Here is a 56943-nt window from a genome sequence, read left to right as displayed (position 1 = left end):
CTCATACCATTCCACATCGTGGATGTTCGATAGTGTGGGAATCACACCCGCGAACCACGCGGGCGCCTCTCGTGCTGCGTTCCGTCGCATCAAGCCGCTTCGCAAGCGCAGCACGCCTCTGGTGAATGGAGCACAATCTTGGCTGTGAACACGCAGGATCCGTACGCACCCGACAGCGACGATCTGGATCCCCAGGAGACCGCCGAGTGGCGCGAGTCTCTCGACGCGGTGGTGGAGGAGCGCGGCGCTGGCCGCGGTCGCGAAATCATGACGAGCCTCTTGGACCGCTCGCGTCAGCTTCACTTGAATGTGCCGCAGGTCCCCACGACGGACTACGTCAACACGATCGCCTCTGAGGATGAGCCGGACTTCCCCGGCAACGAAGAGCTTGAGCGCCGCTACCGCTCCTGGATCCGCTGGAACGCAGCGATGACGGTGCACCGCGCGCAGGCGCCCGGCATCGGCGTTGGCGGACACATCTCGACGTACGCCTCGGCGGCGTCGCTGTATGAGGTGGGCTTCAACCACTTCTTCCGCGGCCAGGATCACCCGGGCGGCGGTGACCAGATCTTCGTGCAGGGCCACGCCTCCCCCGGCATGTACTCGCGCGCGTTCCTCGAGGGTCGGCTCACCGCGGATCAGCTCGATGGCTTCCGCCAGGAGAAGTCGCACGCTGGTGGCGGGCTCCCCTCCTACCCGCACCCGCGACTCGCTCCCGACTTCTGGCAGTTCCCCACGGTCTCCATGGGGCTCGGCCCGATCAACGCCATCTACCAGGCGCAGGTCAACAAGTACCTGACGAACCGCGGCATCAAGGACGCCTCGGACCAGCACGTCTGGGCCTTCCTCGGCGACGGGGAGATGGACGAGGTGGAGAGCCGCGGCCAGTTGCAGGTTGCGGCGAACGAGGGTCTCGACAACCTCACCTTCGTGATCAACGCAAACCTCCAGCGCCTCGACGGCCCCGTTCGCGGCAACGGCAAGATCATCCAGGAGCTTGAGAGCTACTTCCGTGGCGCGGGCTGGAACGTCATCAAGGTGATCTGGGGACGCGAGTGGGATGACCTCCTCAACCGTGACTCCGACGGCGCGCTGCTCAACCTGATGAACACCACGCCCGACGGCGACTTCCAGACCTACAAGGCGGAGAATGGCGGCTTCGTGCGCGACCACTTCTTCGGACGCGACGAGCGCGCGCTGCGCCTCGTTGAGAACTACTCGGACGAGCAGGTCTGGGGCCTTCGCCGCGGTGGCCACGACTACCGCAAGGTCTACGCAGCCTACAAGGCGGCGATGGAGCACAAGGGGCGTCCCACCGTCATCATCGCGAAGACGATCAAGGGCTATGGCCTCGGCCCCCACTTCGAGGGGCGCAATGCCACGCACCAGATGAAGAAGATGACGCTGGAAGATCTGAAGATGTTCCGCGACACGATGCACATCCCGATCACGGACGCGCAGCTCGAAGCGGATCCGTACCGCCCGCCGTACTACCACCCGGGCGCACAGGACGAGGCGATCGAGTACATCCACGAGCGTCGACGCTCACTCGGCGGCTACCTGCCCGAGCGCCGATCCACGCACGTTGACCTTGCCGTGCCCGTCGAGAAATCGTACGCAATCGCGGCGAAGGGCTCGGGGACGCAGGAAGCCGCGACCACCATGGTGTTCGTGCGCCTGCTCAAGGACCTGATGCGCGACGGCGAGTTCGGCAAGCGCATCGTTCCGATCATCCCCGACGAGGCACGCACCTTCGGGATGGACTCCTTCTTCCCCACGAAGAAGATCTACAACCCGCACGGTCAGAACTACGTCTCCGTCGACCGCGACCTGCTGCTCGCCTACAAGGAGAGCCCCGAGGGTGTACTCATCCACGTGGGCATCAACGAGGCCGGCGCATCGGCGGCCTTCACCGCGGTGGGGACCTCGTACTCGACGCACGGTGAGCCGCTCATCCCGGTCTACATCTTCTACTCGATGTTTGGTTTCCAGCGCACCGGCGATGCGCTGTGGGCAGCTGGCGACCAGATGGCTCGCGGCTTCCTGATCGGTGCCACCGCCGGGCGGACCACGCTCACCGGCGAGGGACTGCAGCACGCGGACGGACACTCGCTTGCGCTCGCTTCGACCAACCCCGCAGTGGTCGCATACGACCCCGCATACGGGTACGAGATCGGGCACATCATGCGCGCCGGTATCGAGCGGATGTACGGCGGCACCCACCCGGATCCCAATGTGATCTACTACCTCACCGTCTACAACGAGCCGATGATTCATCCCGCGGAGCCCGCGGATGTGGACGTCGACGGCATCGTGCGGGGCATCCACCGCGTGCAGGCTGCGAGCTCGGGCACGCACCGCGCGCAGATCCTCGCCTCCGGCGTCGCTGTGCCGTGGGCGCGGGAAGCCGCAGAGCTCCTCGCGAAGGACTGGGACGTGGCCGCCGACGTGTGGAGCGTCACGAGCTGGAACGAGCTGCAGCGCGACGGTGCGGCGGCAGAGCGCGATGCACTTCGCGATCTCGCGGCGACGCCGCGCACGCCGTACCTCACGGAGAAGCTCGCAGGTGCTGAAGGTCCCGTGGTTGCGGTCAGCGACTGGGCGACCCAGGTGCCCGAGCAGATCCGCCCCTACGTCCCGGGTGACTACTCGGTGCTTGGAGCCGATGGCTTCGGCTTCTCGGACACGCGCGCAGCGGCACGTCGGTACTTCGGCATCGACCGCGAGTCCGTCGTCGTGAAGGTGCTTCAGCGCCTCGCCGCGCAGGGCAAGATCGCCGCTGACATCCCGGCACGCGCCGCGGCACAGTACCGCCTGAACGACGTGAACGCCGGCACCACCGGCGGCGCGGGCGGGGACGCGTAGGAAAGATGGCTCGGAGGGTCGGTCGCTGATGGACCGTGCGAAAGAGCAGGAGTTGGCGTGGCTGCGCACCATTACCGGTGAGCTGTCCACGCTGACTCTGACGCGCCTCGACGAGACGCTGCCCTGGTACGGAAGTATGCCGCCGAGCCGCCGTTCTGCGGTGGGGCTCGTGGCGCAGACCGGTATCACCTCCTTCATCCAGTGGTACGAGGACCCCACCTCAACGCCCTGGATCGCCTCCGACGTGTTCAGCGCTGCGCCGCGCGAACTACTGCGCTCGATCAGTCTGCAGGAGACCCTGCAGCTGATTCGCGTAGTGGTCACGGTCGTCGAAGAGCGCGTCGGGCCCCGAAGCGAAGCGCTCCGGGAAGCGATCATGCACTACTCCCGGGACGTGGCTTTCGCGGCCGCGGACGTCTACGCCCGCGCCGCGGAGGCGCGCGGTCTCTGGGACGCACGCCTTGAGGCGCTCGTCGTCGACTCGATCCTCACGGGCGAGAGCGACGACGAGCTGCCGAGCCGCATCGCCGCCCTCGGGTGGCACGGTGACGGTGAAGCGGCGGTGCTCGTCGGTTCTGCTGAGCGCACCGTCGATGTTGATCAGCTGCGTCGTTCGGCACGCCACGCCGGGGCCGACGTGCTCATCGGTTTGCAGGGCACCCGCCTGGTGCTGGTGCTCGGCCGCGTCGACCCCGCACAACAGGAGAGTTCGTCAGCAACGCCAGCACCGGAGCCACTCCCCTTCATCGAGATTGCGACTCGGCTTGCGGACGGATTCTCCGATGGACCACTCGTGCTCGGACCGGCGGTGGCCAACCTCGTTGACGCATCGCGGAGCGCTCGAGCGGCGCTCGCAGGCGTCGCGGTCGCGCGATCGTGGCGAAAGGCGCCGCGCCCGGTGCTCGCGGACGACCTCCTCCCCGAGCGTGCGCTCGCCGGAGACGGGCTTGCTCGCCGCACGTTGATCGAGCAGATCTACGAGCCGCTTGCCGCACACTCGGGCGAACTGCTCGAAACGCTCTGGTGCTATCTCGACAACGGACGCTCGCTTGAGGCCACCGCCCGCGAGCTGTTCGTGCACCCCAACACCGTGCGCTATCGGCTCAAGAAGGTGTCCGATGTCATCGGCTGGAACGCGACTGGCGCCCGCGAAGCGCTGATCCTGCAATCCGCACTGATCGCGGGCTCCATCGCGCAGCACGGCCGCCGTCCGAGTACCCAGAAGTAGCTGCCGAGCCCCCTGGGACGAGCGCAGGCGCGCCGGATTCCACCAAAAATACGCGATCTCTACAACGATCTTTTGGATTTATGGTGGGGAATATGCAGGATGAGCGCCCCTGATCTGAGAAACTGGAACACGTGATTGTCATCGCCTGCCCTGGACAGGGCTCCCAGACCCCCGGTTTTCTGAGCGAGTGGCTCGAGCTGCCCGGCGGCCGCGAGTTCCTCACCGAGGCCTCCGAACGCGCCGGAGTGGACCTCATCGCTCACGGTACGCAGAGCGACGCCGACACTATCCGCGATACCGCGATCGCCCAGCCGCTCATTGTGGCCGCGAGCATTCTGGCCTGGCGTGAGCTTTCCGCGCGCACAGACCTCAGCGGCGTTGGCGTGGCCGGTCACTCGGTTGGCGAGTTCGCTGCGGCCACCGCAGCGGGCGTCCTCACCGCCGGGGACGCACTGGAGCTCGTTGGAGTGCGCGGCCGCGCGATGGCGGAGGCCGCTGCTCGCGAAGAGACCGGCATGGCAGCTGTGGTCGGTGGCGTTGAGGACGACGTGCTCGCACGAATCGCCGCACACGGACTGACGCCTGCGAACCGCAACGGCGGCGGGCAGATCGTCGCTGCCGGATCCCGATCTGCTCTTGCCGCGCTCGCTGAGGATGCCCCCCGCGGCGCACGCGTGATCGCACTGCAGGTGGCGGGCGCGTTCCACACCGAGTACATGGCCAGCGCGATCCCCGCCCTGCGCGACGCGGCCGCGAACGTCACCGCGACAGACCCGAGCCACCCCTTGTGGACGAATGCCGACGGGTCGCGCGTTGCGAGCGGCGCACAGTACGTCGAGCTGCTCGTCTCGCAGATCGCACAGCCCGTGCGCTGGGACGCCTGCATGACAGACTTCCAGGAGGCCGGCATCACCGGCCTCATCGAGCTCACTCCCGCGGGGGCGCTCACCGGTATCGCGAAGCGCGCGCTCAAGGGCGTGCCCGCGGTCGCCGTCAAGTCACCCGCCGATCTCGACGCGGCGGTCGCTCTGATCGCCGACGCCGCCTGACCGAAGGACACCTCACTATGTCTCCTCTCGTGCAGCCCACCGGGCCGATGCACTCCCGGATCCTTTCCATCGGCGCCGCCCGCGGCGACCTCGATGTGCCGAACGATGATCTCGTCGGGCCGATCGATTCCTCGGACGAGTGGATCCGGCAGCGCACGGGCATCATCCAGCGTCGCCGAGCGAGCGCAGAGCTCTCGGCCGTCGACCTCGCGGTTGCCGCAGGTGAAGAGGCAATCACGCGCTCCGGCCTCGACCGCCCCGCGATCGATGGCGTGATCATCTCCACGATCTCGAACGTGGCAGTGACGCCCTCCATGGCCTCGCTCGCCGCGCACCGACTCGGCCTGACCCCCGCCGCCGCGTTCGACATCTCGGCCGCATGCGCCGGATATGTGTACGGCGTCGCGCAGGCGGATGCTCTGGTGCGTTCGGGCGTGTGCACCAACGTGCTCGTCATCGGCGCTGAGAAGTTGTCGGATCTCGTGGACCCCACGGATCGCAGCATCTCCTTCCTGCTCGCTGACGGCGCCGGTGCTGTCGTGGTGGGGGCCAGCGATCACGCTGCGATCGGCCCGACCGTGTGGGGCTCGGACGGCGAGAAATGGGACACGATCCGGATGACCTCGACGTTCGAGGAGTACCGGAACAATCCGACCGAGGTCGCCTGGCCGACGCTCCGCCAGGACGGCCAGACCGTGTTCCGCTGGGCCGTCTGGGAGATGGCCAAGGTCGCGCGCCAGACGCTCGAGGAATCGGGCATCGAGGCGAAGGATCTCGCGGCGTTCATCCCCCACCAGGCAAACGCGCGTATCGTCGACGAGTTCGCGAAGCAGCTGAAGCTGCCGGAGAGCGTCGTCGTTGCCCGAGACATCGAGATGCAGGGCAACACCTCCGCAGCATCGATCCCGCTTGCGATGCACGCACTGCTCGAAGAGCACCCCGAACTGTCCGGTGGCCTGGCCCTGACGATCGGCTTCGGCGCCGGTCTCGTCTACGGCGCACAGGTCGTCGAACTCCCGTAGGCGTTCTCGCGCGCGGCTCCCGCCCGCGGCGGCGACGCCCCGATACACTTCATCAGCCAGAACCAATCTAAGGAGAAACACCATGGCATTCAGCAACGAAGAGGTCCTCGCAGGTCTTGCAGAGCTCATCAACGACGAGACCGGGATCGCGGCTGACGTCGTCGCACTCGATAAGTCGTTCACCGACGATCTCGACATCGACTCGATCTCCATGATGACGATCGTCGTCAACGCGGAGGAGAAGTTCGACGTGAAGATCCCCGACGAGGAAGTCAAGAACCTCAAGACCGTCGGCGACGCCGTCGATTTCATCGTCAAGGCTCAGGCCTAAGACGCCCCGGCTGCCGGGAGACGGGCACCTGCCCGTCTCCCCGCCCGGAACCCACGCCCAGCCCAGGATTTCACCACACCGGAGCACCAACACATGACGAAGAAGATTGTCGTTACCGGCATCGGCGCCACCTCCCCGATCGGCGGAACTGCCGCGGAGAGCTGGGACGCGCTCATCGCCGGCGCCTCTGGCGCGAAGACCCTTGCCCACGACTGGGTGGCACAGTACGACCTTCCCGTGCACTTCGCCGCCGAGGCGAAGGTACGACCCGAGGAAGTTCTCGCGCGCCCCGTCGCGAAGCGCCTCGACCCCTCGAGCCAGTTCGCCCTGATTGCGGCGACGGAAGCGTTTGCCGACGCAGGCTCCCCAGAACTTGATTCCGAGCGCCTCGGCGTTGACTGGGCCACCGGTATTGGTGGGCTCTGGTCGCTCCTCGATGCTTGGGATACCCTCCGCGAGAAGGGGCCGCGCCGGGTGATGCCGCTGACGGTTCCGATGCTCATGCCCAACGCTCCCGCTGCGGCTGTGTCCATGCACTTCGAGGCACGCGCCTACGCCCGTACCGTGGCCTCCGCGTGCGCGTCGAGCACCGAGTCGATCGCCGCAGCGTACGAGCACATTCAGGCGGGCTACGCCGATGTGGTCATCGCCGGTGGCTCGGAGTCCGCGATTCACCCCATCACGCTTGCCGCGTTCTCGTCGATGCAGGCACTCTCGAAGCGCAACGACTCCCCCGAGACCGCGTCGCGACCGTACAGTATTGACCGCGACGGCTTCGTCATGGGTGAGGGCGCCGCGGCGCTCGTCATCGAGAGCGAGGAACACGCACTTGCTCGCGGCGCAAAGATCTATGCAGAGATCGCGGGCGGAGGCGTGACTGCTGATTCGTACCACATCACCGCGAACGATCCCGAGGGTCGTGGCGCCAGCCGTGCGGTTGAGCTCGCGCTCACGCAGGCCGGTGCGACGCCGGATGAGGTCACGCACATTAACGCGCACGCGACCTCCACCCCCGTCGGTGACATTGCCGAGTACGCCGCGCTCCGCAAGGTGTTCGGCGACCGGATCGACGAGATTCCCGTATCCGCGACCAAGGGTGCGACCGGGCACCTGCTCGGCGGCACCGGCGCACTCGAGGCGCTCTTCACCATTCTCGCGGTGAAGAACCGGGTCGCTCCCCCGACGATCAACCTCTCCGAGCAGGATCCCGAGATTCCGCTTCAGGTATCGGGCACGCCGCAGCAGCTCGGTGATGCGCCTCAGCTGGCCATCTCGAACTCCTTCGGTTTCGGTGGCCACAATGCTGTTGTAGCGATCCGCTCCTACGACGCGTAGACACCCGGAAATGACTGAGGCCCTCTCCCATCCGGGAGCGGGCCTCAGTCGTTTCTCCGCTGATGCGGAGCGTGGCTTACGCTGCGATGTGCGAGGCGAGGAACCAGCGATCCTTGTCGAGCTGCTGTGCGATCGCGATTGCGATGTCCTGGCTCACGGGATCGATCTCCTCGAGGCCCTTTACCGCCGCGTAGACGGTGACCAACGTCGCGTCAATCTGCGCAACCATGTCACGAATGGCTGCCTCGGCCTGCTGGAAGCCATCGGCGAGCTCGGGAGTGGTCGTGCGGGCCGCAACGGTGCCGATGCGGCCGTCAACGGGAAGGCCCAGAGCGACGATGCGCTCCGCGACCTCGTCGTACGCGTCGCGGGCGCGGTCGACGACCTCGTCAAGGAGCTCGTGCACCGCAATGAAGTTCGCGCCGCGCACGTGCCAGTGAGCCTGCTTGCCGTTCACCGACAGTGCGATGAGGTCGTGTACGACGGGCGTGAGGTACTGAGACACACCGCTCGGGCGGTGCAGCTCGCCCTGGGCTGCGGGAACAGTGATCTGAGTCGTTGCCATGAAGTGATCCCCTTCGTTTTGGATGAGCCTGAACCGTGTGGATCCGTAGCTCCTATCAACCAACAACACCTACGCTACGCCGATTATTTCGGAGCGCAAGCAAGGAAAGGCTCGGCTAACCGGCGCAAAACTGCCAGATGGGGCGAAGATTTCCGCCCCATCTGCGCGCCGCTACGCGAGCACCTGTGCGAGGAAATCGAGCGGCTCGACACGAGGTCCGGTAAAGAACGGGACCTCTTCCTTCACGTGCCGACGCGCGTCGGTGGCACGCAGCTCGCGCATCAGGTCGACGATGCGGAGGAGGTCACCGGACTCAAACGCCAGCAGCCACTCATAGTCCCCGAGTGCGAACGATGCGACCGTGTTGGCAAGCACGTCGCCGTAGTCGCGGGCGGCAGCACCGTGCTCGCGCAGCATCTCCCGGCGCTCCGCATCCGGCAGGAGGTACCAGTCGTTGCTGCGCACGAACGGGTACACGCACACGAAATCACCGGGGGCGTCTCCCGCGAGGAAGGCGGGCACGTGGCCGCGGTTAAACTCGGCTGCGCGGTGGACGCCGATGTTCGACCAAACCGGCTCGAGTCGGCCGGCGGTCCACTCAAGTACGGTGCGGTACGCCTGCTGCAGCGCGCCGGTCGTGGGCGCGTGCCACCAGATCATCAGATCGGAGTCGGCGCGGAACCCTGCGACGTCGTACCAGCCACGCGTCGAAAGGCCAGGGATCGCCTCGAGCTCGGCGATCAGACCGGATGCGATCCCGCGCCATGCGGGGGTGACTCCCACCCCGCTCTGGGCACGAGTCTCCCGGAAGACCGCGTACATCGTGTAGTTGGTTTCGGCGTTGATCCGCTCCGCGTGCGCGCTGTGGTCAACGACAGGGGTAGTCGTAGTCATGATTCTCCTTGGCAGATTCGGCTGTGGTGAACGGCTAGTCGTCGGCGCCGGCGATGACGGGAATCCCGGTGACCTCGTCGTGGCGCATGCGGCAGCTGCCGGGCGGGGCAACATCAGGGAAAGCCCCGAGCGAACCGGCGGTGTCCACGGGAACCTCGGTTCCGCGCTCGCGGGCCGCACGCTCAAGGATCATGTCCACAAGCCCACGAATGAACGGCTCACGCACACTCACCGTGCCGGCCCGTGCCGCGGCGATGCCGTGCTCGGCAGCCGTTTCCAGCGCCTCGACGTCGAGATCGAATGCGACCTCCATGTGGTCCGAAATGAACCCGATCGGCGCGATGACAATCTTGGTCACGCCGGCCTGCGCAAGCTCGGCAATGTGGTCGTTCACGTCCGGCTCGAGCCAGGGAGTGCGGGGGTCGCCAGAGCGTGAGCAGTATGCGAGCGACGAGGGCAGCGGGGCCCCGGCCTCCTGTGCCAGCGCCGCATCGATCACCGCGCGAACGTCCTCGTGCTGCTCGCGATACCCCGGCCCGGTGACCGCCGAAGCGTCCTGCATGGTGTCGGGAATCGAGTGCGTCACATAGACGATGTGAGCGCCAGCGATACCGCCCTCGAGGGAGGCGCCCGCCTCACGGATCGCGTCGAGGTTTGCCTGCACGAAGCCCGGGTCGTTGAAGAACGGACGCAGGATGTCGATCTCCGGTGCAGCGGCGCCCAGCTCGGTCGTTGCCGCCGCGAGGTGCTCACGATACTGGCGGCTCCCTGAATACGATGCGTAGGCACTCGTGACCAGCGTGATGACCCGTTTCACACCAAAGGCGTGAGCGTCGCGCAGCGTATCAACCGTGTAGGGGTGCCAGTTCCGGTTTCCCCACACGACCGGGAGGGTGATCTCGCGGCGTGCAAGTTCCGCCTGCAGCGCGGCGACGAGCTCAAGATTCTGCTCGTTGATGGGGCTCCGCCCGCCGAAGTGGTGGTAATGCTCACCCACCTCGGCGAGGCGAGCCTCGGGAATTCCCTTTCCGCGGGTGACGTTGCGGAGGAAGGGAATGACATCGTCGGTCTCGTTCGGACCGCCGAAAGAACACACGAGGAGGGCGTCGTAAGGCAGGGCGTTTTCCGTCATGCTTTGCACCGTACCACCAGCTTTCCTGTAGATCTGATGTATAACATCGGATGTGTAAGATCTGATCTGGAATTCCGTGATTCGCACGAGTTTTCGGCCCGCCACAGGCGCGGCCACGCCACGCACTCATCGACAGGACCCCCGTGCCCCGCTCCCGCATCTGGCTCGCAGCCGGGCTTTCCGTGACCCTGCTGCTGGGCGTCTCGCTCGCTTCGCTGGCGCTCGGGATCGTGCGGATCCCCGTTGGCGAGACACTCGCGGGGCTCTTCTCCCCGAACGATGTGCCGCACCGCACCTCTGCGGTGCTTTGGACGATACGCCTGCCCCGCGTTGTGGTGGCCATGCTCGTTGGCGCCGCGCTCGCAATCTCCGGTGTGGTGATGCAGGCAATCCTCCGGAACCCCCTCGGAGAGCCGGGCATTACGGGTGTGTCTGCCGGTGCCGCCGTCGGTGCGGTCGCGAGCATGACGCTGGGTTTCACCGGCTCGGCCCAGTGGGGAATACCTATCGCCGCCTTCATCGGCGCTGCGGCGGTGACCCTCGTGCTGCAGTTCGTGCTCCACACCCGACGTGACCTCGGCTCTGCCACCGTGATCCTCATCGGCGTCTCCCTCAGCGCACTCGCCGGGGCGCTCATCAACATCCTCGTCGCAAACGCGAGCGACGATGCGGTCGTGCGGAGCGCAATGTTCTGGCTCGCCGGCGATCTTGAGCTGCGCACCTGGCAGCACGCGGCGCTCGCCGTCGCACCGATCGTGCTTGGCGGAGCCTGGATCCTCGGCCGCCATCGTCAGCTTGACGCCCTCGCTCTCGGCGATCAGATCGCCGCAACTTCCGGGGTGCACGTCCACCGGGAGCGTTTCACCCTGCTACTCGTCGCTTCGCTCGTGACCGGCGCAGCCGTCGCGGTGAGCGGCGTGATCAGCTTTGTGGGCCTGGTCGTGCCGCACGCGATGCGATTGCTCATCGGCGCATCGCACGCGCGGCTGCTGCCGCTTTCGGCGCTCGGCGGCGCGCTATTCATGGTGGTGGCGGACACGATTGCACGCACGGCGTTCGGAGCGGTGGTGGTACAGACGGGCGTGGTGGCGGCGCTGATTGGGGCCCCCGTCTTCCTCGCCCTCCTGCTCCGGAGAGGAGCGCGCTCGTGAATCGCATGCGTCACGGCCGTGAAGGCACGGCATTCGGCGGCGCACGCCTCGCTCGCTTTGCCGCTATTCGCGGGGGCCTGACGCTCAGCGATCCCATCTCCCTCGAACTTCGTCCCGGCAGCGTGCTCGGCCTGGTCGGCCCGAACGGCGCGGGGAAGTCTTCTCTCCTCGCGGCGCTTGCGCATACCGGGGTCGAGCACGTGGGGAGCTTCGACATCAACGGTGTGCCGCTTGACCGGATGCGCCCCCGCGCCCGAGCTGAGGCCCTCGCGCTTCTCCCCCAGGATCTGGCAGCGCCCGCCGAGCTCACCGTCGGGGAGCTCGTCGGAGTGGGCGCGCGTGCCGGCGGAGCAACGAACGTCGCAGAGACCGTTGGATCCGCGCTGCAGCGCAGCGGAATCCCAGAGCTCCACGCGCGACGCTTCGGGAGCCTTTCCGGGGGCCAGCGTCAGCTCGCGCACCTGGCACGAGTGCTTGCTCAGGGCACGCCGGTGGTGCTCCTCGACGAACCCACCTCGGCGCTTGACCTTGCGCACCAGCGGGCGGTCGAGCAGACGATCACTGCCCTCGCCGCGAGCGGTCGGATTGTGGTCGCCGCACTGCACGACCTGGGCTTCGCGCTCCACGTGAGTACCGCGGTGCTCCTGCTCAACGGGGATGGCACAACTGTGGCGGGCCCACCTGAGCAGGTGCTCACCGCCGAGCGCGTGCATGCGGCATATGGCGTCCCGACCGAGGTGCACACCACGCCCGGCGGCCGACGCGTGATCGTGCCCCGTGAGTGACGCGAACGAATCCCATCCCCCCATTCGTGCTCTGAATTCCCGAAGCCCTGAACTCTTGAATCCGTACCTTTCGAAAGGATCGCCGTGCTTGCCCGTCGACGTACCTCCTCCGCTCTGCTCGCATCCGCCGCAGCGCTGACTCTGCTGCTGAGCGGCTGCGCACCGAGTTCAGCAGCACCTGTGGCGAGTGACCACACCACAACGGACGACACTGCCGGCTTCCCGCGCACCATCGAGATCCCTGGTGCGCACGGTACCAAGGCAACGAGCCTCACGCTCGAGGCGGCACCCGAGACGATCGCCGCCCTCGACTACGAGAGCGCTGAGGTGCTCGCCGAGCTCGGGCTTGCCGAACATCTCGTGTTGGTGCCCGAAGCGGTGTTGAACCCAGCCCTTGGCGGGCACATTGATGAGCTGAGCGCAGTTCCAGAGATGATTCCGGTGGCAATGGAGCTCGACCCGGAAACGGTGATCGCCCTCGATCCCGATCTCGTGGTCATGAGTCCCCGGCACGGCGCCGAATCGCGGATGGGTGGGGTGTTTGCGCAAGCGGGCGTGCCGACATTGCAGCTTCCCGATTCGTGGACCGGCATCCCTGAGCTGACCGCAAACATCGAGTTGATCGGAGAGGCGACGGGTGCCGATGACACAGCGAACGCGCTCGCGAAGCAGCTGGAGACTGGGCTGGCGTCGAGCGCGACTCCGAGCAACGCGCGAGTGCTGGTGCTCAGCAACCAGGCTGGGCGCCCGTTTGTCACCGCGGGGAACGCCTTCCCGCTGCGGCTACTCGAACTTACCGGCGCACAGGATGTGAGCGCGGAGCTCGGGATCACTGCGACGGGCCCGATCAGTGCCGAACAAATCATCGAGGCAAATCCCGACGGCATCCTGCTCGTCGATATGAACGGCAGCGGCGAGCGACTCTTCAGCGAGCTGCTGAAGAACCCCGCGGTCGCCGCGCTCACCGGTGCCGAGCACACGCTGCTCGTTACCGGTCGCGAAGTGCAGGCCCTCGGCCTGAGTTCTACCGTCGACGGCTTGGCCACGCTGACGCAGTGGGTGGCCACGCTCGACGCGCCGTAGCGCTACGCGCGGGTGCCGCCTGCCCGCGTCCCACTCCGCGGAGAAATCTTCGATCTCGGTGCTATTCCCCGAGAGTCCACCGAGATTTTGGATTTCTCCGGGGAAAAGTGCGGGCAGCTGGCGGCGCGTGCCCAGCCGCGCCGAGCACGCGCTCGCTATAGTTGAGCCACGTATTCAGTTTCTCCACAGGAGTTGCTTCGATGGCTACCACAACACGCGGATCGCAGAAAGCGCGCGACACGCTCGAGTTTCTGCGCGAAAAAATTTCGAGCAGCGAGTGGGACGTCGGCACCCTCATTCCCAAGGAGCCCGAGCTCATGGAGCTCATCGGGGTCGGGAAATCGACCGTGCGCGAGGCGGTGCGCTCCCTCGCAGCGTTTGGCATGCTCGAGACAGTGCCGGGCGTCGGCACGTTCGTGCGCGCACGGACGCCGGTGAGCACCCTGCTCACCGAGTTTCTCGCTGACCACGACCTCGAAGAGGTGCTCGTCTACCGACGCTCGCTCGAAATCGAAGCAGCCCAGCACGCTGCCGTGCACCGCACGGAGGAGCAGCTCGCGGGCCTGCGTGAAGCGGTGCGCCGGGCGCAGGAGGCAGCACCGGGCAGCGCGGTCGACTCGTGCGACCACAGCACCAACCCCGGGTCCTTCCACCTCCTCGTGGTCGAAGCGAGCGGAAGCAAGCTGCTGCTTGATCTCTACCTCGGCGTGATGTCTCTCCTGCAGCGCGCCGCTGCGGAGGGCCGCGTTATTCTCGGCACGACCCTCGACACTATGCACCTCGATCATGGCGCGGTTTTGGACGCGATCGCCGAGCGCGACGTGCGCAGCGCCGCCCACTCGATGGCTCTGCATGTGGACCGCGATCTGGGCCTTCGCACGGACATGCTTGACTTCTCCGCACAGACTGAGCGCGCAGCGTCATTGATTGGCGCGGGTTTTGACCCGGGGGCTCACCCGGATAGCGATGAGTCCGCGCCGGTCGAACTCACGCTGCGCATGGGTGGCCAGGAGCCGGCTCGCCCCTAGTCCCTCGTGAGGCGATCACGAATCGCAGCAAGATCCGGCTCGCCGAGCCCGAGCCCCTCGCTGATGTAGCTCGACATATTCCCGAACCTGGTGCGCACCTCGGTGCGAGCGGCCGCGAGGTAGCTCTCGTCCACACCCAGCAACGGGATGAGCAGATCGGGATCGACCCCAGCCGCAGCAACCCGCGCGAAGAGCGGGGAGAACGTGGGCAGAAGGTCGCGGTTCGTTTGGAGGTAGTCGGCGAGAATGTCCGCTTCCGACGCCCCGGCAATCGTGAGAAGCGTGACCGCGGCCCAGCCCGTGCGATCCTTCCCCGTGGTGCAGTGAAAGAGCACCGTTTCGTCGTGAGCGCCGTGAGCAAGACCCCGGAAAAACTCGCGGTAGGCCTCGAGCGCCGACGGGAGCGCCACAATGTCTCGATAGGAGTCGCGGAGGAGCTCGGCCGCGTCGCCTCCCTGGAGGAGCGTCAGAAACTGACTGGGATCCGCCATGAGCTCCGCAAGATTCGCGGCAGCCGCGGCGTGCGCGCTATCCGCCAGCACATCGAGCGCGGAGCTGGTGATGTCGGGCGGCAACTGATCTGGCGCTGCGGAGATTTCCCCCGCCGTACGAAAGTCCACCACCGCGGTGACGCCGCGCGATACGAGGGCCGCCCCGTCTGTCGCATCGAGCTTCGCAAGACTTGCTGAACGCAGGACGCGCCCGGGCGCGATCGTGCCCGTCGGAGTCGAGATGCCCCCGAAGTCCCGGAGGTTCGCAACAGTGCCGAGCGGGATGTGGCGGTCAAGCGTGTGCATGGGAGCTCCTTTGCGGGTGCCGAGCAAGTGATCTCAGCCTACCCACTCTGCGGGGGCACGGCCTGAGCGCCACGACCCCATAGGATAGAGGGGTTGTTTCGGGGCGGTAGCTCAGTTGGTTAGAGCATCGGACTCATAATCCGCCGGTCACGGGTTCAAGCCCCGTCCGCCCTACCATGCATGACCGGCTCCGCTGTGGTGCGAGGCGTGCGCCGCGGGAGTATCGATTCTCGCGGGTGCGCTCTTTCCGGATCGAGACTCGGCGATACATCCCCGGGACTCGGCGCTCCCTCGCCGCCTAATTTGCTATAGCATATAGGGATGTGGCACATCGGACCGAAGGAGACGAGATGACGACCACCACCGGAGCGCAGACCGCGCACGCGGAGGAACAGGCGGCGATTGGCCGCAGCGCGATGAAAAAGGCAATCTGGCGCCTCGCCCCATTCTTGGGCGTGCTCTACCTGGTTGCGTACATTGACCGAAACAATGCCGGTTTCGCAAAACTTGAGATGACCGCTTCGCTCGGCATGACCGAGGCCGCGTTTGGGCTCGCCGCCGGTATCTTCTTCATCGGGTATCTCCTCTTCGAGGTGCCCAGCAACCTGCTCCTTGAGCGCTTCGGTGCGCGGAAGTGGATTGCCCGAATCATGGCGAGCTGGGGCATTGTCGCCGTCATCACCGCGTTCGTGCAGGACGCAGTGCAATTCGGTGTCATTCGCTTCATTCTGGGTGTCGCGGAAGCCGGCTTCTTCCCCGGGGTGCTGCTCTACCTCACGCTCTGGTTCCCTCGCGAGTATCGCACGCAGGTCCTCGTGATCTTCAGCCTCTCGAACCCACTCGCAAACGCGATCGCTGCCCCCATCTCGGGGTGGATCATGAATCTTCACGGCATGTGGGGACTCGAGGGCTGGCAGCTCGTCTTCATCCTCGAGGGCATTCCCGCGGTGCTGCTCGCGTTCGCTGTGTTGAAGTGGCTGCCGGATAGCCCGAAGGATGCCAAGTGGCTTACCGCCGCCGAGCGCGACTGGATCGCGGATTCACTCGCTCGCGAGGCGGCGGACACCGAGTCGCGCCACGGCAAGATTCGCCTGCGTGAGGTGTTCAGCAACGGCAAGCTCTGGGCGCTGATCTTCCTCTTCTTTGGCATCGTGTTCGGCGCGTACGGGCTTGGATTGTGGCTGCCCACCATCGTGAAGAGCATGGGAGATTTCGACAACGGCACCACCGGCCTACTGGTTGCGATCCCGAACCTGTGCGCTGCGCTCGTGATGATCCCATGGGAGCGTGCAGCACGTCGGCAGGGCAACATTCCACGGCAGGTCGGTATCGCGCTCACCATCACCGCGCTTGCGCTCATCGCAGCGGTCGCCGCACAGGGAACCCCCGTCTTGGCGCTCGGCGCGCTGTGCGTGGGAATGTCCGCGCTCTTCTCGTCCACGCCGCTCTTCTGGAGCCTGCCGCCGCTGCTGCTCACCGGCACGGCGGCAGCAGCTGGCCTCGCCTTCATCAACTCGGTCGGCAACCTCGCAGGCTTCGCCGGTCCGTACGCGATCGGCTGGGTCAGCCAGACCACCGGTTCTGCGGTCTGGGGCCTGTTGCTCATCGCGGCGCTCACACTCATGGGCGCCACGATCGCCTTCATTCTGGGCCGGCGTGGCCTCTTCGCGGGCCAGTTGCCCGGCGATGCCGCGCAGCTGAAGAGCTCGTAGCGGGAGGCCCACCGCGGCACGGGGGCGCGGAGTGCAGATGCACTCCGCGCCCCCGCTGCATTACGCGGGTGCGCACGCCATGGCGAGCGTGGCCGCACACAGGAGGCCGAGGTACGACCACGCGTGCGCCCGGTCAGGAAGTCGCAGCGGCCGCCTGCGCAGCCACACGATCACGGGAATGGACCCTGCGAGCAAGGCGGCAGCGGCGGCGAGATCGACTGCGCCGAACAGCCCGACATGGGCGTTCTGCATGGACACGCCACCACCAAGCGTGAGGAACACCGCAAGCGCGGGCGCGCTGAGCGCGAGTGTGAGGGGATTGGTGAGCGCCGTGGCGTCCGACATGGGGGCGCCAGCGCGACGAAGCAGCGGGACGGTCATCACGCTTCCCCCGACGCCGAGGAACGCGGCGAGCGCTCCAATCGGCAGGCCGAGCCAGCTCGGCACGCCGAACCGTGGTGCGGTCTGGCCCGGTGCCGCAACCGGACGAAAGAATCCGGGACGCAGCAGCAGGTCGGCAATCGTCACACACAGGTACGCGACAAATCCCCAGCGCACGAGCCACGGCGAGGCGCCGAGCCCCGCGACCGCGCCGAGTGCGCCGCCCAGCGCGAGCAACGGGAGGAGCGCGCGGGTGCCGCGCAGTTGCGCGAGCGTGGGGCGTGGGGTCGCGGCGGTTGCGACTCCGGCGCCCACGAGCATCACAGCGGAGGACGTGGCGACGGCCACAGTGAGTGCTCCCGCACCGAGGCTGGCGTCCGCCCACGCGATCACGGGGACCGCGACAAAGCCGCCGCCGAACCCGAACAGCACGGTGGTGAGGCCCGAAAGGAGACCGATCCCACAGAGAACGGCAAGCGTCGCAAAGTCCATGCATTCAGTTCAGCAGCATGAGTGGCGGCTGACATTCGAAGTACGGCAGAGTTTCAGAGATTGTCAGCCAAACCCGCGTACGATGAAGACCATGCCGACCGCACACGAGGCGCTCCTCTCCGACCTCGATCCACTGCCGCGAGCGATCGTCGCGATTGCGACCGACTACCCGCCCGGCCACCTGCTCGACTGGCACGAGCACCGCCGCGCGCAGCTCCTGTACGGCGCGACGGGCACGATGCTTGTCGAAACAGCTGACGGCGCGTGGACAGTGCCGCCGGAGCGCGCGGTCGCGATCCCGCCCGAAACTCCGCACCGCGTGCGCATGCTCGACGTGGTGACGAACAGTCTGTACCTCGAGCCGAGCGCCGTTCCCTGGTGGCCGCAGGAGTGCACGGTCGTCGAGGTGTCCGCGCTGCTGCGAGAGCTCCTCGCGGCAGCCGTGCGTATGCCTGCCGAGTACGATCTCGCAGGCAGGGATGGCGCGCTCGCGGCGCTCCTCCTGCACGAGCTGCACGAGCTCGCACCGCTCCCCTTCCACATCAGCCTCCCTCGCACGCCAGAGTTCGTACGCCTCTGCCGCGCATACCTCAGGGAGCCTGATGCAGGAGTCTCGAACGCTGAGTGGGCGCGGACGCTCGCGATGAGCGAGCGGAGCTTCACACGAGCTTTTCGAGCCGACGTCGGCGAGAGCCCCGCGGCCTGGCGCATGCGAGCGCGCTTGCTCGCGGCGCTCCCGCTGCTACAGCAGCACACGGTCACCGAGGTGGCCATGCAGCTGGGTTATTCGAGCCCGGCGAGCTTCTCCGCAGCGTTCACGCACACCTTCGGCCGCGCGCCATCAGCGCTTTCAGGGCCCCGAGTCACTCGACGATGATGGTGGTCTGCTCCACGCGGGTTCCGCGCAGGCGCACCGCACCCCAGCACAGCGAGATACCAAAGAGCAGCATCGCGATGCCCGCGCAGAAGGCCACGATGCCAAGCGCCGTCGCAGGCCAGATCAGGGCGAAGACGCCGCCCAGGATCGCGAGGATCCCCGGGACGAGAAGGAAGCCGGAGCCGCCTCGAGCCATGCGGAGCGACAGGATGAGCCAGGAGACGCCCACGACGATCAACGCGGCGCCCACAAGAATCACGAGCGCTTTTCCAGTGAGTGCTGAGAACACCACCGCGAGGATCCCGGCGAGAATGAAAACTGAGCCGACCACCCGCATACCCACGCTCGCGCTTCCGCGGACAAGCATCGCGAGCCCGTTCGCAATCAGTGCGGCGCCGAAGATCACCGCGAGCATTCCGCTCGCCGCGACGAACGGCCACACGAGCAGACCAATGCCCGCGAGCGCGACGAAGATGCCGACGATGAGCAGCACCCACCAGGGTGCGCGGCGAGACTCCGTCGTGATGATCCGGATCGGCTGCTCACTCATGTTCGCTCCTTGTTCGGGCTGCGGGGTTAGGGCTCACCGCCGCCCCCGTCGTCAGTATCTCATGCCGTGTGTTCAGGTGCACCCTGTTGCGCGGATTCCTCTCCCCCGGCCTGGGGGTGGAACCGCGCGAGTCCAAGCACCCCGGCGATCGAGACCAGACCGGAGGCAATGTAGACCAGGATCGCCCAGCCCGGCGCTCCCGCTGCTTCCTGCAGCACGACAATGCCGATGAGCACTGCGACGATCGGATCGATCACGGTGAGGCCGGCAACGACGAGGTCCGGCGGCCCCGAGGAGTATGCGTTCTGTACGAACACCATACCGAGGAGCGCGCCGACCACCAGGGCGGCCACGCAGGCCCAGGTGAGCCACTCGAACTCGCCCTGCTGCAGCCGGCCGATCACGGCCTTCGCAAAGGTCGCCACGAAGCCATAGAGAATCCCGGCTCCTACGATGTAGAGGAGCGCAATGCCGCGGTGCCGGAAAGCGACAAACAGGACAAGGGAAAGCGCGAGCACCGCAGCGAACGTGAGCAAAATCACGATGAGCTTCGTGTCGGTGACCGGGCGATCCCGTGCCGTGAACGCAGCGATTGTGACGAACGCGACGATTCCCAGTACCGCGAGGGCGAGGGAGGCACGGACGCGCTTGCCGAGATGGACTCCGCTCACGCGGGAGTTGAGAATCGACGTGATGATGAGCCCGACCACGCCGATCGGCTGCACGATGATCAGCGGTGAGAGCGATAGCGAGCCGATCTGAAAGGCGACCGCCAGGCCGAGTAGCACCGTGCCGACCACCCAAGACGGGCGGCGGAGCAGGTTGCGGATATGACCCCAGGAGAGCCCAGAACCGGCGCTCTCCCCCACAATGCGCTCGACCTTGTTCAGGCCGCGCGACTGATATTGCGCGCCGAAGGCGAGGAGCGCAGCTCCCACTAGCGCGAGTGGGATCCCGAGAAACTGGGTGGGGTCGAGATCCGCAACCTGCATCATCACGCCCCGTTCAGCTCGAGGTCGCGTTCGCCGCCACGCATCACATCGAGGAGCCGGGCCGCAGCCCGGGGAACCTCGTCGTTCACGATGATCTCATCGAACTCGTCGGCGGCCGCAAGCTCAATCTTTGCGGTCTCGAGGCGACGCGTGCGTTCCTCCTCGTCCTCGGTGCCGCGGCCCACGAGTCGGTGCACAAGCTCGTCCCAGCTCGGCGGGGCGAGGAACACCAGGCGTGCCTCCGGCATGCTCGCGCGTACCTGACGCGCGCCCTGGAGGTCGATCTCCAGCAGCATGAGCTCACCGCGAGCGGCGGCCTCGTCGACCGGACCGCGCGGGGTGCCGTAGCGGTGCTTGTTGTGCACGGTCGCCCACTCGAGGAGTTCATCGGACGCGAGCATCCGGTCAAAGCCCTCGTCATCAACGAAGATGTAGTGCGAACCATCGACCTCGCCGGGCCGCGGATCCCGCGTCGTCGCGGAGACTGAGTGCCGCACCTCGGGGTAGTGCTCGCGAATGTACGCGGCGACTGTGCCCTTGCCCACCGCGGTGGGACCGGCGAGCACCGTGAGCGGCGGGCGCCCCGTGGCCGTCTCTGCACCCGTGCGTTCACGCACAAAACGCTCAAGTCGCTCGCGCTGGAGCGCACCGAGACCGCCGAGACGTTTCCGTTCGGAGATGTCGAGCTGTTCACGCACGCGTTCCGCCTTCACCACGCCAATCGCGGGGAAGGACAGGAGGAAGTCGGTGATACGCAGCGTCGCTGCGGGGCTTCCCGGAACACGCGACTGTTCAAGCACGCGGAGCGGCGAGAGCTCCCCGTTTCGCAAGCGACGCTTCAATTCGGCGCGCGCCTGTCGCGCCGCGATCGCGGCGCGATTCGCCGCGACGCGATCAACCGCAGGCATGGAGCGTGCGGTGGGATCGGTTGAGTTGCTCATCTTCTCTCCACTCATCTTCGTTCCCCCAGCCAGCTACACCGTCAGCGCGGTCGCGACGGCGTCGGCCCGAGCGCGAACGCGCGCTGCGAGCCCCTCGGCGCCCCCGGCGAGCACGCTGCGAGACTCGCTCGCGAGCAGCGCCCAGCCCAGGCCACCGAAGATCTTTCCCGCGTCCTCGACGCGGGCGCCCTGGAACCCGAAACCGGGCGCCAAGACGGGAAGTGCGGGCCGCGCGGGAGGCGCGGCCGGGTCGATGCCGAACTCGGCAAGGTCGAGTGTTGCGCCGAGCACAACCCCCACCGAGTTCACGTGGTCGTCTGCGACGCCCTCGATCGCGAGCGCGTCGTCAAGCATCGCGCGTGCCACCGATCGGCCATCGGCGCGCTTCGCGAGCTGTACCTCGCGCGCCTCCGGATTGGAAGTCGCTGCGAGCACGAACAAGCCCTTGCCATGCTCGCGAACGTGCGGGAGGGCGCCGTCCAGGCTCCCGAACCCCTGGTATGCGGCGACGGTCATCGCGTCGGCCTCGAGCGGCGAGCCTGGCTGGAGCCAGGCGTCCGCGTATGCGGCGAAGCTTGATCCAATGTCGCCACGCTTCACGTCCGCGATGACGAGCACCCCAGCAGCGCGGGCATCTGCGAGAACGCGCTCGAGCGCGATAAAGCCTGCAGAACCGAAGCGCTCGAAGAAAGCGATCTGCGGCTTCACGCAGGCGGCAACGCCGGCCGCGGCCGCGACCACATCGCGACCCATCCGCTCGGCCCCAGCCGCATCATCGGCGAGCCCCCAATCGGCGAGCAGCGGTGCGTGGGGATCGATCCCCACGCACAGGTGTCGCTTCGCAGCGAGCTCTGACGCGAGCCGGGTACCGAACGTCGGGGTGCTCATCGTGCAGCGGCCTCCTCAGCGCGTGCGGCCACGCGATCCGCTTCATACTCCTGCAGCGACTTGACGTCGAAGCCGAGCTTCTGGGCAGACACAGCACCCACCGCAGCTGACAGCTCGGAGACGGTCGTGAAGATCGGCTTGTCGGCAGCAACGGCAGCCGCCCGAATCTCGTAGCCGTCAGCGCGCGCGGAGCTGCCCGAGGGGGTGTTGACGATCATGTCGACCTCGCCGCGGTTGATGAGATCAACGATCGTGTCACCCTCCGCCTGCGCGTGGTGCTTCCGGACCACCTCGGACTCAATGCCGTTGCGGGCAAGCACGACCTGCGTGCCGGGGGTTGCGAGAATGCGGTAGCCGAGTTCCTGCATGCGGAGTGCGGGGAGCACGACCGAGCGCTTGTCGCGATCGGCGACCGAGAGAAAGACCGTGCCCGAGACCGGCAGCTCGCTGCCCGCGGCAGACTGGCTCTTCGCAAACGCGGTCGGGAAGTCGCGGTCCATGCCCATGACCTCACCGGTCGAGCGCATCTCGGGGCCGAGCAGCGAGTCGACAACGAGACCCTCGTGCGTGCGGAAGCGCTTGAACGGCAGCACCGCCTCCTTCACAGCGATCGGCGAATCGATTGGAGCGCGCGAACCATCGCGCTCGGGCAGGAGACCCGCCTCGATGAGCTGAGCGATCGACTCGCCCGCCATCACGCGCGACGCGGCCTTTGCGAGAGGAATACCGAGCGCCTTCGAGACGAAGGGCACCGTGCGGCTCGCGCGGGGGTTCGCCTCGAGGACGTAGAGCACGCCCTGCCCAATGGCGAACTGCACATTGAGCAGGCCGCGCACGCCCAGGCCCGCAGCGATGCCGAGCGTGGCCTCGCGTACCTGTGCGATCTGGTCGTGGCCGAGCGTTACGGGCGGCAGCGTGCAGCTCGAGTCGCCCGAGTGCACACCCGCTTCCTCGATGTGCTCCATGACTCCGCCGACGTAGAGCTGCTCGCCGTCGTAGAGGGCGTCAACGTCAATCTCGATCGCGTCGTCCAGGAAACGGTCGACGAGCAGCGGGTGGCCAGGGCCCACGAGGGCGTGGCCCTCAATACGGCCAAAGTAGCCACGCAGCGACTCGGTGTCGTACACGATCTCCATGCCACGGCCGCCGAGCACGAACGACGGGCGAACGAGTACGGGGTACCCGATCTCCTCGGCGATGCGCACGGCACCCTCCTCGTCGATCGCGGTGCCGTTGCGCGGTGCCACAAGGCCGGCCCGCTCAAGGATTCCCGCGAACGCACCTCGCTCCTCCGCGAGATCGATCGCCTCGGGGGTGGTACCGAGGATCGGGATCCCGGCATCCTTCAGCGGCTGCGCGAGGCCCAGTGCGGTCTGGCCGCCCAGCTGGACGACGACGCCCAAAAGCTCGCCCGATGCCTGCTCGGCGTGAATCACTTCAAGCACGTCCTCGAGCGTGAGGGGCTCGAAGTACAGGCGATCCGAGGTGTCGTAGTCGGTCGACACGGTCTCGGGGTTGCAGTTGATCATGATGGTCTCGTAGCCCGCGTCCGAGAGTGCGAACGAGGCGTGCACGCAGGAGTAGTCGAACTCGACGCCCTGGCCAATGCGGTTGGGGCCCGAACCGAGGATGACGACCTTCTTGCGGTCGGACGGCGTGACCTCGGTCTCCAGGTCGTACGACGAGTAGTGGTACGGGGTCAGCGCAGGGAACTCGCCGGCGCAGGTATCCACCGTCTTGAAGACCGGGCGCAGGCCGAGGCCGTGACGGAGGCCGCGCACCTCGGAGTCCGAGATGCCGCGAATCGCAGCGATCTGGGCATCAGAGAAGCCGTGGTCCTTTGCCTCGCGCAGCACATCAAGGGTGAGCTGCGGAGCCGCCTTGACGAGCTCTGCGACCTCGTTGATCAGCACGATCTGGTCGAGGAACCAGGGGTCGATCGCGGTCGACTCAAAGACCTGCTCGATCGTCGCGCCGAGGCGAAGCGCCTGCTGCACGTCAACGATGCGGCCGTCGGTGGGACGCTTGATCGTCTCAAGCAGCGTTGCGACGCGGTCCGCAGCAGTCGCCGAGTCGATCGCGTCCCAGTGGAACGAGGTGCCGCGCTTCTCGAGTGAACGCAGCGACTTCTGCAGGGCGGTCGTGAAGTTCCGGCCGATCGCCATCGCCTCGCCGACCGACTTCATGGTCGTGGTGAGCGTGTCGTCGGCGGCGGGGAACTTCTCGAACGCGAAGCGCGGAGTCTTCACAACGATGTAGTCGATCGCGGGCTCGAAGGAGGCCGGGGTCTTCTGCGTGATGTCGTTCGGGATCTCGTCGAGCGTGTAGCCGATCGCAAGCTTCGCGGCGATCTTGGCAATCGGGAAGCCCGTCGCCTTCGAAGCGAGCGCGGAGGAACGCGAGACGCGCGGGTTCATCTCGATGACCACCACACGACCATCAACCGGATCGATTGCGAACTGAATGTTGCAGCCGCCCGTGTCCACGCCGACGCGACGAATGATGTCGATCGAGATGTCGCGAAGGTTCTGGAACTCACGGTCGGTGAGCGTCAGCGCCGGGGCAACGGTGATCGAGTCGCCCGTGTGCACGCCCACGGCGTCGACGTTTTCGATGGAGCACACGACAACCGCGTTGTCCTTGGTGTCGCGCATGAGCTCAAGCTCATACTCCTTCCAACCGAGGATCGACTCCTCGAGGAGCACCTCCGTCGTCGGGCTGTAGTGCAGGCCGTCGGTGACGATGCGTACGAGCTCTTCCTCGGTGTAGGCGAAGCCCGAACCGAGACCACCCATGGTGAAGGACGGACGCACGACGAGCGGGTACCCGAGGTCCAGGGCGTACTCCTTCGCCTCCTCGAGGGTGTGTGCCACGTAGGACTTCGCGACGCCCGCACCAGCGGCGATGGCGATGTCCTTGAACAGCTGGCGATCCTCACCCTTCTGGATGGCGTCGACCTTCGCGCCGATCAGCTCGACGTTGTACTTCTCGAGGATGCCCTGCTCGTGCAGCTCCATGGCCGCGTTGAGCGCTGTCTGGCCACCCAGGGTGGGCAGGATCGCGTCGGGCTTCTCCTTCTGAATGATCGTCTCGATGACCGCGGCGGTGATCGGCTCGACGTAGGTCGCGTCGGCGAAGTCGGGGTCGGTCATGATCGTCGCGGGGTTCGAGTTCACGAGGATGACGCGCACGCCCTCCTCCCGAAGCACACGGCAGGCCTGAGTACCGGAGTAATCGAACTCACAGGCCTGGCCGATGACGATCGGGCCGGAACCGATGACGAGAACGGAATTAATGTCTGAACGCTTGGGCATGGCTCTTAGGCTCCCTGGGTGGTCGTGTCGGCGGCTGCGGCGCGGTCTTGGACCAGAGCGCGGAAGCGGTCGAAGAGGTAGAAGGCGTCGTGCGGGCCAGCGGCCGCCTCAGGGTGGTACTGCACGGAGAACGCGGGGATATCGAGGCACTCGAGACCCTCAACGACCTGATCGTTGAGGCTCACGTGGCTGACCTGCACGCGGCCGAAGCCGGCGGGCGACTCAGTCTCGCCCTCGAGCGGGGCGTCGACAGCGAAGCCGTGGTTCTGCGCGGTGATTTCAACGCGACCCGTGCGCTTGTCGAGCACCGGCTGGTTGATTCCGCGGTGACCGAAGGGCAGCTTGTAGGTGTCGAAGCCGAGCGCGCGGCCGAGCAGCTGGTTGCCGAAGCAGATGCCGAAGTACGGGATGCCGTCGCGCAGCAGCTGCTGGAGGAGTTCCACCTGCGCCGTGCTTGCCGAGGGGTCGCCGGGGCCGTTCGAGTAGAAGAGCGCGTCGGGAGCGAGCGCGCGGATCTCCTCGAGTGTCGTGCCCGCGGGGAGCACGATCACGTCGAAGCCGTGCTCAGACAGGTAACGCACGGTGGCGCGCTTGATGCCCAGGTCGAGGACCGCGATCGAGCCAACTCGTGCAACGCCCTCTGCTGCGGGGACGTCGTAGCGCTCGGGCGTCGTGACCTCCTGCGAGAGGTTCTTGCCTGCCATACCAGCCTGCTCGCGCACGAGCTCGAGCTGCGCCTCGTCGGAGAGATCAAGCTCGGCGCCGGAGAAGACTCCGGCGCGCATCGCACCAGCGGAGCGGATGCGGCGCGTGACCGCACGGGTGTCGATGCCTGAAATGCCGACGACGCCATCATTCGCGAGATCCTCATCGAGCGAGCGCTCGGCACGGAAGTTCGAGACGCGGCGTGCGGGATCGCGCACGATGAAGCCGGAGACCCAGATCTTGCGCGACTCCATGTCGTCGTCGTTCGAGCCGGTGTTTCCGATGTGCGGCGCGGTCATGAGCACGATCTGTCCTGCGTAGGACGGGTCAGTCAGGGTCTCCTGGTACCCGGTCATGCCGGTAGAGAAGACGATCTCGCCCAGGGTGCGACCCGTTGCGCCATACGCGCGGCCGGTGTATCGGGTGCCGTCCTCGAGAACGAGCACCGCAGCGCCGTTCGGCACTACGGCGGCTGGCGGCGCCGTTACTTCGGTCGTGTTCGTGGTCACGCTTCCTCCTGGATCGTGGGGTGAGTGGTGTTGGTCTGTGTGCCGGCCGCGGAACCCGAGGTTCTGTGCTGGCTGACTGCGGCGACGGCTTCGGCGAAGCGAGCCTGTTCCGCGGGGTCTGCGAGTCGGAAACTCGACTCAAGTTCGCGCGCGTCACTTCCCGGAGCGGGAAGTGCCCAGCGCAGGAGCGAGAGACCGCCGGGCTCGACGGCCTTCCCGATTCGGCCGCCGGCGGCGCCGGAGCCAATGATCTGCGATGCGGGGATCGTCACGGGTGCCTCGCCGGTCACGGCAATGGTCACGCCGTCACCGTGCACCGTGACCTCTGCGTACCCCTTGTAGCGCAGCCCGGGAATGGCTACACGCTCGAGCGGGGCTCCGGCAGGCGTGGTGGAGACGTAGCTCGCACGCGGGAAGTGCGCAAGCGGTGCGCCGGTGAGCTCGGGCTGCGGCGTCGCGCTCGCGAATGCCGCATCGCGGCGAGTCCGCCCGCGCCACGCGATCCACATTCCGGCGAACGCGAGTACCGCGATCGACGACATGAGGATGATGAATGTGGTGCGGCTCATCGCACACCTCCCTGAACTGCGCCGGCAGCGTGAGCGGCTGCTGCGACCTGCGCCGCGTCAATCAGCTCGCCGTCAGCCACCGTGAGGTAGCCCCGGCGCACGGTGTGCACGATGCGGCCGGGCAGCTCCATACCAAGGTACGGGGAGTTCTCGCTGAGGCCCTGCAGGCGAGCGAGGTCGAATGTGCTGCTCCCCGCAGGGTCCACGAGCACGAGGTCGGCCACCTGGCCGGCGTCGAGCACGCTTGGGTGGTCGCTGAGCCCGCCGATCTGCGCGGGGCGCTGCGACAGCAGCTGCTCAAGCTCGGCCCAGCTGATGTGTCCCTCGGCGATGAGCGTGAGGAGCGCAATCGGGAGCGCCGACTCCAGGCCGACCATGCCAAACGCGGCGGCGTCCCACTCGCACTCCTTCGCCTCGATCGGGTGCGGAGCATGGTCGGTGGCGATGATGTCAATGACGCCCTCGGCGACCGCGCGGCGCAAGGCCTGCACGTCCTCCTCGCGGCGCAGCGGAGGGTTGACTTTGTAGCGCGCATCGTAGCTGCGAACGAGCTCTTCGGTCAGGATGAGGTGGTGTGGTGTTACCTCAGCGGTCACCTGCACGCCCCGGGCCTTCGCCCAGCGCACCACCTCAACCGAGCCGGCCGTCGAGAGGTGACAGATGTGCAGTCGCGAGCCCGTGTGTTCGGCGAGCAGCACATCGCGAGCGATGATCGATTCCTCGGCAACCGCGGGCCAGCCCTTCAGCCCGAGCTCGCTCGAGAGAGTGCCCTCGTTCATCTGCGCGCCTTCAGTGAGCCGGGGATCCTGTGCGTGCTGCGCGATGACACCGCCGAACGTCTTCACGTACTCGAGCGCCCGACGCATGAGCAGCGGGTCATGCACGCACTTGCCATCGTCGGAAAAGACGCGCACCTGGGCGCGGGACTGCGCCATCGCGCCGATCTCGCTGAGCTTCTCGCCAGCGAGATCCTCGGTTACCGCGCCAATCGGGCGCACCGTTGCGTAGCCACCAGCATCGCCGAGGGCCTGCACCTGCTCCACCACACCCGCCGTGTCCTGCACGGGGAGCGTGTTTGCCATTGCGAAGACACTCGTGAACCCGCCAGCGGCCGCCGCGCGAGTGCCGGTGAGCACCGTCTCCGACTGCTCAAAACCTGGCTCGCGCAGGTGCGTGTGCAGGTCGACAAGTCCAGTCAGTGCGATGAGTCCGGCAGCGTCAATGACGCGCTCGTCCGCGCGTGCTTCGAGGCCCGTGCCACGCTCCACGATGCGCCCATCGGCGATGCGCAGGTCCACCGGCTCCGCGGCGAGTGTGTCGCTGCCGCGCTCGGTGAGCGTTGCAGCGAGGCGCGCCCCGCGGATCAGGATTCCGGGATTCGTGGTCATTCGGTCTCTCCTCCACGGGGGGTGATTCGTTCAGGTGTTGCTTGGGCGCCGCGCTCGCCGGAGAGCAGCAGATACAGGGCAGCCATTCGCACGGACACGCCGTTCGCGACCTGCTCAAGCACCGTGGAACGCGGCGAGTCGGCAGCGCGCGAGGAAATCTCGAGCCCCCGATTCATGGGTCCCGGGTGCATCACAATCGCCCGCTCGGTGAGGGCGGCCAACCGGGCGTCGTCGAGGCCCCAGTTGCGGGCGTACTCTCGCTCGTTCGGGAAGAACGCGGCGTGCATGCGCTCCGTCTGGATGCGCAGCAGCATGACGACGTCGGGGCGCTCCACGCGCAGCGCAGTGTCGAGGGAGTGATGGATCGTCACGGGCCACTCGCGCGTGCCGTAGGGCAGGAGCGTCTCCGGGGCGACAAAGCTGACGCGTGCGCCGAGCACATTCAGGAGCCACAGGTTCGAGCGGGCCACGCGAGAGTGCGCAATGTCGCCCACAATGACCACGGAGACGCCGTCAAGATCGCGACCACGGCTTGCCTCGCCAAAGAGCCTCCGTCGCATGGTAAACGCGTCAAGGAGGGCCTGCGTCGGGTGCTCGTGCGTCCCATCACCGGCGTTCAGCACGCCAGCGTCGATCCAGCCGCTCGAGGCGAGTCGCGCAGGGGCGCCGGATGCGGGGTGCCGGATCACGACGCCGTCCGCGCCGATCGCCTGCAGGGTCTGAGCGGTGTCCTTTAGCGATTCGCCCTTCGACACCGAGGAACCCTTCGCGCTGAAGTTGATCACATCTGCGGAGAGGCGCTTTGCGGCGGCCTCGAACGAGATGCGCGTGCGTGTCGAATCCTCGAAGAAGAGGTTCACGACAGTCTTTCCGCGCAGGGTCGGTAGCTTCTTGACCTCGCGCTGCTGCGTCGCGGCCATGTCCTCCGCGGTGTCGAGGATAAGAATCGCCTCATCGCGGGTGAGTGTCTTCGTGTCGAGCAGGTGCCTCACGCGCGAGCCTCCTCGGCCTGGTGCGTACCCTCGCCCGTGTCATCGGAGGAGATCGTCACCTCGTCGACCCCGTCGTGCTCGGCGAGACGCACGGAGATGCGCTCATGCTTCGCGCTCGGGAGGTTCTTCCCGATGTAGTCCGCGCGAATGGGCAGCTCGCGGTGCCCGCGATCGATCAGCGCGGCAAGGCGAACCGCCTTCGGCCGACCATGATCGCCCAGCGCATCGAGTGCCGCGCGGACGGTGCGCCCGGAGTACAACACATCATCGACCAGCACGACCGTGCTGCCGTCGATGCCGCTCACGGGCATGTCCGTCGGGTGCGGCGTCCGGGTCGGATTCTGCGCAAGATCGTCACGGTACATCGTGACATCGAGGCTTGCAACGGGAACGCGCTCGCCCTCAATGCGGGAGATCGTGTCGGCAATCCGCGCGGCGAGAAACGTGCCACGCGTGGGGATGCCCACGAGAACAAGGCCAGCAACGCCCTTGTTCGCCTCGATAATTTCGTGCGAGATTCGAGTCAGCGCCCGCGAGATTTCTGCGCTTTCCAGCACAACACGCGTACCCATATTCGAGCCCCCCTTCTCCGCCTCACAGGACGGCAGTTAAAGAAAAGCTGATGAGAACCATCATAGCGGATCAGAACCGCTGCGGTGTGCGGGCGCGCACAGGGGCGCGCCCGCACCGGCGTTAGTCGTGCGCGTGGTCCGCGATACGACCCAGCACGCCGTTGACGAAACGACCGGAGTCATCCGTCGAGTATTCCTTTGCGAGCTCCACGGCCTCGTCGATCGCGACGGGCGTGGGAACTTCAGCGTTGAAGAGGATCTCCCACGCGGCAAGGCGCAGAAGCGCGCGGTCCACGTTGGGCATCCGATCGAGCGTCCATCCCTGGGCGTAGCTCATGATGAGCTCGTCGATCTCGTCGCGGTGGTCGGTGACCCCATCGACGATTTCACGCGCGTACAGCCAGGAGGCTGCCCGGTCGGGCTCCCCCGCAGCACGCTTCGCCTCAGCGTTGACGATGGTGAGGATCGACTCTCCACGCACATCGGCCTGGTAGAGCATGTCAAGCGCGCGCTTGCGCGCCTTCGTCCGAGCTGACAACGTTAGTCGTTCACGCGGCCGAGGTAGTCACCCGTGCGGGTGTCCACCTTGATCTTGGTGCCTGCCTCGAGGAAGAGCGGCACCTGGATCTCAGCGCCCGTCTCGACGGTTGCGGGCTTCGTGCCGCCGGTGGAGCGATCACCCTGCAGACCGGGCTCGGTGTACGTGACCTCGAGCACCACGGAGGCGGGCATCTCAAGGTAGAGGGGCTCGCCCTCGTGGAGGCCGATCTGCACCTGCTGGCTCTCCAGCATGTACTTCGCGGCGTCGCCCACGACAACGGCGGACACAGTCAACTGGTCGTAGTCAGACTGGTCCATGAACACGAAGTCAGCGCCATCCTGGTAGAGGTACTGGAAGTCGCGGCGGTCCACGTTCGCGGTCTCGATCTTCGCGCCGGCGTTGTACGTCTTGTCGATGATCTTGCCCGACACTACGTTCTTCTGCTTCGTGCGAACGAACGCGCCACCCTTGCCCGGCTTGACGTGCTGGAACTCGACCACGCTCCAGAGCTGACCGTTCTCCTTGATAACGGTGCCGTTCTTGATGTCGTTCGAGGTTGCCATGCAGGTTCTCCGGGTTCTGTGAGGTTCAGGCGCGCGACTGCGCCGAACCAGTGTACACCTGCGCCCCACCCGTCCCGCCTGATTCGTGCAGGGTGTTTCATCCCCCGCTGGCCCAGCACCCCACGCTTGTGCCCTCGCCGCAGACTTCGGCGCGGGCAGTGCCGCCAGGCATAGGCTGGCGCGCATGCATATGATCTTCCGCACTCTGTGGCACTTGTGGTTCGTCGGACGGCGCGGCACCGCGCTCGGCTTTGGCGATGTGGGGCGATCACGGTTCCGCGTGTGGCCGACCGACATGGACATGCTCCGCCACATGAACAACGGCAAGTACCTGTCGATCATGGACGTCGCGCGCTTCGACCTGCTGCAGCGCAACGGCGTGTGGGAGCTGTTCCAGCGCGAAGGGTGGTACCCGGTGGTTGTCGGGCAAACCATCTCGTACCGGAAGTCGCTGAACCCGTGGCAGCGCTTCTGGATCGAGACCCGCATTCTGGGCTTCGACGAGCAGGCGGTGTACATCGAGCAGCGCTTCGTGCGCCCGGACTCGGCGCGACGCCCCGAGATCTATGCCCGCGCGTATGTTCGGTCCCGAATCCTCCGCCGCACCGGAGGTGTCGTCCCCATCGCAGAGATCATCGAGAAGAGCGGTGCGAACCCTGCAGAGTTGCAGGTGCCCACCGAGGTGCTCGAGTGGGGGCAGGCCACCAGGTTGCCGTCGACGCGCGATGCCGCGACGAGCGAGTGGGACTGATCTCGATCCGATTAGGCGAGCGGGGCGCGCGAGCCGAGATGGGGGCCTTGGTTTCCCGTCTCGCGGCAGGTGATTCGAATCACGCGTTCGCCAGCATCGTAAACGTGACGCGCCGCAAGCCGGCCGTCCGCGATGGACCCCGCGAGCCAGGTGAACGTGCCCGTGTCGATCGGCTGCTCCCCCGCGAGAATGCGCATGAGCTGCAGCATGAGCAGTTCGGGCAGTGACACGTGTGGTCCGTGTGCAAAACCGAGCCCGAGCAGGCTTGGCGTGGGCTCCCCCGGCACGAGGCGCAGGGTCCACCGCGCCACCGCGCCGGACGAGGGACGCTGCGCAACGACCGGCAACGGCCCCGCACCCTCGGGAATACGATCGAGCGCGTCGAATCCGCGCTCCGCGTCTGCGGCGAGGATCAGCGGGGAGACGCCGTCCGCGCTGTTCAGCACATCCGGGTGCGCGGAGCCCGCCCGGGTGAACGCCGCGCGCCAGCGGTCGATCCCCAGGCCGTACGGTGCCGGCACGGGAACCAGATCGGGGCGATCGCCTAAGAGCTCACCAAAATGGCCGAGGTCGCTTCCTGCTGCGGCAAACGCTTCCGGTTCGGGGAGCTCAGCCTCGAGGAGCCGCGCCGCAGCGCGGGCGCGGGCAAAGGCCGTGTCGAAGCGCCCGGCAACCGCGGGGTCAGTGATCGCGGTGAACGCAGCGCCGGCGAGCACCGCACCAGCCTCGCGATCGAGCCAGGCGTCGAACTCTGCCGCCGCACCCGAGCCGGCCGCGGGTGCGCTCATCGACTCGAAGTCGCGCGCGAGGCTTGGAAAGAGCGCTCGCACCAACTGCAACTGCTCATCTTGCCCTGGCTGCACCATCATGTCCCCAGGCTACTACCGGCCCGGGTGCGTGAGCTGCTGCGTAACATCCGCGGCAATGATGTCGTGGAGCGCGCCCGCAAGCTGCGTGGGATCATCGACGCGGATACCGTCAGGGGCATAGCGCGCACGCAGGTCGTCCGTGCCGAGTCCACACCCGATCACACGGACGCCCGCCTGCTGCAAGATCCGGAGCTGGCGCGCGGCCGCGAGCGGGTCGTTTGATCCGCCATCGCTGATGAGGAACACGAGGCGCGTTCGGGCGATCCCGTCCGCGTCGCTCACGGGGCGGCCGCCGGCCAGTCCCAGCTCGGCACCGGCCGCCGCAAGCGCCGCGCCGTCGTTCGTGGAGCCCTGCGGGCTGCGGATTGCGGCGTCGAGCTCGCGCCGTACCGCGTCGCTCAACCCGCGTGACAGCGGCTTCACCGTGTGCGCCTCAGCGTCGAACACGACGAGCGCGGTGCGCACGTCGAGCTCGAGACCGGTCCCGGTCGCCCGCTCAGCGAACTCGATATCACGCTCCACCGCGGCGAGCGACTCGAGCAGCACGATCATCGCGTCGGACGCCGCCGCCGCGATGCGCCCCTGCATGGATGCCGATCGATCGATGAGAAACACGTAGTCCGTGCTCCCCGCGCGCCGGGCACGGCGGGGCATCTGCACGCGACTGCGGTATGCGTCTGGCCGGGGAATGCCGGCGCGCGCCTGGGCGAGGGCCGTGGGGAGCGCCTCTCCGGCAAGTTCCTCGCCCTCCGGCCGGGGCCGCCGACTGAGCGTGGGCCGCAGCGCAATGCGCTCGGCGATCACCCGCGCCCAGACCTCCCGCATGCGCTCGATCGCGGCTCCGAGGTCAGCGACCCGTGCGCGATACTCGTGCAGCGCCGTCGCGCCGGCGTAGCCGCCCCCACCGGCGTACTCGCCAGGTTCACGCGGTGCGGCGTCGTCATCCCGGCCGGCCTCTGCCTCGGCGGCGAGAGCCGCTTCCCAGAACGCGCCAGCGCCCGGGAGCGGGGTCTCCAGCATGCGCTCGACGAAGCCCGCCTGCTCAGCCGCGAAGAGATCCGCTCCCTCCGCGCGCTCCTGTCCCTCCCCAGCGCGAGCGCGCTCTTGCTCATCTGCGGCAGCATCGGCGGCGCCCTCGCTCAGCTCAGCATCAGCTCCCGGTGCAGCCTCGTCCTCGGCGCCGGGGGCGCCCGCAAGGCCTTCGACCCCTGGCTCCGGCTTGTCCACGACACCGGCTTCGGAGCCCGAATCCAGGCCCGCCGCTGCGAGATCGGCGGTGAGCAGGCGCTCATACGGCGGGAGCAGCAGCACGAGCGCACGCTCGTACCGCTGCAGGGCGGGCCGTGTGGAGTCCGGCGCCAGCACGAGACTCAGGGCATCACGGCCAGCGCCGCCGGCAGTGGCGAGCTGCGCAAGCTCCGCGGCGACGAGCGCGTCGCTCGGTGCACCCCCGAATCGGAAGCCCATGCCGCGCGCGAGCAGCTGGGTCACCCACTGCACGTGCCGGGGCAGCGTATCGGGGTCCGCAGGCAGACTGCGCGTCAGCGCCGCCGCGAGAGGCACGCGCAGACCCGGCATCGCTTGGAGGAGCTCGCGCGCAGACTGCAGCCGAATCACCGCGTCCAGAAGCGGCGTAAGCTCGGGGCGCTGCGCCACCACAGAGTCGCGGCGCCGAGCGCGAGCCGGTGCGAGTCGTGCAGCCCGGGGGCCCTCCCACAGGTGCAGCAGTGCAAGCGCGACGGCTTCCTCCGCGGAGTGACCACGCACGCTGTACCAACCAAGGCCGACGTGCAGCACGCCATCAGCAATTGACCAGTCATCACCCTCGTGGACTTCGATGGGAAGGCCGAGTACTGCCCCCGCCGCGGCGAGCCGTGCCCGCAGCTCCGCTCCCGCCTCGCTCGTCATGCACTTCACCCTAGCGGGCGGATGCGCGGCGACCCGCCGCTCATCATCCGGGTGGTAGCGTGACGAGCATGCACTCCTTCGATCCCACCGCGGTGCTTGCTGAAGCGCGCGAACTCCAAGCTGAACTGCGCCGCGTGCGCCGTGCGATCGTAGCCGAGGGTGACCCCGAGCGGAGTGCAGAGCATGTCGCGGATCGTGACGCGCTTCGCACCAAGCTGAACGCGCTCGCCGCAGAACCGGAGCACCAAGAGGTGCTCGAAGGCGCACTCACTGCGCGGGCTGCTGCGCTCCGGACCGCGGTGATGGCACGCCGGAGAGAGCTCGCGAGCCGCGCAGCTGGCGCTGAGGCAGACGAGCTCGTTTCCCGGGCCATCGCGCAACACCGTAGCCTCACGTCGCGCGAGCGCACGCGCGTGGCGGCCCTGCGCGCCGACGCCGCAGCCCCCGCATACCCTGCCGGAGCGGACCAGGACGCCATGCTCTCACCGCTCGACGGAGTGCTCGAGGCGCTCGGCACACTCCGCCTGCGCGAAGCACGCGATCAGTTGCGGAATGGTTTGCTCCTCACTGGACAGATGCGCGGGATCATCGCGGAGGCCGCGCCCGCCCTCCTCCGCGGCGATCCCGTGCTGCTCCTGGGTGAAACCGGCGGCGCGAAGACCGCACTCGCCGAGCATCTCGCACGCACTACGACAGGTGCGGAACCCGAGCTCGTATCCGGCTACGGCGACATCTCCTCGGCGCAGGTGATCGGCACCCACGAACTCCGGGCCGAGAACGGCGCGACCGTGAGTGTGTTTACGCCGGGTCCCCTGCTTCGCGCGATGCAGGAGGGGCGAGCGGTGATCCTCGACGAGGTGAACGCGATGCCTGCGGAGTTCCTGAAACGCCTCAACCGGATCCTGCAGTTGCGCCCGGGCGATACGCTTCGCGTGCAGGAGGATGCGGGCCGCGAAGTGCGCATCGCGCCGGGCTTCGCGATCCTCGCGACGGCAAATGAGCAGACTCCCCACCGCTACCGCGGCGTCGACCGGCTGAGCTCCGAGCTCGTCAACCGCTTCGGGGCGAACAGCTATCGCGTGCACTACCCGGACACCGGGGTCCGCTTTGAGGACTTCCCCGTGGAGAACGGCCTGCTCGCGGCGGCCGCGGCCGTCGACTCGGACGGCCTGTTGCCGAGCGAGTGGCGGGCGGACGAGCTCGTGCGCGTGGCGCGCGCCGCCTTCATCAGTCAGCAGGTGTTCTCTGGAGCGGTATCGGACGGCTTCGGAGAATACGTCAGCACCGAGCGCGAGATCGACGGCCGGCCGGGTCTCGAAGAGTCAGTCCTGGCCCCGCGCACACTCGTCGCGATGGTGCAGAAGGTCAGCGCGAGCGCGGGATCCGTGACGCTTGAAGGCGCGCTCACCCGCTTCGTGGAGGGTGTCATGCACCGTGAGGATCGACGCGTCCTCGCGCTCATCTTGGAAGGTCAGGGCTTCAGCCTGGGCACGCGGTAGCGCGCCTAGGGTCGCGTCCAGACGAGCACTGGCGGCGCCGCTACGCTCCAATTCGTATGTCTCGCCGTGCGATGAGCGGCTGTCCCAGGAGCGCGAGTATCGCGGTCCCCACCGCGAGCCAAAGCGGTTGCCACCATCCCCAGCGGTCTTCGCCCGCCGCGCTCAGCAGCGTCGACCCAAAGTAGCTCAACAGCGCGAAGCCGGTGGGGATCCACGTTGCGCGCGCGGTCCGCCCCGTCGCCGCGGCAGAGAACAACGCAAGCGCGGCGAACCACCACCCGAGCAGGATGAGCAACGCGCAGGCGATCACCAGATGGGCACTGCTGATGCCGACACCCGACACCGCTATCCCCACCCAGCACCCCAGCCCGAGCGCCACTCCCACGAGCGCGACATTCACGGCGGCGGCCGCCCCGACGGTCCAGTACGCGCGGGCCCGAGAGAAGGGCTGAGCGAGCAGCAGAGACATGCGGCGGTGCTGCTCCTCGCCGGCGAGGCCCGCGCTCGCCGCAACAACGCCCACCAGGATGACCGCGGCCGGGGCGAGCAGCCCGAAGATTTCCAAATGCAGAAAACCTGCGGGAGTGGCAAGGTCGCCGCCCCCGAAGAGCGCGGCAATCGCTGCGGGAAAAGTCGCGGCAAAGCTGCCCGCTGCTCTCAGGAGCAGGCGGATGCCGGGCGGCGCTTGGAGTCGTGTGAGCACTCCCGTCGCCACGCTCAGGCGCAGTTCGCGTGTCCGGAAGCCGAGCACGCCCGCTCCAGTCAGCGCGATCGCGCCGCCCACGGACAGGGCGATCTGGCCGACGTCCACGCCGTTCACGAGCGGACTCGAGCCATTGCACCAGTGCCAGGGAATCCAATTCGCCGCGCCCGCGTGCCAGAGCGGCAGGAGGCTGGAGCCCAACCAACCGAGCACCATGACGGCCACCGCGGCGCCCGCGGCCGCGGTTTTCCGCCCCGTTGCGGCGCCGATCGCGAGTGCGAGCGCTGCGTGGAAGAGCGCGGCGGCCCCCCAGAGCAGCACTCCGCCGGCGCACACGAGCACGAGGATCGCAGTTGCGCGGGCGAGCACATAGCCCGCGCGAGACACGGGGGCGGCGAGAATCAGCGAGAGCGTGCGGTCCTGTTCCTCGCCAGCGACGGCGTGAGCGCCCAGCGCGATCGCGACGCCGACGAATGCGAGTGACCCAAGGACGCCAGCATCTCGCTGTAGGCCAGGACCGCCGGGGCTGCGTGCGCGGGGATGCCGATGAGCGCGCGCACCGCTTCCGGGAGCTCGGCGTAGATCCCCAGATCGATGCGCGCGTACACCGAAAGGCCGAGTACAAGCATCGCAGCCGTACTCGGTGCGTTACCGCGTTGAGCAACTCGGCGAACTCGCCAACGAGGTTCATCTCCACGCGATCCGGGTGGAGCACCAGATCGCGCACGCCCGGCACCGCGCTGAGATCCGCTTCGGTGAGCACCCCTTCGAAGTCAATCTCGACTCGGCGCATCTGGCGACCGCGCAGCGCTGAGACCGTCTCGACGGCGACGAGGTGGCCCTGCCGGATGATGCCGACTCGGTCGGTCACTCGTTCCACCTCGGCGAGGGTGTGACTCGAGAGGAACACCGTGCGTCCATCCTCGGCGACCTCGCGCATCATTGCCCAAAACTCGTGCTGCACGAGCGGGTCGAGGCCCGCGTTTGGTTCATCGAGGATGACGAGCTCGGGCCGATGCATGAATGCGGCAATGAGGCCGACCTTCTGTCGATTGCCTGTGGAGAGCTCCCCCACCCGCTTGTCGAGATCTGCGCTGAGCCGCTCGGCGAGCTCGGCGGCAAAGGCCCAGGCGGCATCGGTGTCAGCGCCTCGTCGCAGTCGACTGAGAAACTGGAGGGTCTCTCGCCCCGTCATGTCTGGCCTGAGGGCAAGATCAGCGGGAAGATATCCGAGCTTTCCCCGCACGCTCACATCGGGCGGGGGCTGGCCGAGCACGAACGCACGGCCCGCGCTCGGCCGCAGCTCCCCCATGAGCGTGCGAATGAGGGTCGACTTCCCGGCCCCGTTGGGGCCCAGAAAGCCGAACACCTCACCCGCTGATACCTCGAGGTCGATTCCTGAAAGCGCCGGAAACGACCCATACTGCTTCGCCAACCCGGTGGTGAGGATGGGATGCATGTCTCCTCCTGCGGGTGCGCGGCGCCGCGGGGTGGCGAGTGTCACCCGGAAGGAGAGGCGGTGCCTGCCTTCGCCTTGTTCTGAGCGTAAAACTGGCGGGGGGATTGCGCAATCGGTGATCCCCGAATTGTTCTCGGGGCTACGTGGCAGGCGCCTCGTACGTGAGCACGCGGGCCACATCATTGGCTGGCTTCTTCTCGCCGGCGAGCACCTCGAAATCAAGGTGGTTCTGGCGGGGCGGCAACGGGCAGGTCACGAAGTTCGTCACCGCGCAGGGCAGCGCATGCGCGTAGTTGAAGTCGATGAAGTCGATCCGCTCCGCGCCATCGCCGGAGAACTGCAGCTCGACGACGCGGCCAGCGCCGTAGCTCACGGGCCCGCTCGTGCGGTCCCGAATGTGGGCCACCGGCTGCACACCGTGTGCTGAGTCCTTCCCGATGAGCACAACCTCGTAGTCGGTCCCGCCGTGTGAGAACGCGAGCGTGCCAATCTGCGTGGTCGTCTCGCGCACGCCGGTCTCAACGGTCACCGCTTCGATGTCGTTGCGCGCGCTCGGGGTGAACACCGAGGGAATACGCCAAGCAGGGTCGTATTCGAACGCGGTGAGGCCGATCTCTGCGGCAGATACCGAGACGTGCGGATCGCGCACGCGCACGCCGAGGATTCGATCCCCCGCATCGTTCGTCCGCGGCACGGTCTCGACCTCGCGGTCGCCGAAGTAGACGGGCACACTGCCGCCGTGCCCGTACGTCTGGTTTCGGCCCGTCGGGATCTCGACGGGCGCACTCGGGTACTCGCCGTTGACGGAGAGGTTCGGCCCGGACACCGGGGGCGTGTAGAGAACCCGCCCCTCGGACACCGCCCAGGTGCCGGGCAGCCCCTCAAGCACCGCGCCCGCCGTGCCTTCGTGCAGCCAGAACTGCGCCACAAGCGCGGTCCACCCGTATGGGCGAGTCAGCTCGGCGACGCGCGTGTGGCGCCACTCGCGCCATTGGCCAGCAAGATGCTCATTCGTGGGCATCAGATCTCCTTCGTGTTGGGAAAAACTTCGGGGTCCCTCGTGCCGAGTACGGGAGCCGCGGAACTCGCTGCCTCGGGCAGGTGACCCGCGGCAGCCCGCGCGCTTCGGTGCACAAACTCGCACACTCGGGCGAACGAGTCGGCGCTCGCGTGTGCGTTGCCGTGCGGCGTGCCGCCGTTCGAGTACGAGACGCCCGACACCGGATGCCGCCGTGCGATTTCCGTCGCCGGCAGATGCGGGATCGTAATGCCGTGTCCCGCGTCTGCGTAGTCAAGGTGCAGTCGCTCAGCACGATGCCCGCTGTGCGCAAGCGCATCGAGCGCCAGCTGCGACGCGAAGCTCGAGGGCCACGCACGATCATCGAGGCCGGACACACAGAGTACGGGGCCACGGAACTTCTCGATAGGGATCCGGGTCTGCCGTGCAAGCTGCCGATCCCGGAGGCCATCAACGTAGATGTCCGAGGCTCGCGTGGGCGGCACGTCGCCACCCCAGGGGTGCCAGGTGACCCCCGCGTTCTCACGCCAGAGGTGCGGCAGCGGGGCGTCGTTCTCCGTCCAGGTCGGCCCGCTCCAGCCCTCGCTGGGGTCTGCCGCCCCCTGCGCGCCAAAGACAAACGCGCCGGGCACGAACGCCACCGCAGCCAGAATGCGCTCCGGGAAACGGGAGGCGAGCAGCAGGGTGAGCTCGCCGCCGCGGGACTGTCCGCTCACGACCGGGGCGCCGCCGAGCGGAGCGAGCTCGCGGGCGGTGTACGCGAGTGCGCGCTCGAAGTATTCAAGCGGCGTATGCGAGATGTAGTGCGACAGCCCCGGCACACGGAAGTAGCCGAGTGCAAACGCCTGGATCCCTTCCGCCGCGTAGAGTGCGGCTCGCGCCTCGTTGATCCCGCCGCCCGATCCGTTCATCACGATGATCGTGGGAAATGGGCCGGCACCCGTCGGGCGAAACAGCGTACCAACGAGCCCATCCGCGCGCACCTCCGTGCGGGTCACTCCGGGCGCGAGGAGGTGCTGTTCCACCGTGGCCTCAGCGGTCTCGTCCCCGCTTGCAGCGGTGTCGCTGAAGTAGCTGCCGGTCCCCGCAACGAGGCGCGCGGTGAGGCGCGTGAGGATCGGCGCGGTAACGTCCTCGGGCTCCGAACTCCCGCCGTGCGAGGTCTCCCGCGCCTGAGCCCAGAACAAGCCCATCGCGTCGGGCACACGGTAGTCGCCCGATACGGGGGCAGCGGTGTCGAGGTCGACAGTCCCTTGAGCATCCACAAGGAACGTTGCCTCTGCGGCCCAACGCTCGACGCCCCGCACCGTCTCCGCGCGCAGCGAGACCAGCGAGCCCGGGATCGCGCCGGTCACCCGGATCAAGCGACGTGCGGAGAGGAGCCCGCTCTCAGGGCTCACGTGGAGTGCCAGCTGCGCGTTCATCGTGGTGCCTCCCCCGAGGTTCGCGCTGCGTCCGCCGCGGCCCGAAGAGCGGTGAGCGCCAAACTCTCGACCTGAACGCGTGCCGTCGAGTCCAGCGTCAACTCGTTCCCGAGCGCATCGAACCGTGCCGGGAGGTGACCGCCCGCGTGTACCCAGTCCGCCGCGAGACGCGCCGCATCGTCGGCCGCCGCCACGCCACCGGCCCGAGCAGGATCAAACGCGAGGACCATCGCACCCCGTCCCGCCGCCCCGGGTCCGGTCTCGCGGCCACCGACGGCGACGCCTGCGAGCAGCTCAACGAGCAGCCCGCCGAGGGAGCCGACGAGACTCTCGGGGAGAATCGCGAACACGCGTGCGGGGTCGAGCGTCGCGTCGCCCGCCGTGTCAACGGCCACGCCCTCGGGCAGTCGCTCGCCGCGAGCCGTGCGGGCCCGCAGCTCGGCAAGCGTCAGTGGTGCGGTCGCGAAATCGGCGACGAGCGGCGGCGAGTTGCGCCGTGGTGTCGCAATCGCAATCGGGTTTGTACCGATCGCGGGCTGCGAGCTCCCCCAGGGCGCCACGATCGCGGGTGCTTGTGCGGCGACCAGGGCCACTCGCCCCTCCAGAGCAAGGTCTCGTGCCGCAAGCCCGAGCACGCCGAGCGCGCCCACTCGGCGCAAGCCGATCAGGCCGATGCCGTGCGTCGCAGTCGCGGATCCCGCGCGAGAGACCGCGACCGCGAGAGCGAGCGGTCCAGGAACGCCCGCTCCATCGAGACTGAGAATGGCCGTGCCGGGCGCGCTCACCGCGGGCGCAGAATGCACGCCCGCCGCAGGCGCGCCGATGCGCGCGAGATCCTTCACCAGCATGCTGAGACCGAAAGCGCCGAGACCGAGCACTTCAGCCTCGACGAGCCAGCGCGCCGCGCGGTCGAGGTCCGCGGGCGTTGCGCTCGCAGCGGCGGCGTACGGTGCGAAAACGGCGACGAGTTCGGCGCGGAGTTCACCGCAGCTGAGTTCCGTCCGGTTCGTCGCGACCGCGCCCGCCGAGCCAGCGCGCTGCGGGGTCGCCATTAGTACTTCACCCAGGGAACAAGTCGCCGCTCGATGAAGCCCTCGAGTGCGGTGGCCGCATACCCCAAGACCGAAATCGTCACGATGCCGACGTACATTTTCGACACCGCGAACGTGGACCAGGAACTCCAGATGAGGTAACCCAGGCCGCTCTGCGAACCGACGAACTCGGATGCCGCAATAATCACGAACGCGCCTCCCGTGGCGAGCTTGATCCCCGTAAAGATCGAGGGCAGCGCGTACGGGAAGGACACCGTGAACCAGCGCTGCACGGGCGACGCGCCATTCGCCTTCGCAACATCGTTGAAGAGCGGCGGGGTTTGCATCACACCGCTCATCGTGTTGAAGAACAGGTAGAAGAACACGCCAATTGCCACGATGACGTACTTGCTCGTCTCGCCGAGGCCGAAGATCAGCAGCAGGAGCGGGAAGATCGCCACCTTCGGAATGGGTAGGAGGCTTGCGAAGATCGGTTCGAGGAGCTGGCGCAGCGGGCGCACCGAGCCCAGCAAGACGCCGAGCAGCACGCCGGGCACGGCGCCCAGCACGAAACCGATCGCAATTCGCGAGAGCGTCATCGCGGTGTGTTCGAGCAGCACACCGTCGAGCAGCATCGCGACGAACGTCTCGACAATCGAGCTTGGGGCCGGGAAGAAGCGTGCATCGAGCACACCCACGCGGCTGAGCAGCTCCCAGACGAGCAGCAGCATGAGCGGCGTGTAGGGCCCGATTCGTCGAATCCACGGGGAGCCCCGTTCCGCCGCAACTGCGGAGCGCAGCTCCTGTTCAATCTCTGCCGGGATCGCCGGCGTCGTGCGATCGCTCATGCGGCCGACTCCTCCTCAGGGCGCTGCTCGAGCAGCTCCCACAGCTTCACCGTGATCTCGCCATAGCGCGGGTCGCGGCGCAATTCCTTGATGTCGCGCGGGCGCCCGAACGGGATTTCGATCTCATCGATGATGCGGCCAGGTCGGTGCGACATCACCACCACGCGGTCGGCAAGTGTCAGCGCCTCATCGACCGAGTGCGTGATGAAGAGCACCGATTTGGAGGTCTGTTCCCAGATGCGCAGGAGTTCCTGCTGCAGCACGACGCGGGTCTGCTCATCGAGCGCGCCAAACGGCTCATCCATGAGAAGCACATCACCATCATCCGCGAGCGCACGCGCAACCGAGGTGCGCTGACGCATTCCGCCGGAAATCTGCGCCGGATAGTAACTCGCGAAGTCCTGGAGGCCCACGAGTTCGAGGAGCTCCGTCACCCGGGTTCGCCGCTCAGCGCGAGGCACTCCGCGCAGCTTGAGCGGGTACGCGACATTCTCGGCGATCGTGAGCCATGGGAAGATCCCGTGCTCCTGAAACACCACTGACGGTCGGCTCTGGGTCGTCACGCTTCCCGAGCTCGGCTTTTCCAGCCCGGCCGCGACACGCAGAAGTGTGCTCTTCCCGCACCCCGAGGGGCCAAGCACGCACACAAACTCGCGTTCCTTGATCTCGAGGGACACGTCCTGCACCGCGACAAGGAGCTCGTCTCGCGACTCAGCGTTCGGGAACGCCTTCCAGAGGTTCTGGATCGAGATTCCGGTCACTTGGCGGCAGCCTCCTGCGACTGCTTCACAGCTGCAGCGAGAATGTCTGCGCGGAAGATGTCCTTGATCCCTGACTCGCCCGCGAACTCCAGCGTCTTCCGCTCGCGGAAGAACTCTTCCTGCTCAGCAACGTCTGCCCAGTCAATCGCGCCCTCCGGGTCCTGCACCGTGAGGCCAATTTCGGTCAGCGTCTCAACCGGGAGATCAGTGTACTCGGCGATGATCGCCTGGTCGGCGGGATCCTTCCAGCCGCCGTCTTCAAGTTCCTGGACCGCACGGAGGTAGGCCGCGGTGAACGCGGTGACCGCCTCCGGGTACTTGTCGACGTACTCGCTGTTGAACGCGAGCGCACCAAGCTCGACACCGGCCTGGTAACTGACGTCAAGGATCTCGTGGCCGAGGCCCTGCGCCGTGATGGCCGAAGAGATCGGTTCGATCGTCCAGCTCGCGTCGATCGAGCCGTTCGCAAGCGCCGGCGGAATATCACCGGGCGAAAGATTGACGAGCTCGACGTCGTCGAGCGTCAGCCCCGCCGTGTCGAGTGCGCGATACACCGAGTACACCCCGAAGCCACCGGTTCCGGGGACGCCAATCTTCTTCCCCTTGAGCTCGGCGACATCAGTGATGCCCGACTTCTCGGACGCCATCAGTGGCGCAGGGTTCTTCCCCTCGTCGGGCACGCGGGAGACGCTCGCAATCACCGAGATCGATGCGCCCGCCTTCGTCGCGTTGAAGAGACCTGCGCCCCAGGTTGCGCCGCCCGCGACAATGCCGCCCGTGCTGACCTGCTGGTACGTCTCCCCCGAGCTTCCGCTCTTCGAGATCAGCTCGACGTCCACGCCGGCGTCCTCGAAGTAGCCCTTCTCCTCCGCGATGAAGAATGGCGCGTAGTCGGCGTAGGGCGAGTAGAGGAAGGTGATCTTCGGGGCGTCAGCCGGATCTCCGCTTCCCGCGGGGGCGTCGGCTGTGGCGCAGCTCGTCAGCAGTGCAGCTCCGGCAAGGAGGGCGATGCCTCCGGCGATTCGGCGGCGAAGGCTCATGTGTAGGCTCCCGGGTCGAGGCAGGGCGCGGCCCATCGCCGCGCATTCCGCCAATCTATCGGCAGGCACGTGCCGCGCGCGGCACGTTGCGTCACAATTGGTCACACCCGTGATCGAGCCTGGCGAGCGGCCAGAAGGAAGCCTGCGAACTAGTTCGCGATCTCCTGGTAGGCGAACTGCAGCATAGAGTCGTCGACGCCGGCCAGAACACGCGGCTTGCCGATCTCGTCGAGCACGATGAACCGCAGCATCCCGGCGCGCGCCTTCTTGTCTCGCTGCATCGTCGCGAGGAGGCCGGCCCAGCGCCCTGCCGGGTAATTGAGCGGCAGCGTGAGCGAGGAGAGAATACGGCGGTGGCGATCCACCGCTGCGTCCGAGAGTGCACCCGCCATGCGGCCAAGCTCCGCGGCGTACATCATGCCGATGGAGATCGCGACGCCGTGACGCCACTGGTAGCGCTCCGCGTGCTCAATCGCGTGCCCAAGCGTGTGGCCGTAGTTCAAAATCTCGCGCAGCCCACCCTCGCGGAAGTCTTCCGACACCACTCGCGCTTTCACACCGACGGCAAGCTCGATGAGGCGCTGGAACTCCGGGGTCTGCGGATCGGTCGCGCGATCGACGTCAGCCTCAAGGATGTCGAGAATCTCAGGCTCGGCGATGAAGCCGCACTTCGCAACCTCCGCGAAGCCCGCGAGAATCTCATTGCGCGGCAGCGAGTCGACGAGATCGATATCGCAGATGACGCCCGTGGGGGCGGTGAAGGTGCCGACGAGGTTCTTGCCCTCGTTGGTGTTGATGCCCGTCTTGCCGCCAACGGCCGCATCGACCATTCCGAGAACGCTCGTGGGGATCTGCACGAGGCGGACACCCCGCAACCAGGTGCCGGCGACAAAGCCCGCAAGGTCAGTCACGGCCCCGCCGCCGAGGCCGATGATCGCGTCGGTGCGGGTGAAGTCCGACTGGCCGAGGATCTGCCAGCAGAACGCGGCGACCTCAACACGCTTCGCGGACTCGGCATCAGGGACCTCCGCGAGCAGCACGTGCGCGTAACGCTCCTGCAGCGAGTCGCGCAGGTCGCTCGCGATCTTCCCGACCGTGGGAGTGTGGATGATGAGCACCTTCGCCACGCGGTCCCCGAGAGCCTCGGGCACTCGCTCGATGGCACCACGGCCGATCGTGATCGTGTACTCGGATTCACCCGTGACCTGAATCTCCGTGAACGGGCTGGGGGTGCCGTCGGTGGCCTGGTCCTGCGGGGTCATGCTTCACTCCTTGTCGGTGGCGTCTGTTCGCCGGTTCCGGGGATGGGGCCGCGCTTCTTGCCAAAGCTGCGTGCCCACTGCGCGACGCGTCGCGCAAGCTGTTCTTTCGTCGCACGATCGGTGCGGTAGGTCACGTCGGAGACCTCCTCATAGAGCGGCCGGCGCTCCTCGAGGATGCGGCCCCACGCGTTCGGGTCATCGCGCAACAGCGGCCGGCGCGAGAGATTCGCGGTACGGAGCACCGCCTCTTGCGTGGTCATCAGCAGCACAACCGGGAACGAGGCGAGCAACTCACGCGTCCGCTCGGTCAGCACGGCGCCGCCGCCGAGTGCCACGATCCTGCCCCCGCGGTGCGCGAGCTCCTGCGCGATCACATCGGCCTCAATCCGGCGGAACTCGGGCTCGCCGTGGGCCGCGAAGAAATCGGTGATCGCCCCGTGCTGGCGCACGAACACGGCGTCCGTGTCCACGAACGGCACACCGAGTTCGCGCGCAACGCGCTTGCCGAGGCTTGTCTTGCCTGCGGCCATGGGACCAACGAAGACGATTGCACGATCCGGCAGACGCACAGCAGAGCGTCGCCGTCGCCGTCGCCGACTGCGCGAGGCCGCCCGGCTGCGAGGCGCGCCAGCTGACGCACCCGACTCTCCGCTCTCAGGCGGATGCTGCAACTCGGGCGTACTCGGCGGCGCGGGTTTCGGCGCAGCCGCGGGCGGGCCGCTTGGCCGCCCCGCCCGGCGCTTTCCGGTCACGACTCGATGGCGGTCGACAAGCGCTCGGGGATCGCGGCGAGATAGGACTCGAGGTTCCGCTTCGTCTCCGCGACACTGTCGCCGCCGAACTTCTCGGTTACCGCGTCTGCGAGCACGAGAGCCACCATCGCCTCGGCGACAACGCCAGCGGCGGGAACCGCGGACACATCCGAACGCTGGTGGTGAGCCTTCGCTTCTTCGCCCGTCGCGACGTCCACCGTCGGCAGAGCGTGGGGCACCGTGGCGATCGGCTTCATCCCCGCGCGGACGCGGAGCACCTGACCCGTGGTCATCCCACCCTCGATACCGCCAGCGCGGCCCGTTTCGCGGGCGATCTGTCCGTCAGCGATATGCAACTCGTCATGCGCTTCCGAGCCGCGGCGGCGCGTGGTCTCAAACCCATCGCCCACCTCAACGGCCTTGATCGCCTGGATACCCATGAGCGCTCCTGCGAGGCGGGAATCGAGTCGACGATCCCAGTGCACGTAGGAACCGAGCCCCGGCGGCAGACCGTAGGCAAGCACCTCGACGATGCCTCCGATCGTGTCGCCAGATTTCTTCGTATCGTCGACTTCCGCAACCATGCGGGCGCTCGTTCCGGCATCAAAGCAACGGAGCGGATCCGCGTCGAGTGCTGGCGTGTCCTCTGGTCGGGGCAGCGGGCCACCAGCGGGCGCCTCAATCGTGCCAAGCGACACCGTGTGGCTCACGAGACCAATGCCCAACTCGCTGAGGAAGGCACGGGCCACAGCCCCGAGTGCCACGCGGGCAGCGGTCTCGCGCGCGCTTGCACGCTCGAGCACGGGTCGTGCCTCGTCGAAGCCGTACTTCTGCATGCCGGCGAGATCAGCGTGCCCGGGTCGCGGGCGCGTCAGCGCAGCGCCGCGGCCGCGAGACTTCTCCGAGAGCTCGGTCGGCTCCGCGCTCATCACCTCGGCCCACTTCGGCCACTCCGTGTTCCCGATGCGGATCGCGACGGGCCCTCCGATGGAGACGCCCTGGACGACACCGCCCGAGACGTTCAGCTCGTCCTGCTCGAACTTCATCCGCGAGCCACGGCCATAGCCGAGCTTGCGGCGCGCGAGATCAGCACGGATCTCTGCGAGCGAGACGGGCACGCCAGCAGGCAGCCCTTCGAGGACAGCAATCAGTTCGGGTCCGTGGGACTCTCCAGCGGTAAGCCAACGCAGCATAAGGACTATCCTCCCACACTGGAGGGTGCTGTCGCTGCGCGCATGGCCGCGCGCACCGCTGATTCTTCAGCCAGCGGGATACTGGGATCACCCCCGCTGAAGATCCGAATCTGCACGATCGCCTGTTCGACAAGCATGTCGGTGCCGGGCAGGGATCGCCCACCGGCGCGTTCGTGGCGCCGCGCGAGCGGGGAAGGCCACGGGTCGTATGCGACGTCGAAGAGCGGTGCCGCGTGCAGGGTGTCGGGCAGGTCAAGCGAGGTACCGGCGGGCCCCGGGAGTGTCGAGATGGTGAGCGTTGGCTGCCACTCACGGAGCTCGGGATCGCTGAGCCCCATTCCTGCGCAATGCATATCGCTCGAGCCGTCGAAGCGCTGCGCAAGCGCGATGGCGGCTTCGGGCCTGCGGCCCACTACGTGAAGTTCGCGGGCTCCGAGCTGGCGGGCCGCCAGCACTGCGGAGACCGCAGTGGCCCCCGTGCCCAGCACCACCGTGCGCGCCGCGTCGAGGTTCGCCGCGTCGATCGCGTGAGCGAGCCCCGCAACGTCGGTGTTGAAACCGTCCCACCCACCATCGTCGCGGTGCCGAAGGGTATTCACGACTCCGCTCTCGCGCGCGATCGGATCGAGAGAGGTCGCGAGCCGGAAGGCTTCCTCTTTCAGCGGCATCGTGAGCGACAGACCGCGCCATTCCGGGCCGCGGCCGGCGAGGAAAGCGCCGAGGCCCGCCTCACCGCACCGCACCGCGGAGTAGCGCCAGTCCAGTCCAAGCACTGTATACGCCGCGCGGTGAATGCGCGGCGACAGCGAGTGCCCGATCGGCGAGCCGAGAACAGCGAGCTGTTCGGGCACCTAGCAACCCTTGCCGGGGTTGGCCGCACACCACTCGTTGAGCTTCGCAACCGACGCCTCGTGCTCCTCCTGCGTCACACTGAACGCGGATTCGCGTGTGTCAAGGTTGATCGCCACGAAGTAGATCCAGTCCCCCGGCTCAGGGTTGAGAGCGGCGTCGATCGCATCACGCCCGGGATTCGCGATCGGCCCCTTCGGCAGCCCCTTGTGCACGTACGTGTTCCACGGGTTGTCATCGGAGAGTGCTTCGTCCGTCGACCAGACCGAGCCGTCCTCGTGCTGTCCCATCCCGTACTGCGCCGTGGAGTCCATCTGGAGCAGCATGTCGTCGGCCAGACGGTTTGCGATGACGCGCGACACCTTGCCAAAGTCCTCGATGCGCCCGCCCTCCTTCTGCACCATCGCGGCAATGGTCAGCACCCGCTCGCGGTCAGCCTCAGCAACGCCCGCCTCGTCAAGCACCTGCTTCTGCTGATCGACCAAGCGCTGGATGGCCTCTGCGCCCGTGGTGTCAGACTCGAACTCGTACGTCGCCGGGAAGAGCCAGCCCTCCAGGCTGTCCACACCAGCGGGCAGGCCGTACGCTGCGGGATCCTTGATGGCATCCTGCAACTCGGAGAGCGGAATATCAGCGCCCGCGGCGACGAGTTCAATCGTCTGCTCGACGGTTTTCCCCTCGGGAATCATGGCGGTGAAGTTCATCCGGTTCTCCGGGTCCTGCAGCGCTTCGAGCGCGGCCTGCGAGCTCATCTGCAGTTTCATCCGGTATGAGCCGGGCTGGAACTCGACCGCGGGATCCTGGTCGAGCAGGAGCCGGTAGAACGCCTCTGAGGTCTTCACGACATCCGCCTCGGCCAGGGTGATGGCCACGTTTTCGCCGATCTCACCCTCGGTGATCACGATGATCGCGTCTCCCGTGCCGGGGCCCTCGTAGTCGTTCGAGGTCCACCCCAGGGTTTCAGAGATTCGCTCCCCGAACTGCGACCAGAGGTAGGCTCCTGCGGCCGCAAGGCCACCGAGGAGGGCGACCGTGACGATCAGTGAGATCGCAATGCGCTTCCCACGCCCGGAGGCGCGCTCCCGCTCGCGTGCTCGTGCGTTCATGCGTGTGACTCCTTCGCATTCGCGCCGGCCACCGCGACCGGGCTCCCGGGTGCCATCCCCTGCGCGCGCTCGGTATCGAGTGCGTGCTGCAGGATCACCACCGCTGCCGCTTGATCGATGATCGAGCGACTCTGTTTGGTTTTCTTCCCGGCCTGGCGCAGTTGCCCCTGAGCCGAAACTGTGGACAGGCGCTCGTCAACGAGGCGCACGGGCACACTGCTACTCGCGAGTCGCGCTGCAAGTTGCTCGGCGAACCCAACGGCATCATCCGTGGAGAGCGTCCGCTCGCCTCGCATATTGAGCGGCAGGCCGACGATCACCTCGAACGCATCGAGCTCGGCTGCAATGGCTGCGATGCGTGCGAGGTCGGCATCGCCGTCCGTCGCGCGCGCCACGGTCTCCACGGGCGTGGCAAGCATGCCGTGGAGGTCTGAGCGGGCGACACCGACGCGGGCCTTGCCCACGTCGATGCCGAGTCGCACTCCGCTACGCACGCCGCCTACTCCGCGAGCCGACCGCGGATCGCAGCGAGAGCCGCGTCAATCTGCGTGGGATCAGCGCCACCGCCCTGCGCGAGATCCGGCTTGCCGCCGCCGCCGCCGCCGAGCACCTGCGCGCCCAGTTTGGCGAGGTCGCCCGCGCGAACTCCAGCATTCCGAGCGCCTTCGGTGGTTGCCGCAATGACGACCGGCTTGCCGCCCGCATCGCCCGCGAGCACCACGACGGCCGCGTCGGCTGCCAGACGATCGCGGGCCTGGATTGCGAGGCCACGGACATCGTCAGCCGAGCCCACCGCACCCAGCGAGTGGAGCACCGCACGCACGTTGCCAATCGGCTCGGCGCTCGCGACCAGTTCGGGGACGCGCTGAGCCAGCTTCTCCGCCTCGAACGCCGCAATCTTTTTCTCTGCGGCCTTCAGCTGCGCACCGAGATCCTGCACACGGCCCACGAGCTCCGCGCGCGGCACACGCAGTCCGCTCGCGAGCTGCTGCACGATGGCGCGCTCCGCAGCGAAGCTCTGGAACGCTTCGAGCCCAACGAGCGACTCCACGCGCCGGTTGGTGGAGCCGACCGAGCTCTCGGATACGAGGTTGATCATTCCGACCTCGGAGGAGCTCGACACGTGGGTTCCCGCGCACAGTTCGCGCGACCACGGCCCTCCAATGTCAACCACGCGCACGCGGTCGCCATACTTCTCGCCGAAGAGCGCCATGGCGCCCATCGCCTTCGCCTCGTCAATACCCATCTCACGGGTGACGACCTCGTAGTTGGAGCGAATCGCGAGGTTTGAAATCTCCTCGATCTCACTCTTCGTTTCCGCGCTGAGCGCTTCCGAGTGCGTGAAGTCGAGACGCATGTAGCCGGCCTTGTTGTAGGAGCCCGCCTGGTGGGCGCTCGCGCCCAGAACGTCACGCAGCGCCGCATGGACGATGTGCGTTGCCGAGTGGGCCTGCGTCGCTCCCCGACGGTAGTTGGCATCCACACGGGTCTCCGCGCGCTGATCGATGCCGATCGTACCGACGCTGACCTTGACGGTGTGCACAATGAGGCCCGGGACGGGCTTCTGCACGTCAAGCACCTCGGCTTCGAAGCCGTCGCCCACGATCACGCCCTGATCCGAGTCCTGTCCGCCGGACTCTGCCCACAGCGAGGTCTCGGACAGCACGAGTTCGGCGATCTGGCCCTCGTGCGCCTCACGCACGGGCACGCCGTCAACGACGAGGCCGAGCACGCGGCTCTCGTGAACAAGCTCGTCGTACCCCGTGAACAGAGTCTCGCCCAGGCCGCGGAGCTCCTTGTATACGGAGAGATCCGCGCGCTGCCCCTTCTTCGCCTTTGCGTCGGCCTTCGCGCGGTCGCGCTGCTCCTGCATCAGCTCGCTGAACACCGTGCGGTCCACTGCAACGCCGGCCTCCTCCGCGATCTCGAGCGTGAGCTCGATCGGGAAGCCGTGAGTGTCGTGCAGTAGAAAGGCGGTGTCGCCGGGAACAGCGACTGAGCCGGCCTTGGCCGTCTCGACCGCGGTGTCGAGGATCTGAATGCCCGATGCAAGCGTGCGCAGGAAGGTCTTCTCCTCTGCGTAGGCAGCTCGTGAAATGAAGTCAAAGTCGCGCGCGACCGCCGGGTACGCCTCCTGCATCGCGTCCCGCGAGACCGGGAAGAGCTCAGCAAAGCTCGCGCCGTCGAAGCCGAGCAGACGCATCGAGAGAATCACCCGGCGCAGCAGACGCCGCAGAATGTACCCGCGCCCCTCGTTCGAGGGCGTCACACCGTCGGCGATCAGCATGAGGCCGCTGCGCACGTGGTCAGCGATGACGCGCAGGCGCACGTCATCGGCGTGATCGGCGCCGTAGGTCTTGCCCGTAAGCTCTGCCGCCCGGTCAAGCACGGGGCGCACCTGATCGATCTCGTACATGTTCTGGACGCCCTGCTTGATGAACGCGACGCGCTCAAGGCCCATGCCCGTATCGATGTTCTTCTTGGGCAGCTCTCCGAGAATCGTGAAGTCAGTCTTCGACTTCACGTCGGCGACCTCGTACTGCATGAAGACGAGGTTCCAGATCTCCACGTAGCGATCGTCATCGGTCGCCGGGCCGCCATCGATCCCATGCTCGGGGCCGAGATCGAAGAAGATCTCCGAGCACGGGCCCGCGGGACCTGGCTGCCCCGTCGACCAGTAGTTCGTGTCTTTCCCGAGACGCTGAATTCGCTCGTCGGGCAGGCTCGAGTGTTCGCGCCACAGCGCGATCGCTTCCTCGTCCTCCTCGTACACGGTGACCCACAGGTCCTTCGCGTCGAAGCCGAGGCCCCCGTCAGCCTCGGGCGTGGTGAGGAGCTCCCAGGCGAACTGGATCGCGCCCTCCTTGAAGTAGTCACCGAAGGAGAAGTTTCCGCACATCTGGAAGAAGGTGCCGTGACGCGGCGTGCGCCCCACCTCCTCGATGTCGTTCGTTCGGATGCACTTCTGCACGCTCGTCGCGCGGGGGTACGGCGCGGGCACCAGACCGGAAAGGTACGGCACAAACGGGACCATTCCGGCGACCGTGAACATCAGGCTGGGGTCATCGCTCACCAGAGAAGCGGACGGGACAACGGTGTGTCCTCGCTTCTCGAAGAAGTCAAGCCAGCGGCGGTGGATTTCAGCGGTCTGCATCCGTGAATCTTTCTTGTGATGGGGATTGTCGTTCGAGCGCTCGCGCGGGGCAGACCAACGGTCTCCCTGCGGGCAGCGCGTGAAGCTTGGGGAGGCTAGGCCTTGTCGCGCAGATCGCGCAGCGCGTCCTCGAGGTCATCAGCGAGATCTGACTCGTCAGCTTCCGACTCATAGCCGCTCGCAAAGGCGCGACTGAACTCACTCATACCGCGGTTCACACGGTCAAAAAAGCGGCGACCCTCGGGGCTCTGGTTCACGAAGTGTGCCGCGACGAAGCCCAGCACAACTCCACCCAGCAGCAACATCAGCTTGCGCATGTCTCATTCCTCCTGTCGGCGAACGAACGCGGTGGGGGCCGCGCCGGAAAACACCGACCAGCTTAGCGGGTTCCTTCTCCCCCGGGCCGGATATCCACAGACACCACGCAGGCCCGGAAACGCCTCAGGGGCGCCGGATCACTCCGACGCCCCTGAGGCGGCTGTGCGCAAACGTGCGGCTTAGCGTCCCGAGTAGTACTCGACGACGAGCTGCACTTCACAGGTCACGGGGACCTCAGCGCGCTTCGGGCGACGCACGAGGCGTGCCTGGAGCTTGTCGAGCTCAACCTCGAGGTAGCCCGGAACGGGGGGCAGTACCTCGGCGTGGCCACCGGCAGCGGCGACCTGGAAGGGCTCGGTGCCCTCGGAGCGCTCCTTGACGTGAATGAGCTGTCCCGGCTTCACACGGAAGGAGGGACGGTCAACGATCTTGCCGTCGACGAGGATGTGGCGGTGCACAACCATCTGACGAGCCTGTGCGGTGGTGCGGGCGAAGCCGGCACGGAGCACGAGGGCGTCGAGGCGCATCTCGAGGAGCTCGACGAGGTTCTCACCCGTCAGGCCGTCCTGGCGGCGAGCTTCCTTGAACGCAATGGTGAGCTGCTTCTCGCGGATGCCGTACTGAGCCCGGAGACGCTGCTTCTCGCGCAGACGAACGGCGTAGTCGCTGTCGCTCTTACGCTTGGTGCGGCCGTGCTGGCCGGGGCCGTAGGGGCGCTTCTCGAGGTAACGAGCTGCCTTCGGCGTGAGCGCGATCCCGAGCGAGCGGGAAAGGCGGGTCTTGGAACGGGTACGCGACGTAGTCGACACGTGAGTCCTTTCGGGTTTTCTGGAAATAGCGCACACAATCTGACGATCGTGCGGCGTGTGTTCTCTCGGCCACGCTGCGCCCGCATTCACGACCCTCGGAAGGGCACGCAATGCACGCGACGCAGCACACCGTTTTCGGTGAGGGAACGACCAGCGCAGAAACCCGGCTACAGGGCGACTGCCACAAGGGCCCGTGCGCAGCCAGCGTCGGGTCCAGTGTTGGCCAGCGTCTAGCTTAGCACGAAGCAGGCGCGACGTGCGGCCGGCTCATGACTGCCCGGCGCGGGTGATCCTCCGCAGCTTGCCCAGACGTTCCGCGAGCTCGCGCTCGTTGCCGTGTGTCGTCGGCGAGTAATACACCCGCTCACGAATCTCCTCGGGCAGGTACTGCTGCGTCGACACCCCGCGCGGGTCGGAGTGCGGGTAAATGTAGCCTTTTCCGTGCCCCATCCGCTTCGCGCCCGGATAGTGCGCGTCGCGGAGATGCAGCGGGACCGGCCCGAATCGCCCGGCCTTCACATCTGCGATCGCCGTATCGATTGCAGAGATGACCGCGTTCGACTTGGGTGCAGTTGCAATGTAGATCGTGGCCTCGGCGAGCGGGATTCGTGCTTCTGGCAGACCAATCAGCTGCGCGGCCTCGGCGGCGGCGACCGCGACCTGGAGCGCGCGCGGATCAGCGAGCCCCACGTCTTCTGCGGCGTGGACGATGAGCCTGCGCGCAATGAATCGGGGATCCTCGCCTGCCTCGATCATGCGAGCGAGGTAGTGAATCGCTGCATCGGGATCGGAGCCACGCATCGACTTGATGAACGCGCTCGTGACGTCGTAGTGCTGATCGCCGTTTCGGTCGTAGCGGAGAAGGGCACGATTCACGGCGGCCGAGACGACGTCGGGCGTGATGACGGGGCGCGCAGGCGCCTCCACGTTTGCCGACTCCTCGCGTACCGTCTCCTCACTCGCCGAATCGCAGCTCTCCAGCGCTGCAGCCGAGGCCGCGGCGGCCTCAAGTCCGGTCAGCGCGCGCCGCGCATCACCTGAGGCGAGCTGCACGAGCGCATCCAGGGCCTCCGGCTCCACCTCGACGGCGCCATCGAGTCCCCGTGGCTCCGTGAGCGCCCGCTCCAACAGCGTGCGCAGGTCGGAATCGTCTAGCGGCTCGAGCGTCAGGAGCAGGGAGCGCGAGAGTAGCGGGCTGATCACCGAGAACGAAGGGTTTTCGGTGGTTGCAGCGACGAGGGTGACCCAACCGTTCTCCACGCCCGGCAGGAGCGCATCTTGCTGCGCCTTCGTGAAGCGGTGGATCTCGTCGAGAAAGAGCACGGTCGCAATTCCGTAGAGATCGCGGTCGTTGAGCGCGCGCTCCATCACGGTGCGCACGTCCTTCACCCCAGCGGTGATGGCCGAAAGCTCGACGAAGCGGCGGCCACTCGAGTGCGCGATCGCCTGGGCCAGCGTGGTCTTCCCCGTGCCCGGCGGACCCCAGAGGATCACCGAGACGGCTCCCCCGCCGCCCTCCGTGTCGGCGGCGAGCACGCGAAGCGGCGAGCCGGGGTGCAGCAGGTGTTGCTGTCCCACGACCTCGTCGAGAGAGCGCGGGCGCATTCGTACCGCGAGGGGCGCGGTTGCCGCGGGAAGAGCTGGGGTGTCCACGTCACCATGCTAACCGGCACCTCTGACAGGGCGGAGACAACGTCCTCCCGCGCACGCCACTCCCGGAAACACAGCACTCCAAGGGGCATCCCGGCGCCCGCTGTGGCATAGTGGAGGAGTCTATTCCGTATGGTCGGCACGGCCGGCCCCCACACCCGACAAGTGAGCAGAACCGTGAGCGAAGCGACCAACGAAACGCCCTGGGGACGAGTCGACGACGACCGGACCGTATATGTGCGGGAGGGCGAGGGCGAACGAGCGGTCGGGTCATACCCAGACGGCACCCCCGAGGAGGCGCTTGCCTACTTCACCCGCAAGTTTGCGGACCTTGAGGGTCAGGTCAGCCTGCTTGAGGCGCGCATTGCGCGCGGCACCGCCGACGGCTCGGCTGCTGAGTCGGTCACGAAGCTGCAGGAGCAGCTCGTTGAGCCCGCAGCGGTGGGTGACATCGCCGGACTGCGCACGCGCGTCGAGGCGCTCGTCACGAAGACTGCCGCGCTGAGCGAGAAGCAGCAGGCCGAGCGCGAGGCCGCACGCCAGGAGGCCGTCGCCAAGCGCGAAGCCATCGCGGCGGAGGCTGAGCGCCTCGCTGCCCAGCCTGAGAACTCGATTCGCTGGAAGGACACGAGCCAGGCGTTTGAGCAGCTGTTCACCGACTGGCAGACCGCCCAGCGCAGTGGGCCGCAGATCCCCAAGGCGCAGGCAGACGCCCTGTGGAAGCGCTTCCGCTCCGCTCGTCAGTCCTTCGACACTGCTCGTCGTGCGCACTTCGCGCAGATGGACGCCACCAACAAGGACGTGAAGCAGCGCAAGGAGCGCATCATCGCGGCCGCAGAGGCACTTGCCCCGAAGGGCGTCGATGGCATCCCCGCGTACCGCGGCCTGCTCGACGAGTGGAAGGCTTCGGGCCGCGCGAGCCGCAAGATCGATGATCAGCTGTGGGCTCGATTTAAGGCTGCCGGCGACGTGCTCTACCAGGCGAAGGCCGCAGAGGCCGCGCAGACGAATGAGGAGTACGCGGCGAACCTTGCACAGAAGCAGGAGATTCTCGGCGAAGCCGAGCCCATCCTGCAGGTGAACGAGCACACTGCCGCGCGGAAGCAGCTCACGGCAATCCAGCTGCGTTGGGACGAGGTGGGTCGAGTCCCCCGCGAGGCGCTGCGCGATGTTGAGGGCCGGCTCCGAAAGATCGAGGACCACGTCAAGCACCTCGAGGAGGAGCACTGGCGGAAGACGAACCCGGAGACCAAGGCACGCAGCGAGGGGCTCCGCGGACAGCTTGAGA

General features: G+C 67.2%; 51 protein-coding genes, 1 tRNA gene and 2 pseudogenes (1 of these 54 cut by a window edge). 17 read left to right on the top strand and 37 right to left on the bottom strand.

Features of this window, described 5'->3' with window-relative positions:
- Nucleotides 1-138: 138 nt before the first annotated feature.
- From aceE to D3226_RS13785, 6 genes are all read left to right on the top strand, one after another.
- Nucleotides 139-2865, top strand: coding sequence for a pyruvate dehydrogenase (acetyl-transferring), homodimeric type (aceE, locus tag D3226_RS13810; protein WP_202383182.1), 2727 nt, complete (start codon nt 139-141; stop codon nt 2863-2865).
- 28 nt (nt 2866-2893) lie between these two features.
- Nucleotides 2894-4093: a PucR family transcriptional regulator gene (locus tag D3226_RS13805; protein ID WP_202383181.1), complete on the top strand. Its 1200-nt coding sequence runs from the start codon at nt 2894-2896 to the stop codon at nt 4091-4093.
- 131 nt (nt 4094-4224) lie between these two features.
- Nucleotides 4225-5142, top strand: coding sequence for an acyltransferase domain-containing protein (locus D3226_RS13800; protein WP_202383180.1), 918 nt, complete (start codon nt 4225-4227; stop codon nt 5140-5142).
- 17 nt (nt 5143-5159) lie between these two features.
- Nucleotides 5160-6164 carry a beta-ketoacyl-ACP synthase III gene (locus D3226_RS13795; protein ID WP_202383179.1) on the top strand — a complete coding sequence of 335 codons (1005 nt, stop codon included), beginning with the start codon at nt 5160-5162 and terminating at the stop codon, nt 6162-6164.
- Between the two features lie 82 nt (nt 6165-6246).
- Nucleotides 6247-6495 (top strand): acyl carrier protein, encoded by a 249-nt coding sequence (locus D3226_RS13790; protein WP_017794148.1) that lies wholly within the window; start codon nt 6247-6249, stop codon nt 6493-6495.
- A gap of 93 nt (nt 6496-6588) precedes the next feature.
- On the top strand, nt 6589-7830 hold the full coding sequence (locus tag D3226_RS13785) for a beta-ketoacyl-[acyl-carrier-protein] synthase family protein (RefSeq protein ID WP_202383178.1): 1242 nt from the start codon (nt 6589-6591) through the stop codon (nt 7828-7830).
- Nucleotides 7831-7906: 76 nt separating this feature from the next.
- Here the strand turns inward: D3226_RS13785 and D3226_RS13780 are convergent, their stop codons facing one another.
- The 3 genes from D3226_RS13780 to D3226_RS13770 all read right to left on the bottom strand — a co-directional run bounded on the left by D3226_RS13780 (nt 7907) and on the right by D3226_RS13770 (nt 10421).
- A complete protein-coding gene (locus tag D3226_RS13780; RefSeq protein WP_202383177.1) occupies nt 7907-8395 on the bottom strand; it encodes a Dps family protein in 489 nt (162 codons plus the stop codon).
- Between the two features lie 171 nt (nt 8396-8566).
- Nucleotides 8567-9289 (bottom strand): hydrogen peroxide-dependent heme synthase, encoded by a 723-nt coding sequence (gene hemQ, locus D3226_RS13775; RefSeq protein WP_202383176.1) that lies wholly within the window; start codon nt 9287-9289, stop codon nt 8567-8569.
- Between the two features lie 34 nt (nt 9290-9323).
- A complete protein-coding gene (locus D3226_RS13770) occupies nt 9324-10421 on the bottom strand; it encodes a ferrochelatase (protein WP_202383175.1) in 1098 nt (365 codons plus the stop codon).
- Between the two features lie 143 nt (nt 10422-10564).
- On the opposite strand from D3226_RS13770, the gene D3226_RS13765 reads away from it, so the two are divergent.
- The 4 genes from D3226_RS13765 (at nt 10565) to D3226_RS13750 (ending at nt 14468) form a co-directional block, all read left to right on the top strand.
- A complete protein-coding gene (locus D3226_RS13765) occupies nt 10565-11572 on the top strand; it encodes an iron chelate uptake ABC transporter family permease subunit (RefSeq protein ID WP_202383174.1) in 1008 nt (335 codons plus the stop codon).
- A gap of 5 nt (nt 11573-11577) precedes the next feature.
- Entirely contained in the window at nt 11578-12357 is a 780-nt protein-coding gene (locus D3226_RS13760; protein WP_237462937.1) for an ABC transporter ATP-binding protein, read from the top strand.
- An 84-nt stretch (nt 12358-12441) separates the two neighbouring features.
- Entirely contained in the window at nt 12442-13440 is a 999-nt protein-coding gene (locus tag D3226_RS13755) for an ABC transporter substrate-binding protein (RefSeq protein ID WP_202383172.1), read from the top strand.
- A gap of 200 nt (nt 13441-13640) precedes the next feature.
- Nucleotides 13641-14468, top strand: coding sequence for a FadR/GntR family transcriptional regulator (locus D3226_RS13750; protein WP_202383171.1), 828 nt, complete (start codon nt 13641-13643; stop codon nt 14466-14468).
- Here the strand turns inward: D3226_RS13750 and D3226_RS13745 are convergent.
- On the bottom strand, nt 14465-15265 hold the full coding sequence (locus D3226_RS13745) for a tyrosine-protein phosphatase (protein WP_202383170.1): 801 nt from the start codon (nt 15263-15265) through the stop codon (nt 14465-14467). The genes D3226_RS13750 and D3226_RS13745 overlap by 4 nt on opposite strands.
- A gap of 100 nt (nt 15266-15365) precedes the next feature.
- Here D3226_RS13745 and D3226_RS13740 point away from each other — a divergent pair.
- Nucleotides 15366-15442, top strand: a tRNA-Ile gene (locus tag D3226_RS13740).
- A gap of 173 nt (nt 15443-15615) precedes the next feature.
- The gene (locus D3226_RS13735) at nt 15616-16977 is read left to right on the top strand and encodes an MFS transporter (protein WP_202383169.1); all 1362 of its coding nucleotides are present in this window, start codon (nt 15616-15618) and stop codon (nt 16975-16977) included.
- A 60-nt stretch (nt 16978-17037) separates the two neighbouring features.
- On the opposite strand, the gene D3226_RS13730 is transcribed toward D3226_RS13735, so the two are convergent.
- Nucleotides 17038-17850 carry a sulfite exporter TauE/SafE family protein gene (locus tag D3226_RS13730; RefSeq protein ID WP_202383168.1) on the bottom strand — a complete coding sequence of 271 codons (813 nt, stop codon included), beginning with the start codon at nt 17848-17850 and terminating at the stop codon, nt 17038-17040.
- A gap of 91 nt (nt 17851-17941) precedes the next feature.
- Here D3226_RS13730 and D3226_RS13725 point away from each other — a divergent pair, with 91 nt between their 5' ends.
- Nucleotides 17942-18727, top strand: coding sequence for an AraC family transcriptional regulator (locus D3226_RS13725; protein ID WP_202383167.1), 786 nt, complete (start codon nt 17942-17944; stop codon nt 18725-18727).
- On the opposite strand, the gene D3226_RS13720 is transcribed toward D3226_RS13725, so the two are convergent.
- The 12 genes from D3226_RS13720 to efp all read right to left on the bottom strand — a co-directional run bounded on the left by D3226_RS13720 (nt 18714) and on the right by efp (nt 31251).
- Entirely contained in the window at nt 18714-19277 is a 564-nt protein-coding gene (locus D3226_RS13720) for an HdeD family acid-resistance protein (RefSeq protein ID WP_202383166.1), read from the bottom strand. The two genes, D3226_RS13725 and D3226_RS13720, sit on opposite strands and share 14 nt — an antisense overlap.
- A gap of 59 nt (nt 19278-19336) precedes the next feature.
- Nucleotides 19337-20272, bottom strand: coding sequence for a DMT family transporter (locus D3226_RS13715; protein WP_202383165.1), 936 nt, complete (start codon nt 20270-20272; stop codon nt 19337-19339).
- A complete protein-coding gene (gmk, locus tag D3226_RS13710; RefSeq protein ID WP_202383164.1) occupies nt 20272-21210 on the bottom strand; it encodes a guanylate kinase in 939 nt (312 codons plus the stop codon). The genes D3226_RS13715 and gmk overlap by 1 nt, the downstream gene beginning before the upstream one ends.
- A gap of 33 nt (nt 21211-21243) precedes the next feature.
- Complete coding sequence (gene pyrF, locus D3226_RS13705; RefSeq protein WP_202383163.1) at nt 21244-22098, bottom strand: orotidine-5'-phosphate decarboxylase; 855 nt, start codon at nt 22096-22098, stop codon at nt 21244-21246.
- Entirely contained in the window at nt 22095-25412 is a 3318-nt protein-coding gene (gene carB, locus D3226_RS13700; protein ID WP_202383162.1) for a carbamoyl-phosphate synthase large subunit, read from the bottom strand. The genes pyrF and carB overlap by 4 nt, the downstream gene beginning before the upstream one ends.
- Before the next feature lie 5 nt (nt 25413-25417).
- Nucleotides 25418-26626 (bottom strand): glutamine-hydrolyzing carbamoyl-phosphate synthase small subunit, encoded by a 1209-nt coding sequence (gene carA, locus D3226_RS13695; protein WP_202383161.1) that lies wholly within the window; start codon nt 26624-26626, stop codon nt 25418-25420.
- Nucleotides 26623-27195, bottom strand: coding sequence for a PH-like domain-containing protein (locus D3226_RS13690; RefSeq protein WP_202383160.1), 573 nt, complete (start codon nt 27193-27195; stop codon nt 26623-26625). The genes carA and D3226_RS13690 overlap by 4 nt, the downstream gene beginning before the upstream one ends.
- The gene (locus D3226_RS13685) at nt 27192-28583 is read right to left on the bottom strand and encodes a dihydroorotase (RefSeq protein ID WP_202383159.1); all 1392 of its coding nucleotides are present in this window, start codon (nt 28581-28583) and stop codon (nt 27192-27194) included. Before D3226_RS13685 ends, D3226_RS13690 begins: the two co-directional genes overlap by 4 nt.
- A complete protein-coding gene (locus D3226_RS13680; RefSeq protein ID WP_202383158.1) occupies nt 28580-29575 on the bottom strand; it encodes an aspartate carbamoyltransferase catalytic subunit in 996 nt (331 codons plus the stop codon). The genes D3226_RS13685 and D3226_RS13680 overlap by 4 nt, the downstream gene beginning before the upstream one ends.
- Nucleotides 29572-30147 carry a bifunctional pyr operon transcriptional regulator/uracil phosphoribosyltransferase PyrR gene (gene pyrR, locus D3226_RS13675; protein ID WP_202383157.1) on the bottom strand — a complete coding sequence of 192 codons (576 nt, stop codon included), beginning with the start codon at nt 30145-30147 and terminating at the stop codon, nt 29572-29574. The genes D3226_RS13680 and pyrR overlap by 4 nt, the downstream gene beginning before the upstream one ends.
- Nucleotides 30148-30268: 121 nt before the next feature.
- Nucleotides 30269-30685: a transcription antitermination factor NusB gene (nusB, locus tag D3226_RS13670; RefSeq protein WP_202383156.1), complete on the bottom strand. Its 417-nt coding sequence runs from the start codon at nt 30683-30685 to the stop codon at nt 30269-30271.
- 2 nt (nt 30686-30687) lie between these two features.
- Nucleotides 30688-31251 (bottom strand): elongation factor P, encoded by a 564-nt coding sequence (gene efp, locus D3226_RS13665; protein ID WP_202383155.1) that lies wholly within the window; start codon nt 31249-31251, stop codon nt 30688-30690.
- Nucleotides 31252-31435: 184 nt separating this feature from the next.
- Between efp and D3226_RS13660 the strand changes: the two genes are divergently transcribed.
- A complete protein-coding gene (locus D3226_RS13660) occupies nt 31436-32002 on the top strand; it encodes an acyl-CoA thioesterase (protein WP_202383154.1) in 567 nt (188 codons plus the stop codon).
- Nucleotides 32003-32013: 11 nt separating this feature from the next.
- Here the strand turns inward: D3226_RS13660 and D3226_RS13655 are convergent, their stop codons facing one another.
- Nucleotides 32014-32871, bottom strand: coding sequence for a hypothetical protein (locus tag D3226_RS13655; protein WP_237462895.1), 858 nt, complete (start codon nt 32869-32871; stop codon nt 32014-32016).
- Between the two features lie 12 nt (nt 32872-32883).
- Nucleotides 32884-34779: a vWA domain-containing protein gene (locus D3226_RS13650; protein ID WP_202383153.1), complete on the bottom strand. Its 1896-nt coding sequence runs from the start codon at nt 34777-34779 to the stop codon at nt 32884-32886.
- Between the two features lie 68 nt (nt 34780-34847).
- Between D3226_RS13650 and D3226_RS13645 the strand changes: the two genes are divergently transcribed.
- Complete coding sequence (locus D3226_RS13645; protein ID WP_237462894.1) at nt 34848-36278, top strand: AAA family ATPase; 1431 nt, start codon at nt 34848-34850, stop codon at nt 36276-36278.
- Nucleotides 36279-36318: 40 nt separating this feature from the next.
- Here D3226_RS13645 and D3226_RS13640 read toward each other — a convergent pair.
- Nucleotides 36319-37452 (bottom strand): annotated as a pseudogene (locus tag D3226_RS13640) (ABC transporter permease subunit); the annotation flags it as partial.
- Nucleotides 37453-37624: 172 nt separating this feature from the next.
- Here D3226_RS13640 and D3226_RS13635 point away from each other — a divergent pair.
- Nucleotides 37625-37795 carry a hypothetical protein gene (locus tag D3226_RS13635; RefSeq protein WP_202383151.1) on the top strand — a complete coding sequence of 57 codons (171 nt, stop codon included), beginning with the start codon at nt 37625-37627 and terminating at the stop codon, nt 37793-37795.
- A 132-nt stretch (nt 37796-37927) separates the two neighbouring features.
- Here the strand turns inward: D3226_RS13635 and D3226_RS15200 are convergent.
- The 17 genes and pseudogenes from D3226_RS15200 to D3226_RS13550 form a co-directional block, all read right to left on the bottom strand.
- Nucleotides 37928-38440, bottom strand: a pseudogene (locus D3226_RS15200) (ABC transporter ATP-binding protein); the annotation flags it as partial.
- A gap of 139 nt (nt 38441-38579) precedes the next feature.
- Complete coding sequence (locus tag D3226_RS13625; protein WP_202383150.1) at nt 38580-39461, bottom strand: DUF1684 domain-containing protein; 882 nt, start codon at nt 39459-39461, stop codon at nt 38580-38582.
- The gene (locus D3226_RS13620; protein WP_202383149.1) at nt 39461-40882 is read right to left on the bottom strand and encodes an acyl-CoA thioesterase/bile acid-CoA:amino acid N-acyltransferase family protein; all 1422 of its coding nucleotides are present in this window, start codon (nt 40880-40882) and stop codon (nt 39461-39463) included. Before D3226_RS13620 ends, D3226_RS13625 begins: the two co-directional genes overlap by 1 nt.
- Nucleotides 40879-41934 (bottom strand): Ldh family oxidoreductase, encoded by a 1056-nt coding sequence (locus tag D3226_RS13615; RefSeq protein ID WP_202383148.1) that lies wholly within the window; start codon nt 41932-41934, stop codon nt 40879-40881. The genes D3226_RS13620 and D3226_RS13615 overlap by 4 nt, the downstream gene beginning before the upstream one ends.
- Nucleotides 41934-42761, bottom strand: coding sequence for an ABC transporter permease (locus D3226_RS13610; RefSeq protein ID WP_202383147.1), 828 nt, complete (start codon nt 42759-42761; stop codon nt 41934-41936). The genes D3226_RS13615 and D3226_RS13610 overlap by 1 nt, the downstream gene beginning before the upstream one ends.
- Complete coding sequence (locus D3226_RS13605; protein ID WP_202383146.1) at nt 42758-43522, bottom strand: ATP-binding cassette domain-containing protein; 765 nt, start codon at nt 43520-43522, stop codon at nt 42758-42760. The genes D3226_RS13610 and D3226_RS13605 overlap by 4 nt, the downstream gene beginning before the upstream one ends.
- Complete coding sequence (locus tag D3226_RS13600) at nt 43519-44562, bottom strand: ABC transporter substrate-binding protein (protein WP_202383145.1); 1044 nt, start codon at nt 44560-44562, stop codon at nt 43519-43521. The genes D3226_RS13605 and D3226_RS13600 overlap by 4 nt, the downstream gene beginning before the upstream one ends.
- Nucleotides 44563-44711: 149 nt before the next feature.
- Nucleotides 44712-45824, bottom strand: coding sequence for a 3-dehydroquinate synthase (gene aroB / locus D3226_RS13595; protein WP_202383144.1), 1113 nt, complete (start codon nt 45822-45824; stop codon nt 44712-44714).
- A complete protein-coding gene (locus D3226_RS13590; RefSeq protein WP_237462892.1) occupies nt 45821-46354 on the bottom strand; it encodes a shikimate kinase in 534 nt (177 codons plus the stop codon). Before D3226_RS13590 ends, aroB begins: the two co-directional genes overlap by 4 nt.
- Before the next feature lie 218 nt (nt 46355-46572).
- Nucleotides 46573-47769, bottom strand: a complete 1197-nt coding sequence (gene aroC, locus D3226_RS13585; protein ID WP_202383142.1) for a chorismate synthase — start codon at nt 47767-47769, stop codon at nt 46573-46575.
- A gap of 5 nt (nt 47770-47774) precedes the next feature.
- Nucleotides 47775-48620, bottom strand: a complete 846-nt coding sequence (locus tag D3226_RS13580) for a shikimate dehydrogenase (RefSeq protein ID WP_202383141.1) — start codon at nt 48618-48620, stop codon at nt 47775-47777.
- Nucleotides 48621-49724 (bottom strand): endolytic transglycosylase MltG, encoded by a 1104-nt coding sequence (gene mltG / locus D3226_RS13575; protein WP_202383140.1) that lies wholly within the window; start codon nt 49722-49724, stop codon nt 48621-48623.
- Nucleotides 49721-50218, bottom strand: a complete 498-nt coding sequence (gene ruvX, locus D3226_RS13570) for a Holliday junction resolvase RuvX (RefSeq protein WP_202383139.1) — start codon at nt 50216-50218, stop codon at nt 49721-49723. The genes mltG and ruvX overlap by 4 nt, the downstream gene beginning before the upstream one ends.
- Nucleotides 50219-50223: 5 nt before the next feature.
- Complete coding sequence (alaS, locus tag D3226_RS13565) at nt 50224-52878, bottom strand: alanine--tRNA ligase (protein WP_202383138.1); 2655 nt, start codon at nt 52876-52878, stop codon at nt 50224-50226.
- Between the two features lie 95 nt (nt 52879-52973).
- Complete coding sequence (locus D3226_RS13560) at nt 52974-53195, bottom strand: hypothetical protein (protein WP_202383137.1); 222 nt, start codon at nt 53193-53195, stop codon at nt 52974-52976.
- A gap of 180 nt (nt 53196-53375) precedes the next feature.
- Entirely contained in the window at nt 53376-54005 is a 630-nt protein-coding gene (rpsD, locus tag D3226_RS13555; protein WP_202383136.1) for a 30S ribosomal protein S4, read from the bottom strand.
- 267 nt (nt 54006-54272) lie between these two features.
- Nucleotides 54273-55610, bottom strand: coding sequence for a replication-associated recombination protein A (locus tag D3226_RS13550; protein ID WP_202383201.1), 1338 nt, complete (start codon nt 55608-55610; stop codon nt 54273-54275).
- A 222-nt stretch (nt 55611-55832) separates the two neighbouring features.
- Here D3226_RS13550 and D3226_RS13545 point away from each other — a divergent pair, with 222 nt between their 5' ends.
- On the top strand, nt 55833-56943 hold the 5' portion of the coding sequence (locus D3226_RS13545; RefSeq protein ID WP_337249007.1) for a DUF349 domain-containing protein. The gene runs 125 nt beyond the window's last position; the window shows 1111 of its 1236 coding nt (coding positions 1-1111); the start codon lies at nt 55833-55835; the stop codon falls past the right edge of the window.

This window comes from Leucobacter chromiireducens subsp. chromiireducens, assembly GCF_016758255.1.
Taxonomy (GTDB): domain Bacteria; phylum Actinomycetota; class Actinomycetes; order Actinomycetales; family Microbacteriaceae; genus Leucobacter; species Leucobacter chromiireducens.
The sequence above is the reverse complement of the archived record's forward strand: the minus strand, read 5'-3'. Positions and strand labels throughout refer to the sequence as shown.

Bases quoted from the DNA above. Each gene is read 5' to 3' on its own strand.
- D3226_RS13750 (WP_202383171.1), top strand. From the start codon at position 13,641: ATGGCTACCACAACACGCGGATCGCAGAAAGCGCGCGACACGCTCGAG.
- D3226_RS13690 (WP_202383160.1), bottom strand. From the start codon at position 27,195: ATGAGCCGCACCACATTCATCATCCTCATGTCGTCGATCGCGGTACTC.
- D3226_RS13625 (WP_202383150.1), bottom strand. From the start codon at position 39,461: ATGCCCACGAATGAGCATCTTGCTGGCCAATGGCGCGAGTGGCGCCAC.
- pyrR (WP_202383157.1), bottom strand. From the start codon at position 30,147: ATGGGTACGCGTGTTGTGCTGGAAAGCGCAGAAATCTCGCGGGCGCTG.
- D3226_RS13685 (WP_202383159.1), bottom strand. From the start codon at position 28,583: ATGACCACGAATCCCGGAATCCTGATCCGCGGGGCGCGCCTCGCTGCA.
- gmk (WP_202383164.1), bottom strand. From the start codon at position 21,210: ATGAGCAACTCAACCGATCCCACCGCACGCTCCATGCCTGCGGTTGAT.
- alaS (WP_202383138.1), bottom strand. From the start codon at position 52,878: ATGCAGACCGCTGAAATCCACCGCCGCTGGCTTGACTTCTTCGAGAAG.
- D3226_RS13620 (WP_202383149.1), bottom strand. From the start codon at position 40,882: ATGAACGCGCAGCTGGCACTCCACGTGAGCCCTGAGAGCGGGCTCCTC.
- D3226_RS13600 (WP_202383145.1), bottom strand. From the start codon at position 44,562: ATGAGCCTTCGCCGCCGAATCGCCGGAGGCATCGCCCTCCTTGCCGGA.
- D3226_RS13720 (WP_202383166.1), bottom strand. From the start codon at position 19,277: ATGAGTGAGCAGCCGATCCGGATCATCACGACGGAGTCTCGCCGCGCA.
- D3226_RS13715 (WP_202383165.1), bottom strand. From the start codon at position 20,272: ATGATGCAGGTTGCGGATCTCGACCCCACCCAGTTTCTCGGGATCCCA.
- D3226_RS13610 (WP_202383147.1), bottom strand. From the start codon at position 42,761: ATGAGCGATCGCACGACGCCGGCGATCCCGGCAGAGATTGAACAGGAG.
- hemQ (WP_202383176.1), bottom strand. From the start codon at position 9,289: ATGACTACGACTACCCCTGTCGTTGACCACAGCGCGCACGCGGAGCGG.
- D3226_RS13550 (WP_202383201.1), bottom strand. From the start codon at position 55,610: ATGCGCCCGCGCTCTCTCGACGAGGTCGTGGGACAGCAACACCTGCTG.
- D3226_RS13760 (WP_237462937.1), top strand. From the start codon at position 11,578: ATGCGTCACGGCCGTGAAGGCACGGCATTCGGCGGCGCACGCCTCGCT.
- aroB (WP_202383144.1), bottom strand. From the start codon at position 45,824: ATGACCCCGCAGGACCAGGCCACCGACGGCACCCCCAGCCCGTTCACG.
- mltG (WP_202383140.1), bottom strand. From the start codon at position 49,724: ATGAACGCACGAGCACGCGAGCGGGAGCGCGCCTCCGGGCGTGGGAAG.
- carB (WP_202383162.1), bottom strand. From the start codon at position 25,412: ATGCCCAAGCGTTCAGACATTAATTCCGTTCTCGTCATCGGTTCCGGC.
- D3226_RS13655 (WP_237462895.1), bottom strand. From the start codon at position 32,871: ATGATGGTGCAGCCAGGGCAAGATGAGCAGTTGCAGTTGGTGCGAGCG.
- D3226_RS13805 (WP_202383181.1), top strand. From the start codon at position 2,894: ATGGACCGTGCGAAAGAGCAGGAGTTGGCGTGGCTGCGCACCATTACC.
- D3226_RS13785 (WP_202383178.1), top strand. From the start codon at position 6,589: ATGACGAAGAAGATTGTCGTTACCGGCATCGGCGCCACCTCCCCGATC.
- D3226_RS13560 (WP_202383137.1), bottom strand. From the start codon at position 53,195: ATGCGCAAGCTGATGTTGCTGCTGGGTGGAGTTGTGCTGGGCTTCGTC.
- efp (WP_202383155.1), bottom strand. From the start codon at position 31,251: ATGGCAACCTCGAACGACATCAAGAACGGCACCGTTATCAAGGAGAAC.
- D3226_RS13745 (WP_202383170.1), bottom strand. From the start codon at position 15,265: ATGCACACGCTTGACCGCCACATCCCGCTCGGCACTGTTGCGAACCTC.
- D3226_RS13615 (WP_202383148.1), bottom strand. From the start codon at position 41,934: ATGGCGACCCCGCAGCGCGCTGGCTCGGCGGGCGCGGTCGCGACGAAC.
- D3226_RS13780 (WP_202383177.1), bottom strand. From the start codon at position 8,395: ATGGCAACGACTCAGATCACTGTTCCCGCAGCCCAGGGCGAGCTGCAC.
- D3226_RS13645 (WP_237462894.1), top strand. From the start codon at position 34,848: ATGCACTCCTTCGATCCCACCGCGGTGCTTGCTGAAGCGCGCGAACTC.
- D3226_RS13660 (WP_202383154.1), top strand. From the start codon at position 31,436: ATGCATATGATCTTCCGCACTCTGTGGCACTTGTGGTTCGTCGGACGG.
- D3226_RS13770 (WP_202383175.1), bottom strand. From the start codon at position 10,421: ATGACGGAAAACGCCCTGCCTTACGACGCCCTCCTCGTGTGTTCTTTC.
- aroC (WP_202383142.1), bottom strand. From the start codon at position 47,769: ATGCTGCGTTGGCTTACCGCTGGAGAGTCCCACGGACCCGAACTGATT.
- D3226_RS13790 (WP_017794148.1), top strand. From the start codon at position 6,247: ATGGCATTCAGCAACGAAGAGGTCCTCGCAGGTCTTGCAGAGCTCATC.
- D3226_RS13735 (WP_202383169.1), top strand. From the start codon at position 15,616: ATGACGACCACCACCGGAGCGCAGACCGCGCACGCGGAGGAACAGGCG.
- D3226_RS13795 (WP_202383179.1), top strand. From the start codon at position 5,160: ATGTCTCCTCTCGTGCAGCCCACCGGGCCGATGCACTCCCGGATCCTT.
- D3226_RS13725 (WP_202383167.1), top strand. From the start codon at position 17,942: ATGCCGACCGCACACGAGGCGCTCCTCTCCGACCTCGATCCACTGCCG.
- D3226_RS13590 (WP_237462892.1), bottom strand. From the start codon at position 46,354: ATGGCCGCAGGCAAGACAAGCCTCGGCAAGCGCGTTGCGCGCGAACTC.
- pyrF (WP_202383163.1), bottom strand. From the start codon at position 22,098: ATGAGCACCCCGACGTTCGGTACCCGGCTCGCGTCAGAGCTCGCTGCG.
- D3226_RS13730 (WP_202383168.1), bottom strand. From the start codon at position 17,850: ATGGACTTTGCGACGCTTGCCGTTCTCTGTGGGATCGGTCTCCTTTCG.
- D3226_RS13650 (WP_202383153.1), bottom strand. From the start codon at position 34,779: ATGACGAGCGAGGCGGGAGCGGAGCTGCGGGCACGGCTCGCCGCGGCG.